At 38.5% G+C, this 57,671-nt stretch carries 60 protein-coding genes, 1 pseudogene and 2 riboswitches (1 of these 63 only partly in view); of the genes and pseudogenes, 41 read left to right on the top strand and 20 right to left on the bottom strand.

Annotation, left to right across the window (positions count from 1 at the left end):
* Window positions 1-180: 180 nt before the first annotated feature.
* From crcB (NST12_RS08540) to NST12_RS08520, 5 genes are all read right to left on the bottom strand, one after another.
* Window positions 181-546, bottom strand: coding sequence for a fluoride efflux transporter CrcB (crcB, locus tag NST12_RS08540; protein ID WP_327804851.1), 366 nt, complete (start codon window positions 544-546; stop codon window positions 181-183).
* Entirely contained in the window at window positions 546-938 is a 393-nt protein-coding gene (gene crcB, locus NST12_RS08535) for a fluoride efflux transporter CrcB (protein ID WP_341094330.1), read from the bottom strand. The genes crcB (NST12_RS08540) and crcB (NST12_RS08535) overlap by 1 nt, the downstream gene beginning before the upstream one ends.
* 62 nt (window positions 939-1,000) lie before the next feature.
* Window positions 1,001-1,063, bottom strand: a riboswitch (Fluoride riboswitch).
* Window positions 1,064-1,227: 164 nt separating this feature from the next.
* Window positions 1,228-1,449 carry a hypothetical protein gene (locus NST12_RS08530; RefSeq protein WP_270584369.1) on the bottom strand — a complete coding sequence of 74 codons (222 nt, stop codon included), beginning with the start codon at window positions 1,447-1,449 and terminating at the stop codon, window positions 1,228-1,230.
* A gap of 669 nt (window positions 1,450-2,118) precedes the next feature.
* Window positions 2,119-2,334, bottom strand: a complete 216-nt coding sequence (locus NST12_RS08525) for a DUF3006 domain-containing protein (RefSeq protein ID WP_328204077.1) — start codon at window positions 2,332-2,334, stop codon at window positions 2,119-2,121.
* 144 nt (window positions 2,335-2,478) lie between these two features.
* Window positions 2,479-3,345 (bottom strand): ComEC/Rec2 family competence protein, encoded by an 867-nt coding sequence (locus NST12_RS08520; RefSeq protein ID WP_412678326.1) that lies wholly within the window; start codon window positions 3,343-3,345, stop codon window positions 2,479-2,481.
* A gap of 490 nt (window positions 3,346-3,835) precedes the next feature.
* Here NST12_RS08520 and NST12_RS08515 point away from each other — a divergent pair, with 490 nt between their 5' ends.
* The 3 genes from NST12_RS08515 (at window position 3,836) to NST12_RS08505 (ending at window position 5,854) form a co-directional block, all read left to right on the top strand.
* The gene (locus NST12_RS08515) at window positions 3,836-4,162 is read left to right on the top strand and encodes a hypothetical protein (RefSeq protein WP_048623392.1); all 327 of its coding nucleotides are present in this window, start codon (window positions 3,836-3,838) and stop codon (window positions 4,160-4,162) included.
* Window positions 4,152-5,180, top strand: a complete 1,029-nt coding sequence (locus NST12_RS08510) for a DUF2332 domain-containing protein (RefSeq protein ID WP_048624452.1) — start codon at window positions 4,152-4,154, stop codon at window positions 5,178-5,180. The genes NST12_RS08515 and NST12_RS08510 overlap by 11 nt, the downstream gene beginning before the upstream one ends.
* A 500-nt stretch (window positions 5,181-5,680) precedes the next feature.
* Window positions 5,681-5,854, top strand: a complete 174-nt coding sequence (locus tag NST12_RS08505; protein ID WP_048623391.1) for a hypothetical protein — start codon at window positions 5,681-5,683, stop codon at window positions 5,852-5,854.
* A gap of 231 nt (window positions 5,855-6,085) precedes the next feature.
* Here NST12_RS08505 and NST12_RS08500 read toward each other — a convergent pair whose 3' ends face one another.
* A complete protein-coding gene (locus tag NST12_RS08500) occupies window positions 6,086-6,634 on the bottom strand; it encodes a methylated-DNA--[protein]-cysteine S-methyltransferase (protein ID WP_048623390.1) in 549 nt (182 codons plus the stop codon).
* Window positions 6,631-7,272, bottom strand: coding sequence for a bifunctional transcriptional activator/DNA repair enzyme AdaA (locus NST12_RS08495; RefSeq protein WP_341029610.1), 642 nt, complete (start codon window positions 7,270-7,272; stop codon window positions 6,631-6,633). The genes NST12_RS08500 and NST12_RS08495 overlap by 4 nt, the downstream gene beginning before the upstream one ends.
* A gap of 143 nt (window positions 7,273-7,415) precedes the next feature.
* Between NST12_RS08495 and NST12_RS08490 the strand changes: the two genes are divergently transcribed.
* Window positions 7,416-8,522 carry an Ada metal-binding domain-containing protein gene (locus tag NST12_RS08490; RefSeq protein WP_341029608.1) on the top strand — a complete coding sequence of 369 codons (1,107 nt, stop codon included), beginning with the start codon at window positions 7,416-7,418 and terminating at the stop codon, window positions 8,520-8,522.
* Window positions 8,523-8,650: 128 nt separating this feature from the next.
* Here the strand turns inward: NST12_RS08490 and NST12_RS08485 are convergent, their stop codons facing one another.
* Window positions 8,651-8,962, bottom strand: coding sequence for a CotD family spore coat protein (locus NST12_RS08485; protein ID WP_445662327.1), 312 nt, complete (start codon window positions 8,960-8,962; stop codon window positions 8,651-8,653).
* Between the two features lie 741 nt (window positions 8,963-9,703).
* Here NST12_RS08485 and NST12_RS08480 point away from each other — a divergent pair.
* Window positions 9,704-10,912 (top strand): macrolide family glycosyltransferase, encoded by a 1,209-nt coding sequence (locus NST12_RS08480; RefSeq protein ID WP_341100912.1) that lies wholly within the window; start codon window positions 9,704-9,706, stop codon window positions 10,910-10,912.
* A 255-nt stretch (window positions 10,913-11,167) separates the two neighbouring features.
* Here NST12_RS08480 and NST12_RS08475 read toward each other — a convergent pair whose 3' ends face one another.
* The 6 genes from NST12_RS08475 to NST12_RS08450 all read right to left on the bottom strand — a co-directional run bounded on the left by NST12_RS08475 (window position 11,168) and on the right by NST12_RS08450 (window position 16,731).
* Window positions 11,168-12,529: an IS4 family transposase gene (locus tag NST12_RS08475; RefSeq protein ID WP_087960047.1), complete on the bottom strand. Its 1,362-nt coding sequence runs from the start codon at window positions 12,527-12,529 to the stop codon at window positions 11,168-11,170.
* A gap of 118 nt (window positions 12,530-12,647) precedes the next feature.
* Complete coding sequence (locus NST12_RS08470; protein ID WP_341029600.1) at window positions 12,648-13,148, bottom strand: pyridoxamine 5'-phosphate oxidase family protein; 501 nt, start codon at window positions 13,146-13,148, stop codon at window positions 12,648-12,650.
* Between the two features lie 24 nt (window positions 13,149-13,172).
* Entirely contained in the window at window positions 13,173-14,246 is a 1,074-nt protein-coding gene (gene fni, locus NST12_RS08465) for a type 2 isopentenyl-diphosphate Delta-isomerase (RefSeq protein WP_341029598.1), read from the bottom strand.
* 245 nt (window positions 14,247-14,491) lie between these two features.
* Window positions 14,492-15,049: a UbiX family flavin prenyltransferase gene (locus NST12_RS08460; RefSeq protein ID WP_327798283.1), complete on the bottom strand. Its 558-nt coding sequence runs from the start codon at window positions 15,047-15,049 to the stop codon at window positions 14,492-14,494.
* Between the two features lie 21 nt (window positions 15,050-15,070).
* On the bottom strand, window positions 15,071-15,298 hold the full coding sequence (locus NST12_RS08455) for a non-oxidative hydroxyarylic acid decarboxylases subunit D (RefSeq protein ID WP_327798284.1): 228 nt from the start codon (window positions 15,296-15,298) through the stop codon (window positions 15,071-15,073).
* The gene (locus NST12_RS08450) at window positions 15,295-16,731 is read right to left on the bottom strand and encodes a non-oxidative hydroxyarylic acid decarboxylases subunit C (protein ID WP_341029595.1); all 1,437 of its coding nucleotides are present in this window, start codon (window positions 16,729-16,731) and stop codon (window positions 15,295-15,297) included. The genes NST12_RS08455 and NST12_RS08450 overlap by 4 nt, the downstream gene beginning before the upstream one ends.
* A gap of 181 nt (window positions 16,732-16,912) precedes the next feature.
* Between NST12_RS08450 and NST12_RS08445 the strand changes: the two genes are divergently transcribed.
* The 10 genes from NST12_RS08445 to NST12_RS17100 all read left to right on the top strand — a co-directional run bounded on the left by NST12_RS08445 (window position 16,913) and on the right by NST12_RS17100 (window position 23,328).
* The gene (locus tag NST12_RS08445; protein WP_327825041.1) at window positions 16,913-17,833 is read left to right on the top strand and encodes a LysR family transcriptional regulator; all 921 of its coding nucleotides are present in this window, start codon (window positions 16,913-16,915) and stop codon (window positions 17,831-17,833) included.
* 283 nt (window positions 17,834-18,116) lie between these two features.
* Window positions 18,117-18,845: an MBL fold metallo-hydrolase gene (locus tag NST12_RS08440; RefSeq protein ID WP_340396656.1), complete on the top strand. Its 729-nt coding sequence runs from the start codon at window positions 18,117-18,119 to the stop codon at window positions 18,843-18,845.
* Window positions 18,846-18,850: 5 nt separating this feature from the next.
* Entirely contained in the window at window positions 18,851-19,480 is a 630-nt protein-coding gene (locus NST12_RS08435) for a TetR/AcrR family transcriptional regulator (RefSeq protein WP_270584091.1), read from the top strand.
* Between the two features lie 163 nt (window positions 19,481-19,643).
* On the top strand, window positions 19,644-20,237 hold the full coding sequence (locus NST12_RS08430; RefSeq protein ID WP_327825044.1) for a TetR/AcrR family transcriptional regulator: 594 nt from the start codon (window positions 19,644-19,646) through the stop codon (window positions 20,235-20,237).
* Between the two features lie 57 nt (window positions 20,238-20,294).
* Complete coding sequence (locus NST12_RS08425; protein ID WP_341029592.1) at window positions 20,295-20,714, top strand: YhgE/Pip domain-containing protein; 420 nt, start codon at window positions 20,295-20,297, stop codon at window positions 20,712-20,714.
* On the top strand, window positions 20,711-20,992 hold the full coding sequence (locus tag NST12_RS08420; protein ID WP_341029590.1) for a hypothetical protein: 282 nt from the start codon (window positions 20,711-20,713) through the stop codon (window positions 20,990-20,992). Before NST12_RS08425 ends, NST12_RS08420 begins: the two co-directional genes overlap by 4 nt.
* A 215-nt stretch (window positions 20,993-21,207) precedes the next feature.
* The gene (locus tag NST12_RS08415; RefSeq protein WP_341029589.1) at window positions 21,208-21,495 is read left to right on the top strand and encodes a hypothetical protein; all 288 of its coding nucleotides are present in this window, start codon (window positions 21,208-21,210) and stop codon (window positions 21,493-21,495) included.
* Window positions 21,492-22,466, top strand: coding sequence for a D-2-hydroxyacid dehydrogenase family protein (locus NST12_RS08410; protein ID WP_270584094.1), 975 nt, complete (start codon window positions 21,492-21,494; stop codon window positions 22,464-22,466). The genes NST12_RS08415 and NST12_RS08410 overlap by 4 nt, the downstream gene beginning before the upstream one ends.
* Window positions 22,467-22,675: 209 nt before the next feature.
* Complete coding sequence (locus NST12_RS08405) at window positions 22,676-22,843, top strand: hypothetical protein (RefSeq protein ID WP_327825046.1); 168 nt, start codon at window positions 22,676-22,678, stop codon at window positions 22,841-22,843.
* Between the two features lie 281 nt (window positions 22,844-23,124).
* Window positions 23,125-23,328 carry a SunI/YnzG family protein gene (locus tag NST12_RS17100; RefSeq protein ID WP_445662326.1) on the top strand — a complete coding sequence of 68 codons (204 nt, stop codon included), beginning with the start codon at window positions 23,125-23,127 and terminating at the stop codon, window positions 23,326-23,328.
* A gap of 176 nt (window positions 23,329-23,504) precedes the next feature.
* Here the strand turns inward: NST12_RS17100 and NST12_RS08400 are convergent, their stop codons facing one another.
* Window positions 23,505-23,888 carry a VOC family protein gene (locus tag NST12_RS08400; RefSeq protein WP_270584783.1) on the bottom strand — a complete coding sequence of 128 codons (384 nt, stop codon included), beginning with the start codon at window positions 23,886-23,888 and terminating at the stop codon, window positions 23,505-23,507.
* A 392-nt stretch (window positions 23,889-24,280) separates the two neighbouring features.
* Between NST12_RS08400 and NST12_RS08395 the strand changes: the two genes are divergently transcribed.
* Both NST12_RS08395 and NST12_RS08390 read left to right on the top strand, forming a co-directional pair.
* Window positions 24,281-24,592, top strand: a complete 312-nt coding sequence (locus NST12_RS08395) for an ArsR/SmtB family transcription factor (protein ID WP_270584671.1) — start codon at window positions 24,281-24,283, stop codon at window positions 24,590-24,592.
* 82 nt (window positions 24,593-24,674) lie between these two features.
* Window positions 24,675-25,709, top strand: coding sequence for an LLM class flavin-dependent oxidoreductase (locus NST12_RS08390; protein WP_327798288.1), 1,035 nt, complete (start codon window positions 24,675-24,677; stop codon window positions 25,707-25,709).
* A gap of 215 nt (window positions 25,710-25,924) precedes the next feature.
* On the opposite strand, the gene NST12_RS08385 is transcribed toward NST12_RS08390, so the two are convergent.
* Window positions 25,925-27,484, bottom strand: coding sequence for a methyl-accepting chemotaxis protein (locus NST12_RS08385; protein WP_429771026.1), 1,560 nt, complete (start codon window positions 27,482-27,484; stop codon window positions 25,925-25,927).
* A gap of 420 nt (window positions 27,485-27,904) precedes the next feature.
* Window positions 27,905-28,019: riboswitch (TPP riboswitch) on the top strand.
* Between the two features lie 130 nt (window positions 28,020-28,149).
* Here NST12_RS08385 and thiC point away from each other — a divergent pair.
* Window positions 28,150-29,928 carry a phosphomethylpyrimidine synthase ThiC gene (gene thiC, locus NST12_RS08380; RefSeq protein ID WP_327798289.1) on the top strand — a complete coding sequence of 593 codons (1,779 nt, stop codon included), beginning with the start codon at window positions 28,150-28,152 and terminating at the stop codon, window positions 29,926-29,928.
* Window positions 29,929-30,031: 103 nt separating this feature from the next.
* Here the strand turns inward: thiC and NST12_RS08375 are convergent, their stop codons facing one another.
* Window positions 30,032-30,220: a small acid-soluble spore protein H gene (locus NST12_RS08375; protein WP_270584668.1), complete on the bottom strand. Its 189-nt coding sequence runs from the start codon at window positions 30,218-30,220 to the stop codon at window positions 30,032-30,034.
* 369 nt (window positions 30,221-30,589) lie between these two features.
* On the opposite strand from NST12_RS08375, the gene NST12_RS08370 reads away from it, so the two are divergent.
* From NST12_RS08370 to NST12_RS08330, 9 genes and pseudogenes are all read left to right on the top strand, one after another.
* Window positions 30,590-31,762, top strand: a complete 1,173-nt coding sequence (locus NST12_RS08370; RefSeq protein WP_341029584.1) for an RNA-guided endonuclease InsQ/TnpB family protein — start codon at window positions 30,590-30,592, stop codon at window positions 31,760-31,762.
* 638 nt (window positions 31,763-32,400) lie between these two features.
* The gene (locus NST12_RS08365) at window positions 32,401-32,790 is read left to right on the top strand and encodes an IDEAL domain-containing protein (protein WP_270584703.1); all 390 of its coding nucleotides are present in this window, start codon (window positions 32,401-32,403) and stop codon (window positions 32,788-32,790) included.
* A 320-nt stretch (window positions 32,791-33,110) separates the two neighbouring features.
* The gene (locus NST12_RS08360) at window positions 33,111-34,247 is read left to right on the top strand and encodes an NADH-dependent flavin oxidoreductase (RefSeq protein ID WP_270584704.1); all 1,137 of its coding nucleotides are present in this window, start codon (window positions 33,111-33,113) and stop codon (window positions 34,245-34,247) included.
* 419 nt (window positions 34,248-34,666) lie between these two features.
* Window positions 34,667-35,296, top strand: a pseudogene (locus NST12_RS08355) (group II intron maturase-specific domain-containing protein); the annotation flags it as partial.
* Window positions 35,297-35,910: 614 nt separating this feature from the next.
* The gene (locus NST12_RS08350; protein WP_327803851.1) at window positions 35,911-36,486 is read left to right on the top strand and encodes a sulfurtransferase TusA family protein; all 576 of its coding nucleotides are present in this window, start codon (window positions 35,911-35,913) and stop codon (window positions 36,484-36,486) included.
* Between the two features lie 19 nt (window positions 36,487-36,505).
* Window positions 36,506-36,904, top strand: a complete 399-nt coding sequence (locus NST12_RS08345) for a DsrE/DsrF/DrsH-like family protein (protein WP_327803853.1) — start codon at window positions 36,506-36,508, stop codon at window positions 36,902-36,904.
* A 51-nt stretch (window positions 36,905-36,955) separates the two neighbouring features.
* A complete protein-coding gene (locus tag NST12_RS08340) occupies window positions 36,956-38,077 on the top strand; it encodes an MBL fold metallo-hydrolase (protein WP_327803890.1) in 1,122 nt (373 codons plus the stop codon).
* Window positions 38,078-38,093: 16 nt separating this feature from the next.
* Window positions 38,094-38,321 carry a sulfurtransferase TusA family protein gene (locus NST12_RS08335; protein WP_327803855.1) on the top strand — a complete coding sequence of 76 codons (228 nt, stop codon included), beginning with the start codon at window positions 38,094-38,096 and terminating at the stop codon, window positions 38,319-38,321.
* Between the two features lie 333 nt (window positions 38,322-38,654).
* Entirely contained in the window at window positions 38,655-39,449 is a 795-nt protein-coding gene (locus tag NST12_RS08330) for a sulfite exporter TauE/SafE family protein (protein ID WP_412677360.1), read from the top strand.
* Between the two features lie 222 nt (window positions 39,450-39,671).
* Here the strand turns inward: NST12_RS08330 and lexA are convergent, their stop codons facing one another.
* Window positions 39,672-40,292: a transcriptional repressor LexA gene (lexA, locus tag NST12_RS08325; RefSeq protein WP_003352960.1), complete on the bottom strand. Its 621-nt coding sequence runs from the start codon at window positions 40,290-40,292 to the stop codon at window positions 39,672-39,674.
* Between the two features lie 155 nt (window positions 40,293-40,447).
* On the opposite strand from lexA, the gene yneA reads away from it, so the two are divergent.
* The 7 genes from yneA (at window position 40,448) to csaA (ending at window position 45,756) form a co-directional block, all read left to right on the top strand.
* On the top strand, window positions 40,448-40,762 hold the full coding sequence (gene yneA / locus NST12_RS08320) for a cell division suppressor protein YneA (RefSeq protein WP_341100900.1): 315 nt from the start codon (window positions 40,448-40,450) through the stop codon (window positions 40,760-40,762).
* Window positions 40,763-40,777: 15 nt separating this feature from the next.
* Window positions 40,778-41,443, top strand: a complete 666-nt coding sequence (locus NST12_RS08315; RefSeq protein WP_040340893.1) for a YneB family resolvase-like protein — start codon at window positions 40,778-40,780, stop codon at window positions 41,441-41,443.
* Between the two features lie 74 nt (window positions 41,444-41,517).
* Window positions 41,518-41,751, top strand: coding sequence for a DUF896 domain-containing protein (locus NST12_RS08310; protein WP_003352957.1), 234 nt, complete (start codon window positions 41,518-41,520; stop codon window positions 41,749-41,751).
* 213 nt (window positions 41,752-41,964) lie between these two features.
* Window positions 41,965-43,971: a transketolase gene (gene tkt / locus NST12_RS08305; RefSeq protein ID WP_341029579.1), complete on the top strand. Its 2,007-nt coding sequence runs from the start codon at window positions 41,965-41,967 to the stop codon at window positions 43,969-43,971.
* A gap of 242 nt (window positions 43,972-44,213) precedes the next feature.
* The gene (gene sirA, locus NST12_RS08300; RefSeq protein ID WP_048623384.1) at window positions 44,214-44,651 is read left to right on the top strand and encodes a sporulation inhibitor of replication protein SirA; all 438 of its coding nucleotides are present in this window, start codon (window positions 44,214-44,216) and stop codon (window positions 44,649-44,651) included.
* Window positions 44,652-44,733: 82 nt separating this feature from the next.
* A complete protein-coding gene (locus NST12_RS08295; protein WP_003352953.1) occupies window positions 44,734-44,946 on the top strand; it encodes a YneF family protein in 213 nt (70 codons plus the stop codon).
* A gap of 480 nt (window positions 44,947-45,426) precedes the next feature.
* Window positions 45,427-45,756 carry a chaperone CsaA gene (gene csaA / locus NST12_RS08290; protein ID WP_048623383.1) on the top strand — a complete coding sequence of 110 codons (330 nt, stop codon included), beginning with the start codon at window positions 45,427-45,429 and terminating at the stop codon, window positions 45,754-45,756.
* 225 nt (window positions 45,757-45,981) lie between these two features.
* Here csaA and NST12_RS08285 read toward each other — a convergent pair whose 3' ends face one another.
* The gene (locus NST12_RS08285) at window positions 45,982-47,163 is read right to left on the bottom strand and encodes an MFS transporter (protein ID WP_341029507.1); all 1,182 of its coding nucleotides are present in this window, start codon (window positions 47,161-47,163) and stop codon (window positions 45,982-45,984) included.
* Between the two features lie 136 nt (window positions 47,164-47,299).
* Between NST12_RS08285 and NST12_RS08280 the strand changes: the two genes are divergently transcribed.
* From NST12_RS08280 to NST12_RS08265, 4 genes are all read left to right on the top strand, one after another.
* Window positions 47,300-48,211, top strand: coding sequence for a LysR substrate-binding domain-containing protein (locus NST12_RS08280; protein WP_341029504.1), 912 nt, complete (start codon window positions 47,300-47,302; stop codon window positions 48,209-48,211).
* Between the two features lie 197 nt (window positions 48,212-48,408).
* Entirely contained in the window at window positions 48,409-49,116 is a 708-nt protein-coding gene (locus NST12_RS08275) for a cytochrome c biogenesis protein CcdA (protein ID WP_341029502.1), read from the top strand.
* A 184-nt stretch (window positions 49,117-49,300) separates the two neighbouring features.
* Window positions 49,301-50,464: an IS256 family transposase gene (locus tag NST12_RS08270; protein ID WP_048623008.1), complete on the top strand. Its 1,164-nt coding sequence runs from the start codon at window positions 49,301-49,303 to the stop codon at window positions 50,462-50,464.
* Between the two features lie 363 nt (window positions 50,465-50,827).
* Window positions 50,828-51,316 carry a CcdC family protein gene (locus tag NST12_RS08265; RefSeq protein ID WP_048623380.1) on the top strand — a complete coding sequence of 163 codons (489 nt, stop codon included), beginning with the start codon at window positions 50,828-50,830 and terminating at the stop codon, window positions 51,314-51,316.
* A gap of 99 nt (window positions 51,317-51,415) precedes the next feature.
* Here NST12_RS08265 and NST12_RS08260 read toward each other — a convergent pair whose 3' ends face one another.
* A complete protein-coding gene (locus NST12_RS08260; RefSeq protein WP_003352947.1) occupies window positions 51,416-51,841 on the bottom strand; it encodes a DUF2621 domain-containing protein in 426 nt (141 codons plus the stop codon).
* 272 nt (window positions 51,842-52,113) lie between these two features.
* Between NST12_RS08260 and NST12_RS08255 the strand changes: the two genes are divergently transcribed.
* From NST12_RS08255 to NST12_RS08245, 3 genes are all read left to right on the top strand, one after another.
* Window positions 52,114-53,253: an exonuclease SbcCD subunit D gene (locus NST12_RS08255; protein ID WP_048623379.1), complete on the top strand. Its 1,140-nt coding sequence runs from the start codon at window positions 52,114-52,116 to the stop codon at window positions 53,251-53,253.
* Between the two features lie 2 nt (window positions 53,254-53,255).
* Window positions 53,256-56,387, top strand: coding sequence for an SMC family ATPase (locus NST12_RS08250; RefSeq protein WP_341100895.1), 3,132 nt, complete (start codon window positions 53,256-53,258; stop codon window positions 56,385-56,387).
* A 288-nt stretch (window positions 56,388-56,675) separates the two neighbouring features.
* Window positions 56,676-57,671, top strand: partial view of a heavy metal translocating P-type ATPase gene (locus tag NST12_RS08245; RefSeq protein WP_341100892.1) — the beginning only. Its footprint extends 1,095 nt past the window's final position; the window shows 996 of its 2,091 coding nt (coding positions 1-996); the start codon lies at window positions 56,676-56,678; its stop codon lies off the right edge, out of view.

Raw genomic sequence — 57,671 nt, 5'->3', positions numbered from 1 at the left:
TTACACTCGATTCGCTTTTGAGGTTTAACATCGAACATGACATCGGTTTTGCTAAATCCTTTGAGAAATTACGAGTTTAAAACAATAAAGCTTGGCATTTTGCCAAGCTTTATCCGGTACCAATTTTTCGTCAAACTCAATAGCGAAACATTCATGATGTATTTTATAGATACTCCAACGCTAGGCAAGTGCAGCTGCCATTAATTCTCCGATCCAAGCGAAGAGAACTCCTAATAGCACTGATGTCGAAACATAAATGATTGCGTTCCTCGCATCTTTTTTCTGCAACATTTGGATCGTTTCATATCCGAACGTTGAAAAGGTTGTGTAGGCACCAATAAAACCAGTGCCAATTAAAAGCCATGACCATTCAGGTATGATTTTATTTGAGTGTAGAACTGCAAGAATGCCAAGCATGAATGAGCCCGTTAGGTTGATGAACCAAGTGCCAAATGGAAAGACAGAAGATGTTTTGCCGGTAATCCATTTCCCTAGAAGATACCGCGAAATGGCTCCAAATATTCCTCCGATACCTACCCAAAACATTATTCTGCTCCTCCTTTCGATTGCTGAATATTGAAGGTAGCCAATTTAGCCCCAATGATCGCGAATCCAATGCCGCCACCAACACTCAAAAGAAGGTAAATAAGAGCGATTAAAAATTGTTGATGTACTATGAGATTGAGCGTTTCAACAGAGAAAGTTGAAAATGTGGTGAATGCCCCCGTGAAACCAGTTCCTATGGCCAGCTTTAATTGCGGGTTTATCATCCATCGTTTCGCCGTTATGGTGAAAAACCAAGCAAGGAATAAGCATCCTGCAAGATTAATCAGCAAAGTACCGACCGGAAACCCATTGGTTGCAGGAATCCATTTTCCTACTGAATAACGGAGTATTGCACCAACGAATCCTCCTATTCCAATTGCCAATAAGTTCATCCTATCAGCCTCCTCAACTTTATTGTTGTCATAAAAAATAGACTCCTACCAGTAAATGTGCATAACTGGTAGGAGTCATTAGTCGCATGGACGGTTATATGGCGAACTCCATCGCCTATTCAGCTGAAAATTATTATATACTTAATGACTTTTTCATTCAATGTCTTATATAAAATTCTTATCATTTATCCAGATATACCATTGAGAAGGGCTCATACTGTTTTTTAAATGGACTTTCCCGCAAATAGCGACAATAGGCACCAAAAATAATCATAATAAAGTGAATTTGTTATTTCGTTTCCTTTAATATCACCCGTTGAAGCGGCACACCTATATTGATAGTCTTTTCAGTCAGTGTGTACTTTTTGTTATTTAAAATAATGGTGTAATGATCGATTTTTTCACAGCTGTTTCCTTTGCTAATTAGATGTTGGACGACAGCGTTGCTTAATTCCTCCTGATTAAAATATCTTTCATCCAATTCAATGACCATTTTGTTTTTTGAAAACATACTATTCAAATCCTTTCGGAAATAATGGAATTTTGCGAAAAATGATATCAGCATGAGTGACCTATCTCGATGTGAGCGGCTACTAGAACGTAATTGTCTACGTAGGGGACAATTACGTTCAATGCTAGTGAACTTTATAGGAAAGAACCTAAAAGTACAATGATGGAATGACTCGTCGTATCACAATAATGGAACCAGTAAATAAGCGGTCCATTGATTGATAAACATATCTATAGTAAAAATTTAACATAGCCAAAAATAAAAATCAATCATGTTCTACCAGCAACTGCTAGATACAGAGTAGGACGTAAAGCATTTTTTGTTGTCCTTTTTTCTTGTGCATTTAATGAAGTAAGAAGTGTTTCACCAGAAAAAACATCTAAATAAAGAAGCTTTATTCGGTTAGAAGATGAAATGAAAGCAATCTTGTTGTTTAGGCGGGAATTTTTTGTTTTCAACCATTCTGTTGGGAGTTTTAAACGCCAACGATAATCTTCAAACCATCATGAAAGAGATCATCAACCGTTCGACCGGAAGCAAAATATTCTCTTTTCTTTAACCATTAGAGGATGTTCATTACTTTTATTTTGAACGATATCATAAAGTAACACCTAACTTTTCAGCGAGCTATGCGTTTAAAAGCCCCTGCTGAGAGGGGCTTTTGGCCTTTTAATCCTTAAACAATCCTTTCATTAAATTTTCTATTTCTTTTCTTTGTCTTTCCGTTTCTTTTTTGTCCAGACGAAAACGGCCATTTTCTAATTTCATCACATCACCAACTTTACAATTCTTAGGAAGCTTGCTTTTTTCTATCGTTACCCTTTTTCTGTCTTCAGTTTCGCAAACTGCTAAACCGCCTTCAAAATAATCAATAATATACTCCACTTTTATGGTCACATCCTCTTTATTGGGTCTGGGAGTGCAAGACGTGCTTCTCTTCTCTAAATGACCGGTAAATTGTGATGTTGTACGACCATGCTTGTTCTGTTAATAAATATTCACACTAGCTATTAAATGATACGATGGGGCTTAGTGAGCAATGTTGCTATCACTTGATATAGGTCTAACGTTAAAAGATAAATGGGTTCCATCCGTTTTGGCTATAATCGTACCTTGCTGATCCGTTCGAAAAATATTGATTTTGTGGATTTTTAAGCGATTTATTACTTCAGCGGTTGGATGCCCATACGTATTTTCTTTTCCAACGCTGATAACGGCATAGGTTGGCTTTACTCCATTCAAGAATGCTTCACTTGTAGATGTTTTCGCCCCATGATGTCCAATCTTGATCACGTCAGCTCTCAAATTTTGCTTAGAAGCGATCATATCAGATTCCGCAGTTGTTTCGACGTCCCCCGTAAACAGGAAAGATCTTTTTCCATATGTTAGTTTAAGAACAGCGCTCCAGTCGTTTGTATCGTCTGTGCTGTAGGATTTAACCGGGCCTACGAATATGGCGGAAACATCATTTAAACCAAGAGCAGTCCCTTTTTGGGCGGTTTGAATGGTTAATCCTTCATTTTTTACGGCGTTCAAAAAATCTAAATACGATTGAGTCGTATGAGAAACTCTTGGAGCGTATACTTGTTCTACTTTAAAGGATTTTAAGACAGTGTCCAATCCCCCAATGTGATCAACGTCCGGATGAGTCGCGATCATAATCTCAATATCGTCGACATGTTGTTGTTGGAGATATGCTACGACATCATCGCCTTTGTCATTATTGCCGCCGTCAATTAAAATATCTTCCCCGTCTGAGGTTTTGATATAAATACTGTCGCCCTGTCCAACGTCTATGTAGTGGACATACAGAGACGATGTTGCGGTTTTTCCGAAAGACGGGAAAACAATGGAGGACAAAAAAATAAAAGGCAATAAAAATGTACGGATTTTCACACATATCCTCCTTTTTCTACGGTGATTTAACTTTATTATGGGATAAAAGGCAGAGAAATTTGCAAAAAAGAATGGCCTTTATGATGAATATAAAAAATAAGAAGGGAATGTTTTATTGACTGCTTATTCCGGAATGATCGTAATGCTCTTTTTGGTTAGTAAGGTAGGCGCAAATCCAAATCAAAGATTCAAGCTGCCTTTGGTGTAAAAAAGTTCACTCGCGTTATTACAGGCATATACGACACGTTAAGGTGTAGTGTTTGCAGATCGGAACCATTGCACATATTTTGGAAAATCGTATCATACATCGATTAGGAGATGCATTCTATAAGGCATGTTTAAGGCAAGGCATAAAAGTTTTTCATTTCCTGCAAGAAACAAATGGGGAAGGTACAGATAATAAACCTGAAAATTTAAAAATTTTTATCTTTTTTGTTTCTTATGATAGTCTTGTATCAGATACTTTGAATTTTGCAAGGACTGTTTTCTTATGGATATAGAACAAGAGATTAAACGTATGAAGAAAAGGGCATTAGTTGGGTGTTTAATATGGTTTTTGATCCTGATGAGTATTCCCGTTTTTATGATCGGCGATTTTGCCTACAACCTATTCTATAAAGAAAAGGCTCTTGAAACCAGCTATTCCCCCAGTAAAATCAATAAAATTGAAATTGTTCAGAAAGGGGAAGCTATATACTTTGGACCGTCTTTGGTGAGAATCCACTTTGGAAAACAGTACGAAGACCATTCTGTTTTCAACGATGGAAAAACTCTTATTTTAAAATATTTAGAACCTAGGGGTGTTTATTTTGGATAAATTTTTAATTTCTGAAATGTTTAAAAATTTTGCTGATTATGAATGCGAAGGTTCAAGTCGGTTATATGAATTTTTGTCTCGACAAATTGCTAAAGATGATGAATTGCTGGAATTATGTGCGTTTGCCAGGGATGGACAACCAGTTCCGAATTTATTTTTAGGTGCTGTTCATTACCTATTGTTGAAAGGAAAAAAACATGCTTTGAAAGAATACTATGCAAGTATTGTTCAAAATCCAAAAGAATTAGAGGAAGTTTTTATTCATTTCAAGGATTTTTGTCAAATTTATAGAAATGAAATTATTTCAATCCTTAAAAGTAAGTTAGTACAGACTAACGAAGTAAGGCGTTGTGCTTACCTTTATCCAACTTTTTGCTATGTATATAATAAAGCGAAGAAACCTTTATCTTTAATTGAAATCGGAACGAGTGCAGGTCTGCAACTTTTATGGGACCAGTATTGTTATTCATACGGAAACTATGAAGTTTATGGAAATAAACTTTCAAATGTTCATATAACATCTGAAATAAAAGGGGGCAATACTCCTTTGTTATTTCATGAGAGTCCTCCAGTAGCATCGAAAGTTGGATTAGATTTACATATAAGTGATCTGGGTGATCGAGAAGACTATTTATGGTTAAAATCTCTTATTTGGCCTGAACATCAAGAAAGATTACTGCTTTTTGAAAGTGCAGCTAGCCATTTTAATGAAAATCCTGTGAAACTTATCGAAGGGGATGGAGTAGCTTTACTTTTAGATGTCGCAAAGCAAGTGCCAAAAGATACTGCAATATGTATTTTCCATACCCACGTCGCGAATCAAATATCAGAAGATTTGAAATATGAACTAATTGAAAAAATTAAAATGATAGGAAGTACAAGAGAGGTATTTCATGTATATAACAATATGTGGGATAGAAAACTTCATCTAGACTATTTTATTGATGGAGTAGAACACAAAGTAACGATTGGGGATACAGATGGACACTGTAGATGGTTTTATTGGGATTTAAATTAATTAGCTTTTATGGAAGGAAGGATCATCGAACAATCCTCCTTTGGTAAACCTACTTCGTAGTTAAAAATGGATGATTTTTTATTCTTCAATGAATGTATGAATTTAGTTAAAATCGTACGTACATTTTCGCTTATGATCTTATCCTTTTGATTTTTTTTGACATGATCGAGGTATCTACAAAATTGTACATTCAAATAATGGATTTCAAGGAAGGTGAAAGGATGATGACACTAAATATGTGCAGTTGAAGAGGTATTCCGGCTTCGTTGTAGCGCTTTTTTGAAGAACAAAAGTCAACTTTTCAAAAGATGTTTGAAACACGAGCACTGCTAAAAAGCATGTGTATTTTTAGCCGTTCATTTTTTGACTTTTGTCGAAGCTGCTATGAGTATTTGTAGTCTGCGGTATCATGGTTGATACAGTGATACTCTTCCTTAAAGCGATTGTCAAAGTAACGAATATTTAGAATAAATGACTGATAGAGAATAGGAGGAATTATGATGTTTAAGGTAATATCGAAATGTTCAAAATGTGGAAAAGAAATTCATGGCAATGAAGAGGTTTATGTGAAAATGCGTTATCCTGAAAGAAGAGGGATGGTTGAAATTAAAGCATTTTTACAAAACGAAGGGAAAATATTTTGTGAAAAGTGCTTTCTTGATATAAAGAAATAAACTTTAATAAAGTCGGAGGAAGAGGTGATTGCAAATAAAGTATTTTTCCTCTTCCAAATCGATATTATGAATCGTCCATCATAATGCGAAAGAAAGATTCTTGATCATACATATTGATGATTTCATGCTACGAATCTTTGTCTAATCAATTTCCGAACAAAGGATGACTTACTTGTCCAACGATTGTTGCACTGAATTGCAGCCGAAAGAGGCAATGTGATCAAAATTCTATTACACATGCAAGAACTTTCCATCGAAAAGGGCATTTTTATTTTCCAGCTCCAGCAGTTGTTTTTTCATCTCCAGACCGCCTCGGTAGCCTGTAAGAGTTCCATTTTTGCCGATCACCCGATGACAAGGCACCACTATTAATACTGGATTGGCGCCAATAGCGGTTCCAACAGCACGAATCGAAGTCGGTTTTTGAAGATAATCCGCAATTTCGGAGTAAGATTTTGTCTGTCCGTATGGAATTTCGCACAATGCGTTCCATACGGATAATTGAAACGGGGTGCCGTATAAATCAACGGGTACCGTAAAAGTTTGGCGCTGGCCTTCAAAATACTGGGATAATTCGTCGATATACGGCTGCAATTTCTGATCATCTTGCACCAATACGCTGTTCGGTAAGCGCTTCTTCAGCCAACGGGATAAATCGGCAAGTGATCCATTTGGAGAGCCGATGTAACAAAGTCCGTTTGTTGTCGCTGCTATATGCATTTTCCATTGTTTATTATCAAACAAAGTCCAATAAACGAATAGATCATTATTTGTATTCATTGCCTTTCATCTCCACAACGATGTAATTGACGATATTCTGCGGGGGTATATCCTGTTTCCTTCTTAAACAACGTGATAAAGTAGGATACATTCGGAATGCCTACTGCGAAGGAAATTTCTGTCATGCTTTTATCGGAATAAGTCAAATACTGAATAGCTTTAGATATTCTCGTTTGCCGGATATATTCGGCCGGTGTTAACCCTTTGATTTTTTTAAAAGTACGGTGCAAATGGTAAGGACTGCCGTGACAAAAATTCGCCAATATTTCAAGCGTTAAAGTTTTACTGAAATTCGTGTCTATAAAATGGGTGATTTGTGCCACCCAATCTTCATCCGGCAGTCGTTGTTCGGTCGGTTTGCATCGTTTGCATGGACGATAGTTTTCCGATAGAGCTTGCTTGGCATTTTGAAAGACGCGTACGTTTTCCTTTTTAGGGGGGCGGGATTTGCAAGAAGGGAGGCAAAAAATGCCGGTTGTTTTTACACCGTACAAAAATTGATCGTCGTAGGACGATTTATTCATTATAATTGCTTGCCAAATTTCGTCCGTCATCTTTTCCATAACTGGTTTTACTTCATGATCGTTTTGCGAGATGAATTGTATCATCTCGTATTCTTTTTGTTTTTGATTCTTCATTTGGATTCCCTCCATTTTCAGTATACACTGGATGAAGATATCAAGTATGTCTCCACGAATAGAAAAGCAAGATTTCAAAATGACTTTAAGTCATTTTATGTTAAAACTAAGATTGTATTGTTATATAGGAGTGGGAGATTTATATGAAAAACAGTTTGTTTAATCATGAGTGGGATGCCGCTTATTTTGTGGGCGACAAAACAACGAAGATTTATTGTTTCCCCTGGTGCGAAGAGAATAAAAAGACAGAAAACATCATTCGATTTGCGTCTAGAATAGAAGCAGAGCAAGCCGGCTATCGTCCTTGTAAAACATGTTGTTCTCATCTTCCGCATGGTTCCTGGGAAGATCACAAGGATGAAATCAGGTTGATGGTGCCGAAAGAATTCAGCTTTGCCGAAAACATGAAATATTTGTCTATCGCTCCAAACGAAAGTATGTATCGTATCAAAGACAATAGAATTTACAAAGCGGTTCCGATCGAGCAGGAAACAGTATTAATGGAAATTAGTACGGACCATGATGATTCTCTTATCATACGTTTTGTTGGTCACACCATTCCTTCTCATAAATGGGTCCGGGCAGCGGCAGCACGATTCGTAAGAGAATGGTTTGATTTGGAGACCGATTTACGCCCATTTTACCGTTTAGCGGAAAATGATCCGTTACTGCAAAAAGTCACCAGCCAATTTTATGGACTTCGTCTCATCGGAATTCCCGACTTATTTGAGGCTATCTGTTGGGGGATTATCGGACAGCAAATCAATCTAAGTTTTGCGCGTACTTTAAAAAGGCGTTTCGTGGAAACCTTTGGTCGGCACGTAAACTGGAATGGAGAACCATATTGGATCTTTCCATCTCCTCAAGTCGTCGCGGAATTGACGATCAACGATTTAACCGAATTACAAATGTCTGCCAGAAAAGGTGAATATCTCATTGGAGTCGCTCGACTCATGGCGGAAGGAAAATTAACGAAAGAGCGATTGAGAGGCACGGGAGACTATAAGGAAGCGGAAAAAGCCTTAGTCAAAATTCGGGGAATAGGACCGTGGACGGCAAACTATACTTTAATGTTTTGTCTGAGAATGCCCAGTGCTTTACCCATTGATGATGTCGGTCTGCACAATGCTATGAAACATCTTCTTGGTTTCGAGAATAAACCTTCTAAAGCAGAAATCTTAAAGTTATTTTCAAGATGGAAAAATTGGGAAGCTTATGCCACTTTTTATTTATGGAGATTGCTTTATTAAGTTTTGATGGATACCCATGTTGAACAGTTTCGGATTAATCAGACTGATTCCGTTAGATAAGATTTAATTGATATCCATACGGAGCCTGTTAAGGAAAAAGTAAAGCCCCGTATGTGGGGCTTTGAAAGTTAAAAGCCAAATGGTCTCGGACAACAAGGATCATGCGGTACTCCACACATCACATGTTGTTCGCAGCATTCATTTACTACAGATTCAGTGTGTGGGAAATAATGCTCATGAGTAATCATATGCTTGTTAACATTAGTGGTATGAGATGGGTGAATATGTGGTACTACAGTATTGGTTAAATTGGTTTTTACGTATTGCTGTGGCGGCGAGACTAATGGCGAATCGTACATAGTTGGATACACTTGTGGCGGACAGAATTGCGGGGGACATCCAAAAGAAGGGTGGTGGCCCCATTTTTTGTGTGCGTGCATTTTAATACCTCCGTTTTTGATTTATTTGACAGTAGCAGTATATGAAAGAGGGTGTTTGGTTGTACTAGTTGTTTAACCATTTATGAGAATTATCACGATAAGTCAATTGTTGCTGAAGATCCAGTATAAGAGAAAGGGAGCTTCGAGCTTAGTGGTGCAAATATGGTGATAGAGGAATTCATCAAAAAACGTTGGATAAAATAGGAAGAAGTGAAATGATGCCAATCATCGGATTGAAGGAAAGATAGTGCAATGAGGAGATGAAACCTTAAGGCTTTATCTTGATATGACAATGAGCCATCATCAGTGTCAGCCTTTTTTATTATAAATAAGAAGATATTTTGAGTTTTCTTTCTGTTTGGCAGGATGTCTCCTCGTTATAAAAAAGGGTGGTTTGACTCAAACCACTGTTTTGTCAATTTTTGAATGATTGCTGATCATAAAATTCTTCAAGATATGATAAATACACAGCACTCATATTCATCCTTATATTCTTAAATAGCCTGTTTTGTTCAGAAAAGTTCGCTTTTTCGTGAACATACCCATACCCCTTTTGCCATTTCCATCGTGACGAAGAATTATTTGCAAATTTTTTTGAATTTCGTAAAATAAGTAAGATATTTTTCAAAATGTAATAAATTGTAATATATTTTTAATTTGAAAAAAATTCCAATTGAATTCATAATGAATTTGGCAAGACAAGAAAAAATGTCTGTAATATGGTTAGAGGGAGAGAGAGTTATGTCAAAAGTTCTTGTTTTCAATTTTCCGGGAGAAGGGCATATTAATCCCACAATCGCACTTGTGGAAGAGTTAATACAAAGAGGGGAAGAGGTCATTTACTATTGTGTCGAAGAATATAGAAAGAAGATCGAGAAAACGAAAGCAACCTTTCGTGCTTACGAAAATTTTATGTCAAGAGTAGACATTATGAAAAGGATGAACGAAAAGACGAATCCCCTTGAAATGGCGTTACGTATAACGAAAGCAACAGATGAAATTGTGGCTGATATTTTAGAAGAAATACGAGAAGAAGAGTATGATTATGTCATTTATGATAATAACTTTCCTGCAGGATGGATCATCGCTGATATATTAAATTTACCGAAGATTTCTTCTTGTACGACTTTTGCTATGAATGAGCTTGTATACGCTGGTGTAATGAATATGAAAAATCAAATAGATAAAGAATCGCCAATGTATCAAGAAATTATGGCTATGTATAAGAAGTGGAAGGATCAATACGGTATTGATTGCAATGGGATTCTCGATATGATAAACCATCCTGGAGATATGACGATCGTATTTACATCCAAACTGTATCAGCCTCATGCAGAACAGTTTGATGACTCATTCATATTCGTTGGTCCTTCTATTGCTCAACGAAAAGATGTTGAACATTTTCCGTTTGAAAAAATTCAAACAGACAAACTCATTTTTATTTCAATGGGAACGGTGTTTAACCAACGGCCGGAATTTTATCACATGTGCTTTGAAGCTTTTCGAGACAGTCAAGCTACTGTTGTATTATCTGTAGGAAAAAATACAGATATAAATCAATTTCATGAAATTCCCTCTAACTTTATGGTCTTTAACTATGTGCCACAGTTAGAAGTGCTGCAGCAGGCTGATGTTTTTATTACACATGGAGGAATGAATAGCTCTAGTGAGGGGCTATATTTTGGTGTTCCACTTGTCGTCATTCCAGTTGCGGGAGATCAGCCGATCGTGGCAAAACGAGTAGAAGAGCTAGGGGCCGGTATACAGCTGGATCGTCGACAGCTTACGGCCGATCAATTGCGTGCTGCAGCAGAACGCGTGTTGCATAATCCTTCGTTCGCAGAAAATAGCCGGAAAATTGGAGATTCTTTGAAGGAAGCTGGAGGCTTTAAAAAAGCGGCAGATGAAATATTTAAATTTAGACGACAACTTTCGATTACATCAAAATAATCTCTCGTTGGGTTAGGTGCAATTTGAACAGTGTCAAGAGTTAGTTTAATAATGGAAAACACTTGGCTCCCCCTCTATCAGAAAGGGGACCTTTAGAGTGTGAGATGGCTCCGCCACACTCAACGGGAAAGCGGCGCATACACTTTCTTCACTAAATAATAGCCATTCGCAAGAGGGGATGGGAGGATTTTCAAAGGCGATTTGTCTCTCTATTTTTATATTCTGTAAAATTTGTGATTGACTTATCTTAATAACTCAACTTTCGCACACAGAAATATTTAAGCATTGCTTGATATAATTAGGTATAGTGGCCAACCATTTATTCATTTGATTTTTAAAGATGTCCATGTTCAAAGAAACCTCGGCTTCCGCCAAAGTTTGGAAAAGGTCAATAAGTGATTGAAGGGCAGTAATAAAATCTATGTCTTTTACATCTTCGCAAAGGATGTAAAAAAGGTTGCCAATCGTCTTAGGATCCTCCTCTTTTCGCATTTGCCAAGCAATGAGAATATATCGTGTAAAAACAATGGTTGTATGGCTAATTAACATGTCGTAGGAACGTCCCTGGAATTCTTTCTCTAAATTTAAAAGGGATTTATTGCATTTGAAGAAGACTTCAATGTCCCAACGCATGCCGTAAATACGAATGATCTCTTCATTTTCTAATGTTGTATCTGTGCTGAGAATGGCAAGCCATTCGCTCCGTTTATTACGGTTTCGTACAAATAGAATTTTTACTGGAATTCCATTGTCTAAAGTAGCATAAACGGATCCGCGAATGTCTTTTTTACCCATGTGAGGTTTTGCCAATTTGTAAAGTTGATTCAGTGTGAAACGTTCACCATTGTAAACGTATCGCTGCTTTAATTGCTTCACCAAGCCAATGACAAATAACCCTTTGTTCGTAATCTTCTCAATTAAAGGCGCTTGTGTAAACCAGGAATCCATGAGAACATAGTCAGCTATAATCCCTTTTTCAAGCGCATGATCAAGTAAAGCTGAAGCCACGTCCGGTTTTGATTTCAGAGCTTCCTGGCGACGCTTATAGCCAGATGTTCGTTTATCAATATTGGTATTGATTTCTTGCAGGCGATTTTCCTTTTTCGGTGAACTTAGAAGAGCAAAATCAACGGGAATAAAAGTAAAACTATCGGTCCAGCCAAGGGTAAGCATTTGAAACCCTTTCAAGTACTGATGGGTAGAGTGATCAAAAACCTTAGCCAACAGTTCAACCGACTTACTACGGTTTCTTGAAAAGACAGAATCATCAATCACAAAAGCTGTGACACGATCTTTTGAAGTTAATGGTTGAAGCAGACGGATCATTTCACTGCTTAATGAAAGCAGAAACTTTCTCCAATGATAGGTTGGTGTATTTAAAAAGCGATAGACTGTATCCTTTCCGGGCAGATCCTGAGATCGTTTACTCATAAAAGCACGAAACCAGTTCTTATATTGGAAGACTAAAAGAAAAATCAGTTTGAAAACAGTAAGACAAGAATACCCGGAAAGTTTCGTAATATTCGCTTTTCTTAAATGATATCCAATATTTAATTCGGAAAATCCTTGTTTAATTTCTTTTGGTAATTGCGCAAAGTAGTCTTTATTCGTTATCATAGTGGTGACACCTTTCTTTTGGATTTGGTTTCGTCACCAATATTTTACCAAAAGAATAGGTGTCTTTCTTTATGTTTTAAAAAATGTCAAATGATAATTTTGTACTTCCCAAAACCATTTACATCAAGCATTTAAACAAGATTTTGGACTGCGAAAGCTGAGTTAATAAATCTTCGATGGTTTCATTCCAACGCTTTAAGACAGAAGCGGGGTCCTTTAATTGGATCTGGATGCCTGAAGTGATTTCGGCGTATTTTGCGATGTCTTCCCGATAGGAAACAACCTTGGCTGAAAATCGTTCACGCTTATGTTTGGCATCGGCCAATTCTGGAAGTTTGCGCAATGAAAGTTTTATATAATGAGCAATCCCATTGAAAATGATCACAAGCGTGGCTTTGCCGGTTCGGATAATGTTGGACGTTGTGATAGTGTTTGGCCACAGGCTTAATTTTAATTCGGTAGAACGAATGGCAATGACTTCACCAACGCTAATCATTGCCACATGAGGCCACAGGTCTTGACTCAACGTCAACAACATCATTGCTTCCTGTTGTTTCGACCCAAGGTCTTTACCGTTTAATAGTTGGAATAGATTGGTGGATATTTCTTGGGTATTCATTTTCGTGTTTATCTCCTTTTTCCCTTATATTGAAAAACGGCTTCGGCGTGCATAGTGCGTAACATCGATCCCGCGTAGTTCACACCATTCACGAACTTCATTGGCTATGATAAGGGAGCACTTTTTTAAATCCTGAACCGTCTTAGCGCCAAGCATGGTAAAAATCGATTTTAATTGAATAGTCCATTCATGAATCTCCTCAATCACTCTTTCTTCTCCTTCCCGTTGAAGGAGGCGCAAAACGGGCCCGGCGACGCCAACTGCTTTTGCCCCAAGAGATAAACACTTTACAATATCTAAAGGATTTCTAATGCCTCCGGATGCAAATATCGTCCAGTTTTCATTTTCTAGAAATTCTTGTGCTTCCAATAAAGAGATGATGGTCGATTGTCCCCAGTTTTGCAGGTAGCTGTATTCTTTGTTTTTCCTTCGTTGATTTTCGATCCAAACAAAATTTGTACCGCCACGACCGCTGATGTCTATATGGCGAACGCCAATTTTATTCAATAGATGAAATGTTTCTGAACACATCCCAAATCCTACTTCCTTTATAATCACCGGGACAGGGACGGTTTGTATCACTTGTTCAATGCGATGGAGCCATCCCTTAAAATTTCGCTCTCCTTCCGGCATGACTAATTCTTGGGGAGCGTTAACGTGGATTTGCAGGGCGTTCGCTTCAAGCATCTCAACTGCCCGTCGTGCAAAATCGATCGGTGCATCGGCTCCAATGTTGGCAAAAATGATTCCCTTAGGATTACGTTTTCGTACGATCCGAAACGTGTCTATAAGAGAATCATTTCGCAGCCCCGCATGTTGCGAGCCAACAGCCATAGCAACACCTGTGATCGATGCAATATCGGCTAGAGCTTCATTGATTTTACCCGTCTTTTCGCTGCCGCCTGTCATGGCGTTAATATAGATGGGAAGATTCATCACGTTGCCGGCAAATTCAGACTTGAGGTCCACTTCATTCCATGCCATTTCAGGAAAAGAGTAATGGACGAAAGATAGATCATCAAAATGCGAAACGGACGAAACGGATTCTGGGAGCGCGGCCAATTGTATATGTTCATCTTTTCTTCTTTCTCGAGACATACGATCATCCTCTTTCAAATGAAAATCCTGTAGATAAGGCTAGTCTTTACCTAAAGACTAGCCCAACATGTATCATCATTTTATTTTATTGTGGTTTCCATAATCTTCGTAATTTTAAAAATTCCATATGGCAGTTACATATATAGGTCTTATCCAAGCGAACAGACAGAAAAGCGTCATTTTTGTGCCCTTATACAACGAAACGTTTTTTTGGCGAAAGAGTGGCATTCATCTGTTCATGATCGTTAACGAGAGAGCCATCTTTTGGTTAAATCGTTCGCAATTTCGAATTGATCCATCGTGCGCGCCACAATATGATTGATCGCATCATCGAGTGTGGCTGGTTTATTATAAAACGTAAGCATCGGAGGTAAAATGACGGCTCCGGCATTTGAGAGACTTAACATATTTTCCAGATGAATGCTGTTTAAAGGAAGTTCCCTGGGAAGAATCACCAGCTTTTTACGCTCCTTTAAAATGACATCTGCTGCTCTTGAAATTAAATTATCTGCGAACCCTATCCGGATGGCTGCGAGTGTTTTCATACTGCAAGGCGAAATGATCATTCCATCCACACGGAAGGAGCCGCTTGAAATTCGGGCCGCTTGATTGCTAGATTCATATACATATGAAGCTAAACGTTTGACATCGTCGGGATGGTAAGGCGTTTCGATCAACATCGTTTTTTCTGCCCATTCTGACATGACTAAATGCGTCTCAACATGGGCCTCTTTCAGCGCCTCCAGCAATCTGATTCCTAATATGCTTCCAGTTGCCCCGGTCATCGCAACAATTAATTTCATATAATCCACCTTCCACGGGTACTACTTTCTTCTTTTGGCGATTTCAGGATGTATCTGATATTTACTTAAATCATTCGGGTCAACTTTAAATAGCGGGTTGTACAAATCTGGATTAGTAATCGTTTCGGGCTCAGTGGATCTCCATGTAAATGTACAGACCGGACATGAGTACATAATCCAGCATCCTTTTACCGGTGACTCGCACAAAATCTTTGTTTCGTTTGAATTACAACGAGGGCATCTATTCAATGTAAATCGACTCCTTGTTTATTCATAAGTTCTTTTAAGATTTTTTCCCATTTTACCGTATCGCGTGGCGCTTCAACCGATGGAGCAAATTGGCTTCGGCTCTCTGGCGCTTTCGGTGTGGTTGCGTCAATAATGAGTTTGTGGGTAATACCCGGCGGTTCGGAACTTGGATCCAATGACAACACGGATGCGTTAGGTATAACCACCAAATCCTTGTCCGGTGCTACACGAGTAGCCAATGCCCACATCACTTGCGGGAGGTTAAACGGGTCGACAAAATCATCGACGACAATGACAATTTTACAATATCCCAATCCGTGCGGAGTCGTCATGGCACGCATTCCTACAGCTTTAGCGAATCCTCCAAATCGAGTCTTGGTAGAGATAATAGCAACTAATCCTTGATTGTACATAGCATTCACTGCCTCTACTTCGGGGAATGCTTCTTTTAGTTGATGATAGAGAGGGACGCATGTGTTAATGCTTGTCATGTAGTCCATTTCAGTCCACGACATTCCCAAATACAAATGCTCAAATATCGGATGATCACGAAAATAAACTTTTTTCACTTGAACGATTGGCTGCAGGCGGGCATCTGAATAGCTGCCGGTGAATTCTCCAAACGGTCCTTCTAATTCGCGTTTACCTGCAATAATTTCCCCTTCGAGTACGACTTCAGCACCCCACGGAATATCTAGGTTTGTATTTTTCAAACGTACAATCCGGTATGGTGCGCCTTGTATGGCACCAGCCATTTCATACTCGGACTGCTCATAAGTTAAAGGTGAACCTGCAATTGTAGTGATGACAGGGTCACATCCAATAGCGATGGCAACAGGAAGATTTTCTCCGCGTTCTTCTGCAATTCTTAAATGAATGCCAATATCATGCGTTGGAATGGGTTGGATGCCAAGACGATCTTTCCCTTTAACTTGCAGTCTATAGATCCCTGTATTTTGCTTTCCAAAATGATCCGGATCGTCTAAGTCGCGGCTAATCACACAAGCCTTGTCGATGAAACAGCCGGAGTCCTCACGATTTAAACGAAACAACGGCAAGATGTCGAATAAGTTGATATTTTCTGTTATTACATTCGCTTGAAAAGGTGCACTGTCCACTCTTTCAACCGGAACGGGATAATGGCTCCATCGACGTGCAAATTCTAGAAACTGCTCTTTAACGGGAGTATCTTTTGGAAGTCCCATCATCAGCGCATGATTGGGCCATGAACCAATGACATTTAGTGCCACTCGGCCATTTTTATATCCATGAATGTTATTAAAAAGCAATGCCGGAGATTGATCTCCTAGATTATTGATTGCACGTGCAGCCGAGCCGAGGTCCGGTTCCAGATTAACTTTTTGTGTGACTCGAAGCAGCTGCCCTTCAGATTCTAGTTTTTCTAGAAAAGAGCGTAAATCTCTGTATACCATATCATGATCACCTCTTAAAAATATTTCTTTAATGGCCTAGATGAACGTATCTACACGAAATTCATCCGAGTCATTTTGGATATTGTTGACAATATTGACACTATCACCTTTGGTTTTATATGTAAAATATATATAATAAATGATAAATATATATTTTATGTATAAATAGGAGTGATTTACCATGGAGTTAAGGAAGCTTCTCTACTTTGTAACTATCGTGGAAGAAGGACAAATAACACGAGCCGCCAAAAGGCTCCATATGGCCCAACCTCCGCTTAGTCTCCAATTGAAGGCGTTAGAAGAAGAACTTGGTGTTACATTGATTCAGCGTAATACAAAAAGTATTGAGCTGACGCAAGCAGGATGGACTTTTTTCCATCGAGCGAAAGAAATATTAAATTCTGTCGATGGAATGATATCGGAAGTAAAAGAACAGGGGATGGGAATTGCGGGAAAACTTTCTATAGGCACTGTTATGTCATGCGTATCTTATCTGCCAAAACCCATTCAAATTTTTAAGAAGAAGTATCCTCGTGTGAATTTTCAATTATGGGAGGGGGATTCTCATAGAGTAGAAGAACTTTTACAAACAAAAGTCATTGATTTGGGAATCACAAGGCTGCCGATTGAATCTAAAAACTTGAATATCGTCCGTTTGAATACGGAACCTCTTGTAGCGGTTTATCCTAGTGATTGGACAGGTTTTCAAAGAGATACCATTCATATAAAGAAGCTGAAAGAATATCCCCTTATGATCTTGCATGGCCAAGGCGGAAAAGGACTCTTCGAATTGTTTGTTGAGTCATGTCAGAGTTTTGGATTTAATCCTAACATTATTTGTGAAAGTCCAGATGTCGCGACTTTGCTAACATTAGTAGACTCCGGTGTAGGAATTGCCATCGTTCCTAAATCAGCCATTCAATTAAGACCTGAAGGAACATTGTCAAGTTCAGAGATTGTTCCGCTATTAAAATCAGAGACTGCACTCATTTGGATGAAAGATCGGCATATGTCCAAAACAGCAGAACGATTCAGAGAAATACTGATCGACTATGTAGGCCATTCCTCCCGGACGAAAAGCACTCCTTCTTCCAATGAATGAATCGGTTTTCTCTTATGTTTAAACTATAATAAACTTTAAATAGCTCAGAAAAATCCAATGAAACTGATTATAATGCACCGAAATCTGATTTTTTCTTTATGGACGAACTGGATGAACATTCTTATTTGGATGTCTGAAGTGTTGTTTTGGAAAATGACGGATAGAGAAAAAGTATTTACTGAAAGATTGATTCACATCAGAAGAACTTTTTGGTCGCAAAAACTAATATCATTAGTTATAATAAAGTGAATATTCTTAATTTTAAGAAGGTAGGGTGGAATATATGCGATTCATCCGCGAAAATACCGTTTATCAATTGACATTCTTGCCGCGTTTTTTCCCTGTAAATTGCTACCTGATTGAGGAGGATGAGGAATTAACATTGATTGATGCTGCCTTGCCTTATAGTGCGAAAGGAATTTTGAAAGCGGCGGAAGATATCGGAAAACCCATCACACGTATCCTTCTCACTCATGCACACGAGGATCATGTGGGAGCGCTGGATGCGTTAAAACAGAATCTTCCGAATGTGTCCGTCTATGTTTCAGAGCGCGACAACCGCCTGATGTCCGGAGACAGGTCGTTGGATCCGAACGAACCTAATACACCGATTCGTGGGGGAGTACCGAAAAAACTACAGACACGGGCAGATGTCTTACTAAAAGAGGGCGATCGAATCGGCTCGTTGATAGCAATTGCCACGCCGGGACATACGCCCGGTTCCATGTCATTTCTCGATACACGAAATGACGCTTGTATTGTAGGCGACGCGTTCCAAACGAGAGGAGGCATCGCTGTATCGGGGCGCTTACAGCCGTTGTTTCCATTTCCGGCAATGGCTACTTGGAATAAAGAAGTTGCTCTTAAAAGCGCATATAAAATACGTGAATATCGACCATCCTTACTAGGAGCAGGGCATGGGAATATGTTGGAGCAACCAGGAACAGCTATCGACCGTGCCATAGCCAATGCAGAACGTAATTTCAAATCGATCCAAGCCGGGAAGGAGTGACGCAATTGTCTCCTAGAATGGGTCTAGACTTATACACGATTTTACAAACGGCAGCAGAAATTGCCGACAAAGAGGGACTTGAAGCTGTCACTTTGGCGACGTTGGCGAAAAAACTTGGCATCCGCCCCCCGTCTTTGTACAACCACATCGAAGGATTGCACGGCTTGAGAAAGCAACTCGCAGTTTACGGTCTCAAACAACTATATAGCACGCTGGCAGATGCGGCTGTCGGACGGTCTGGCGATGATGCGGTGCATACGTTGGGAAAAGCTTATGTGTCTTTTGTCCGAGCCCATCCCGGCTTATATGAAGCAACCTTGCAATCGCCTGATCCACTCGATCCTGAAATACAACGAGCGGGAGATGAGATTGTGAAACTAACTCTGCGAGTGCTTCACGTATATAAATTGGAAGACGAAACAGCCTTGCATGCTGTACGTAGTTTGCGAAGCATGTTCCATGGTTTTTCATCCCTTGAACGGAAAGGAGGCTTTGGACTTCCACTTGATCGTAACGAGACCCTCCGGTTTCTCATCGATACCTTTCTGGTCGGTATTCATCAGAAACGGAAATCAACAGATGTGATCCAGTCTCGAAATGAAAAAACATCTCATGATCCCAAAAAAGGAGAATGAACACGGAGATGAATATGTTTCTGATTAGAAGGATTTGTTCTGGTTCAGTTTCTCTATGTAAAGAAATAAATTCATTCATTTTATGGTTGATTTTTCCAATGACATCATTTATTGTAATAATTGCAAGCAAATACTTACATTCATTTCAGAAAGTTGGATGAACATGAATGAATTAAATGATAAAAAAACGACATCCGAACGAATTATTGAAGCCTTTATCGAATTATTTCGCGATTATGGATATAAAGGTGCGACAACTCGTGCTATTGCAGAACGAGCGGGTGTTAATGAAGTGACAATCTTCCGACATTTCGGTAATAAAAAAGGTATTATGGAAGCAGCGCTTCAATCCATTTCATATAGTCCGTTTTTGGAAAAGATAATAAATGAGGAAATGACTTGGGACCTAGAGCATGATTTGTGGGTAATCGCCGAAGGATATCAAACGTATATGGAAAAAATAAAAGATTTAATTTTAATTAGTTTTCGAGAGGCTGGATTGTTTCCAGAGCTCAATAATACTATCGTGATCATTCCAAAACAATTAAAAACAAATTTAGTTTCTTATTTTACGGAAATGAAAAGAAGGGGAAAAATAATTGATACAAACATTGAATTTCAGGCCATGAATTTTATTTGGCTGAATTTTGGATACTTTCTTTCTAAAGCTCGTTTTGGCGATAGCCTCATTTCCGATTCGAACCATGATTTTTTGAAACATAGTGTTCAACTTTTTTCTAGAGGGTTATCTCTCTAGAAAAATTTTTAAATAAATTGCAAGTATGTACTTGCTTTAATAATAAAGAGGATGAACATGAAAACATTAAAAGGATTTTTTAAACATTCCGAAACTATTATTGGGATTTTAACTGCATTTGTTTTTCTGCTTATTTTTTTCTGCGTATGGATGACTGCGTATGACGGCGTCACCGATCGGGTTCATCAATTGAAAGTGGGATTAGTTAACCAAGACGACCAACTTGGATTAACTATGGAAAAGACTCTCATTGAAAATTTACCGTTTAAAACGAAAGTTTACCATTCGGTTGATTCAGCAAAAAAAGAAATGAATAAACGAAAATTGGATATGGTGATTCAAATTCCTGAGAATTTCACAAGTCAACTGCAGAAGAATGATGAAACGGAGATAAAGTATTTGATTAATCAAGCTAATTCTTCCTTAGCTAAACAAATCATGGATGGAACACATCAAAGGATATTACGGAAAAAATGAATGAAAAGATATATACTTATAAACAGAAGGTGATTGTTTCCAATTTGTCTAATCAAATAAAGAATGAAATTCCATCTAAAGAGGTAGCCCAACATTTATCTAGCAACATTTCAGAAGTCTTTCAGTCGTTAAAAGTTCATTCTGTTCAAGCATCTATTGAAAAAGTGAACAATGTAAAAGGTTTTGCGGTAACGATGGTTCCTTTATTAGTAGTTCTTTCTTCATGGGTAGGGGCTATGATTATGAGTCTTAATCTTCATATTGTTGCAAAAAATTAAAAAATTCTTACAGTAAATGGTCTATCTTTTTAACAAGACAGGTTATTAACATTGATGCTTCCATTCTATTAGCGGTTATTACTTTGTTGTTTTTAAATATTTTTAATATTCATTTAAATGAAACTATATTTAAAGCTAGTATATTTCAAATATTAGTTTTTTTCTCTTTCTTAAGCTTCACACAAATGTTTGTCGTTTTATTTGGTTTCGCCGGTATGGTATTCAATATTTTATCCCTTTCACTGCAATTGGTCACGTTTGGAGTGATCGTTCCAAAAGAAATGCTATCTAACTTTTATCAAACTATAGGTTCGTTTTTACCTGCTTCTTATGTTGCTAACGGGTACTACACTTTGACGTTTGGAGGAGAAAGTCTATCAACCGATATGATGCCTCTATTGCTAGTGTCCGTTATTACTCTTTTTGTATCAGTGGTAAAGGTTCTTTTTCAACAAAACAGTGTATTAGAGTCCATTGAGGGAAGAGGGAAGGGAATAGTATGAAAGTCGTTATCTTAGATGATTGGGAGAAGTCTTTTTTCTGCAATCCACAGTTAGAGATTTTAAAAAAACATTTTGAAGTAGAGATATACCATGATAAGCCAACAAATGAAATACTGATCAATCGCATTTCAGATGCAGACATAATTATCCCTATTAGAGAAAGAACGAAATTTACAAAGGAAATCTTACAACAACTAAAAAAAGTAAAACTTATTGCCCAAACGGGTGCAGGTCTAGCTCATATTGATATGGAAGAAGCAAATCGTTTAAATATTCCTGTATCTACAACTCCAGGCGGCTCTGCTGCGGTAGTTGAATTAATTTTTGGATTTATGATTGCTTATTCAAGACAATTAATCACAATTCATCAAGAAATGAAAAGCGGGAATTGGCCCTGTTCGGTTGGATTTGGTTTGGAAGGTAAGACCATTGGAATCATTGGTTTAGGAAAAATTGGTTCAGGGGTTGCTAAAGTGGCAAAAGCTTTCAATATGAACGTTTTAGCTTGGGGACCGCGATTAACACAGGAAAGGGCCTCGGAACAAGGCGTTGCTTATACTTCTCTTGAAAATCTCTTACAACAATCACATTTTGTTGTGATAGCTATAAGATTGGTACCTGAAACTAGAAAATTACTTACTAAAAGTCATTTTAACCTGATGAGGAAAGATGCTTTCCTTATTAATACATCTAGAGGAGATGTATTGGATGAAGAAGCATTAGTGCACGCTTTAAAAGAAAAACAAATTGGTGGAGCAGGACTTGACGTATTTTCTCAAGAACCCCTTAGTCCGGATAGTCCATTATTAAAATTGGATAATGTCATCCTATCTCCTCATATTGGGTGGAAAACAGATAACATGTTTAATAAGTTCTTGACTGTGTCGATAGAAAATATTGTCTCTTATTTTATCCATAATCATCCAATAAGAATTGCCAACCCGGAGGTTCTAAAAAAGCTCAATAAATGAATAACTACTATACAAGTAGTTTAGATATGAATATTCGTTGGTTGCTTGGTTCGTGAAAGAATGATGGTAGAGCTGTTTAAAGATAAAAACCATATTATATTGGTTTTCATTTAATACAAGAATAGATCGTTTGGATTAGAATGTCATGAACCAATAAAACCACCATTTTTGAAGATATTATTGATTATATGTAGGAGGAATTGGCTCATTTGTCTAAAACTAATAGATGGAAAGCATTTATTATTTTTGTGATCATTATGATTTTGATTTATAAATTTGTCCCGACTGAATATAAATTTATTTCTATTGTCCTTTTTCCAATCGTATATTGGTTTATCTATGATTTTTTCTTAGCCACAAAGCATAAGCGAGATTAATCTGGAAGAAAAAAAGAAGAACACTGTGCTTGAGCTCGGACACAGCCTTCTAAACCAAAAATGCAAGCGGCCGGTAAATAGCTGCCCTCATTTTTCATCAAACGATAATTGAAAAAGTGACCGACGAAAATGTAGACTCATTTGGAGATTGTAAGGGAATGGGGACTCTGTGAGAGTATCAAATTTTCATGGCGTGACATGATAGGTAATATTTGTAAATAATTTAAAAATGGCGGTGAAGATCATGTTAGGAATAAACGTAAAAAGGAAGTAATCATATTGTGATCACATGGCAGTTAACGAAGGTGGAATCCCCATTTCCGACATCGAAGGGATATCACTTGATAACACGTACGCCGGGGAAGATAAGAATCGGCACTCCTTTTGCTACGACGGATAGAGTAGTCATTAAAACGAAAAAAGAGACATATATCCTATTCACAACAAATTCAAATGACATATTAAATAAAATTCAATCTTATTAATGACCATAAGGCAGTCCAATTGAGTGCCTTTTATGATTTTATTATTTAAATATTTGCGGAACTGTAAAAAGCAAAATATTGTCATACTCTAAAAAACACAAATACCACCATTCATTATGTAAACGGTGGTAAAAAAAATGGTCTAATTTTATCCTTTAAGAGCAACCATTGAGCAGTTAGCTTTTTGCAAGGTTTAATTGCCACGATACACCATATTGATCTTCCACCCAACCAAACTTTTCACTAAAAGGATAAGAAGATAAAGGCATTAAAACTTTGCCGTTTTGAGACAACTGCTCAAATGCTTTGTTGATTTCTTCTTCATTATCGCAATTTACAAACAGTGACATTGCAGGTGTAAAAGGGTGTTCTTGTTTATTGTTATCGATCGCCATAAATGTTTGTCCTTTTAACGTGAATGTCGCATGTAATACCGACCCATCTTCATGATGGAAAACACTGTTGATTTCTGATGGGTGAAATACAGAGGTGTAAAAATTCATTGCCTCTTCAGCTTTGCCATTGAACATGAAACACGTAGTAATTTTTTGATTTTCCAATTAAATCAACTCCTTTTCTACATAAAAGAACAACCCTCAGCTTCGTTATAAGAAATAAGGGAATGTATGTTCTTGTTTCTAAATTATCCGCGAATGGAAACTGATTGTCAATTGCAATCGTCATCATTTTAGCTTATTTAACAAAAATATTCACATCATTTTTAAAATAAATACTTAAAAAAGGATGCCATTTTATTTTTCAGTCAAAAGAAATCCAAAATGGAGTACGAATGATATTTTCATTCGCTTTCCTTTTGTATTAGTCCAATATATATATAGCGTTCCATTTCCATTGATTTTTGTAAGGGGTGGGTGTTCGAAAGTTTTCCGTTGAAAAAGATGATAAGCAGTAGGTGATTTGATATCTCGAAAAATATGGTTATAATAAAACTATGGATACCATGATGATGTTAAAAGCTCTTTCCAATGAAACAAGATATAATATTTTAAAATGGTTAAAACATCCTGAACAACATTTTGGCCCTCATTTGCATGTACCGAATCATGACGATTTTAAAGGGGGAGTTTGTGTAGGAGATATACAAGAAAAGGCTGGCTTGGCTCAATCTGTCGTTTCAAATTATTTGTTGATGATGCAGAAAGCAGGGCTTTTGGAGTCAAAACGGATTGGAAAATGGACGTATTACCGACGCAATGAAAAAATGATTCGGGAATTTATTGAACAATTGGATAAGGACTTATAGGCAAAAAAATTTTGCCTATATCATTATAATTAGTATATCTAAATATATAGATATATAGAATTTTTATGAGAGGAAAATTGGTATGGATATGAAAACGAACAAAAAAAGATTGCATGACATTGAAATTTCTGTTTTGGACTTAGCTCCGGTACTATCGGGGAAAACACCAGCTGATTCTTTTCGGAATAGTTTAGATCTTGCTCAACATGTGGAACAATGGGGATTTAAGCGTTATTGGCTGGCAGAACATCATAATATGGAAGGGATTGCAAGTTCCGCTACTTCTGTCTTAATCGGTTACATTGCTGGAGGAACATCTACAATTAGAGTAGGATCTGGCGGAGTCATGCTGCCAAATCACGCTCCTCTTGTTGTTGCTGAGCAATTTGGCACATTAGAGTCTTTGTATCCCGGCCGAATTGATTTAGGATTAGGACGCGCACCCGGAACAGATCAAATGACGGCGATGGCGTTAAGACGTCATTTAAAAGGATCTGATTCGGAGTTTCCAAAAAATGTACAGGAATTACTCCATTATTTTTCGTCTAAAAGTAATCGCAAATCTTATGTTCGAGCGATTCCTGGCGAAGGCTTAAATGTTCCTATTTGGTTGCTTGGTTCAAGTACTTACAGCGCTCAGCTTGCGGCTTTGCTCGGTTTGCCTTTTGCTTTCGCGAGTCATTTCGCTCCAACACATATTTTCGACGCTCTCAAGATATATCGAGATCGATTTCAACCATCTGAAAATCTAAAAGAACCGTATGCGTTAGCATGTGTGAACGTGATCGCTGCAGACACGGATGAAGAAGCGAAACGTCTAGCCACCTCTTTATATCAATTCTTCTTAGGTGTGACACGCGGGACTTCCAAGCCTTTGCAACCGCCTGTTGAAAGTATGGATGGAATGTGGAATGAATTTGAAAAAGAAGCCGTCCGCCATCAAGTGTATTATACTTTTGTTGGATCGAAAAAGACGGTAAAAGAAGAACTCCAAGAATTTTTAGATAAAACACAAGTGGATGAATTAATGGTGGTATCTCACATATATGATCATTCAGCACGACTGCGTTCCTATGAGATTTTATCTGAAATATGGAACGAAAAAACAGAAGATTAAACCCTAACCAACTTTTCAGTTTCTAGTAAGTTCCATTATACTCTCATAGCTTTGAAACCTGCTTACAATAAAGATGGAACCATTTAGTTGTATTACTTTTTTAATTTGAAGAGACTGTTTTGAAAAAATGATGGTTGAAATGAGGGATAAGACATTAAAAGAGCCCTTCAAACATAAAGAAGGGCTCTTTCCACGCCTTTTTTTGTTAGGAAATTTTAGTTCACTTTAAATTTAAAAACCAAACTTGTTAATTGAACAGACATGTCTGATAAATGATCGGCATCTTCTTGGACGCTCAAAATGTTTTGAGTGTGGTTTTGAGAGAATTTCGCAATTTTACTTATAATGGCACTGACATTTTGTGAAAGTTCATTCATTTCATTAACAGCTGCGGAAACTTCTTCTGAACTGGAAGATAATTCTTCCGTTGTAGCAGAAATCTCTTGTATTTTAGAAGATATTTCTTCGAAAGAGAGTATAATTTCATGAATTTTTGATTGAGTTTGTTTAGCAGAAGTGCTTCCGACCACTATATGATCTTTCACATCGCCTATTAGCTGGACGGTACGTTCTGTTTCATCTTGAACCTTCGTGATGATATCGGCAATATGATTCACTGATTGTAAGGATTGTTCAGCTAATTTGCGGACTTCATTGGCAACAACTGCAAACCCTCTTCCAGCTTCTCCATCCCTTGCTGCTTCGATCGATGCATTTAATGCTAAAAGATTGGTTTGATCTGAAATGCTTTGTATCATTTTCAATATCTCTCCAATTTTACTTGATTGGTCTTGGAGACGATAGATGCTATTGACCGATTCATCCACAACGGAACGAAGAGACTCGATATTCTTCACCATATTATCCAGTTCAGTTTTCCCTTCACTGGCTTTTTGTGATGCACTTGTAGCTAATTCTGAGACGTTGGAAGCGCTATCGGCAATATGATTAATTCCCGTTACCATCTCTTCCACTGCTATCGTGCTTTGATTAGACATTTCACTATGGTTTTCTGCGTTAGCTGAAACTTCTTGAATATGTCTATTCATTTCTTTCGTTGCTTCTAATACTTCAGCCGATGTTTTTTGCAGCGTTTCAGAAGATTGATTTACTTTATTGGCACTCTCCCCGACATTCGTTATTAAGTATCGTAAACTATACAGAAATTGATTAAATGAGTTGGCTAAAAGACCAATTTCATCTTTTGACTTGATCTTAAGTTCTTTCGTAAGATCTCCTTTTCCTTTGGAAATTTCATCTAACTGTTTTTGAATTTTCGTCAATGGACGAATGATGGAAGAAATGAAAAAGGCCCCTATAAAGATCGAAATGACCGACACAATGATGAAAACAGTGATCAGGATCCATTGATACATTTGATTTGATTTTTTGATAGACGTCAATTCCGAATGAACATGACTATTCATTGATTCTACTAGCTTTTCTACTTGAGGGTCTAAATTTTGCTTTCGTAACGTTCTTTCTTCATTAAAATGAATATTTTTTGCTTCATTTAGATTTTTTGCAGAAAACATCGCATCTTTTAACTGATAATATTGTTGTAAAGTATTATTGACATTGGATAAAAGATGATTCAGATCATTGTCGTTAGATAATTTTCGTATGGCAGACAGATCTTTTTGTATTTCTGCTTTTTTTTGCTCCGTCTCTGACTCAAATGACTTGTCGCCCGTCAGTAAATAGCCTCGTTCATCGTTTGAAATTCCTGCTAATCTATATTGGATATGTGTAAGTAATTTTTGTATTTCTTTCATTTTTTCTATACGAACGACTTCTTCAGAATTCTTTTTTTGATAGGAAATAAAGTATACTCCGAATGCTGCTAGACAAAGTATAAAAATAGACACTAGCATTACTAATCTTTGTTTAATTGTTAGTCTCAACATGGTTGTTTTTCTCCTCCGAGTATTATATTTGTCGAATTTTTGTCATGAAAATTATAACAATAAAAGGAAAATATTACTATATATAATCAAATCTTTACATTTTCTTAACAAAATGGGATCCATTTAAGAATAATCCAGTCTAAAAGGCCTATTTTTTAACGCGAAATGGAGTAGGATAAAAGTCTAAATCTTGTTGTATTTTCAATCTCGAATGAAACGAAAAAAATTTCAAATTATTCTTTACAAATTTTGTAGTTTCGTATATATTCTTTTTGTAAGTGAATATGGAATTCAAACTAGGGGTGTCCAATGAGTTGGGCTGAGAAAGAAACACGATGAAGTTTCTTAACCCTCAGGACCTGATCTGGTTCATACCAGCGTGGGGAAGTTAGTATTTTAAGATGAAAACCTATTTTTGCGGATGCTTCATACTAACATTTCCCGGGTCTGCCATAAAGGCCCGGGTTTTTCATGCTGTGGGTGGACTCTAGATTTTGTCCTTTTTAAACTATTAAAAAGGAGCGAATTGTCTAATGGTCAACCATTCAAGCAACGATGCGATTTCTATTATGTCCGGCTTTCCGGGAAGCAAAAAAGTCTATGTGGAAGGGTCTAGGCCCGATATTCGAGTGCCTATGCGCGAAATTGCATTAAGCCCAACGAACGGATCGTTTGGCAAAGAAGAAAATCGCCCAGTGCGTGTTTACGACACCAGCGGGCCCTATACAGATCCAAATGTGTCGATTGATATTCGCAAAGGATTGCCTCCATTACGTCGGAAATGGGTTTTGGAACGTAATGATGTGGAAGAATATGAAGGCCGTCAAGTGAAACCGGAAGATAACGGTTATCAAAAAAAGGACCCGAGAGCCGAACAATTTGTTTTTCCAGGATTAAAACGAAAACCTTTACGTGCCAAAAAAGGAAAAAATGTGACTCAATTGCATTATGCCCGCAATGGAATCATTACTCCGGAAATGGAGTTTATCGCTATAAGAGAAAATGTCAGCCCTGAATTTGTACGAGAAGAAGTGGCTAAGGGGCGTGCCATTATACCGGCTAACATTAATCATCCAGAAAGTGAACCCATGATCATCGGAAGAAATTTTCATGTGAAAATTAATGCGAATATTGGGAATTCAGCTGTTACGTCTTCCATTGATGAAGAAGTGGAAAAAATGACTTGGGCTACTCGTTGGGGAGCGGATACGTTGATGGATCTTTCCACCGGGAAAAATATTCACTCCACTCGTGAATGGATTATTCGAAACTGTCCGGTTCCTGTCGGGACGGTGCCGATTTATCAAGCTTTGGAAAAAGTAAATGGGGTCGCGGAAGATTTAAGCTGGGAGGTGTTCCGCGATACGTTAATTGAACAGGCGGAACAAGGAGTGGATTATTTTACAATTCATGCCGGCGTTCTGCTGCGCTACATACCGTTAACAACAAAGCGTGTAACAGGTATTGTGTCTCGAGGCGGCTCCATCATGGCTCAATGGTGCCTTGCTCATCATGAAGAAAACTTCTTATATACTCATTTTGAAGAAATTTGTGAGATCATGAAATCGTATGATGTTTCATTTTCGTTAGGAGACGGGCTTCGTCCGGGATCCATTGCCGATGCTAATGATGAAGCACAGTTTGCGGAACTGGAAACATTAGGAGAACTTACAAAAATCGCTTGGAAGCATGATGTTCAAGTGATGATTGAAGGACCGGGGCATATCCCTATGCACAAAATCAAAGAAAATGTGGATAAACAAATGGAAATTTGTCATGAAGCGCCATTCTATACATTAGGACCTTTAACGACGGATATAGCACCGGGCTATGATCATATTACATCAGCGATCGGTGCAGCCATGATTGGTTGGTACGGAACAGCCATGCTCTGTTACGTAACACCAAAGGAGCATTTAGGTTTGCCAAATAAAGACGATGTAAGAGAAGGCGTCATCGCTTACAAGATCGCCGCGCATGCAGCGGATTTAGCAAAAGGACATCCAGGGGCTCAAGAACGGGACGATGCTCTTTCGAAAGCGCGGTTTGAATTTCGTTGGCGGGATCAATTTCATCTTTCTCTCGATCCGGAAAGAGCCATGGAATACCATGATGAAACTTTGCCGGCGGAAGGCGCGAAAACAGCCCATTTTTGTTCTATGTGCGGTCCGAAATTCTGCAGCATGAGAATTTCTCATGACATCCGTGAAATGGCGCAAGGACAAAACCTTGAGTTGAAAGCTGTGATTGATAAAGGGTTGAAAGAAAAAGCAGATGAATTTAGAAAAACCGGCGGCGAAATTTACCGGTAATTCCTTTACCCGTCCATCATTATCCCCCTCCGTTATATGAGGGGGATATTTTTAAAAACAGGAATTTAAATAGAAGCTAAGCGTTTTAAATAGCTTTACCAACCTAATGGTTTTCATGTTCTGTTAATTCGGATAAGGGAACTGTTTGTTCATGTTCCGGTTGATCGAGGGGATAGATTCTGGCCTTTTCGTTTTGTTCATCTACCTGTTGGATATAGACAGGCGTTCCTTCGTATGTCACATTTGCCATAACGGGGGATGCAGCAATTTCTTTAGCCCTCTGTATATTCATATATAAAACCTCCTTTTCATTCACGGATAATCTTATTATGGAAACGATGGTGGGTTCATATACAATCAAAAACCTTCCATAAAGAATAAGATTCAATAGGAACATTTTCTCTTTGGATTAGATCCATAACTGTTCTTTTTAAACCGCAAAATATCATATCATGAAGAGGTTCTGATTCTTTTTTGCACAGAAAATGGATGAAAAACGCCAAATGTATGGATTCGTCAGTTCTCGGCTCAAAGGATACCATTTTAACAAGAATAGTGATTCATCCCCTTCCTCTTTAGGTGGGGGATGAATCGCTATTTTATTTTCTCTTCTATCCTACTATAATAACAAAAACATAAAAAAAAGGAGGTGAATCTCACCATGTATCGAGGACAGAAAGTGTATTTTTCCGCTTCGAAAGACACCATCCAGCAACTAATGGAATGTAATCGAATTTCCGCTCAAATTTGGAATGATTGTCTCACCGAAGCTAGAAATTACTACCTTCAACACAAAAAATGGATTGGCAAAACGGAATTGCAAGCCCTTCTCAAAGGAAAATATCGCTTACACAGTCAAAGTATCCAAGCGGTGGCTCATAAATATCTTTTTGCCAGAGACAGCACTCACAAAGCTATCCAAAAGGGTATCAAAACCGCTAAGTATCCCTATAAACAAAAGAAATACTTCAATACGAAGTGGGTAGACAAAGCCTTCACCATTTCTGATAATGGGAAAATAACTTTGTCGTTAGGTACACATGGCGGTAAACGCATTCCACCGCTGGTGGTCTATGCCAAAAATTTGCCGAAAGGAACCATTAAAGAAATCGAATTGTGTTATGACCATGGTTTATACCTTTCGGTATCGTATGACGATGGGCAAGAAACTCTTCCTTATACGCCTCAACACTCCGCAGCAGTCGATATGGGCGAAATTCATACCATTGCTTTGTTTTGCGACAATGGGGAAAGTGTTCTTCTGTCAGGTCGGAAACTTCGCAGTACCCACCGTCTTCGCAACAAGAAACTTCGAGAATTGCAAAAACTTCAGAGCCAATGCAAAAAAGGCTCTCGGAGGTGGAAGAAATACCAACGGGCGAAGCGGTATATCCTTTCGAAAAGTGAACGACAGTTGCGAGATGCCTTTCACAAAACCACCAAAGCGTTTGTAGATTGGTGCATCCAACAAAGCGTTTCGGATGTGTATGTCGGCAATCCCGAAGGGGTACAGAGACACACGAAAAAGAAAAGACGGAAAAACGTCAATCAGAAACTCTCCAACTGGAGCTTTGGCAAAGTAAAGCAATATCTGGAATACAAATGCCAAAGCAAAGGTATCAAGGTAACGTTTGTGAATGAAGCGTACAGCAGTCAAACATGTCCTGTTTGCCAACGAAAAAAGAAAGTGCGCACCCGAATGTATCATTGCCATTGTGGATACACTTCTCATCGGGATATTCATGGAGCAAAGAATATCTTGAGCCAAGCGTTATACGGTTCCTTTGAACCTTGGGGACAGGAGAAGATTCCAACGTATCTACGACCCGCATAAACGGGGAGTAGTAGATGGTGCGACCCCACCCACCGCAAGGTGTAGCTTCTTTTAGAACGTGGAAGATTCCCATCTTTCGAAGAAGAGAAACGCCGAAAGGTGTTTCGTGGAAGTTTCTATGTTTGGCAGAGAAGAAACCCCCATTTCTATAAGTGGCGGGAGGTTCATTAGATCATCAGATTCTAAAAGTTTTACGAAGTTCAATTGTTTGACATCCATCACTGTATCCATTAGAATTGCAGTAATCTTCTTAATGAGGATCGATTTAGTAGGTTTCAGGGCAGGCGACAATCTCTGTCGTTACTTTGACGGTAATAGGACTGTTGGTTGAACACCTACAAGCAAGTGATGGTTTTTGTGAGAATGATTTTACAGAGAAGTTGCTTATGAAAATGGAGTTGTTTTAAAGAAATAAGCATTGGTTATGGTATACTATGAATGAGCCCCTAAGAAGAAAACAGACTTGTTCAGACAAGATAGCGAATGATTCTAAACTTGACAAAAATTAAACAATATCCGTGATATTGATTTAATTTTTTCTTTTTTCATCATACTGTAAATTTTATTGTTACAGATTTTTCGCCTAGAACGATGAAAATAAAAGGCATTTCGTGAACAAAAAAGAGGAGGGGATCTGAATGGCCAGCAATTTCAGATTGGAAATAGGAGATTGGGTAAAAGGGAAGACCCGTAATGGAGAATTGCTACAAGGTTATATAGATATGACGGATCCTTTGAGGGGGGTGGTCAAAGTAACCGTTGTAAAGTCCGACAATGAAAAATTGGTCGGAAAAACGATCGGAATGTTGGAAAAAAACGTTGAAAAATTAGCTCTCTCCGATACGATGAGCGAAGAGGAAATTCTCTATTTAATCGATTTGGCTCTTTTGACAAAAGATGAAGAATGGTTCATGGAATTGTCTGCGAAACTGTCAACATTAAAAAGCGACAATCAAAAATCGGATATGAAAAATTCCGTTTGTCCAAAGGATAGAAACGGACTGAAGAGAACTGATTCAAGAGGCTGACAATAGAAGAACAATTCGGGTATGGAACGACTGAATGAAGGACGCTCATATAAGAAATAATATGGTGATATGAAAGACTACAATTGAATGATCATGTAGAAATGCCAATAATCAGATTTTATCGACCTTGAATTGAGATCGTCTTGTGTGAAGCTATCCAAGCAGGTGCTGAATTTCAACCAATTTAGTTCAATTGCTCATGATAAAAAAATCATAATGATTGGAATTTATGATAAAGGAAACAGCTAGCGGTAGTTGAGTTGTTTCCTTTCAATCATTTTACAATCTTAGTTTAGTAGATGATTGGAGGAACAGTATAGATGAATTCTAAATATACACCATTATTCGAACCCTTTACTTTTTCGAACGGAATAAAGTTGGATAATCGAATTGTAATGGCGCCCATGACCAATTTCTCTTCGAATCCGGATGGAACTGTTTCGGATCAGGAAGTGGAATATTATGTTCGCCGTTCAAAAGGTGTGGGTATGGTTATAACGGCTTGTACATACGTGACAGCGAATGGGAAAGGATTTCCTGGCCAATTCGCCGGAAATAGCGACGACATGATTCCAAGCTTGCGAAGATTGGCGACGGCAATTAAAGAAACTGGAGCAAAAGCCGTTTTGCAAATTTTCCATGGCGGTCGCTTATGTCCTCCGGAGCTCGTTCCGAATGGGGACGTTGTAAGTGCGAGCGCTGTCCCGGCAGAACGAGGTGCGGCACCTGCTGGACAGCCCGTACCTAGAGAGTTGTCGGATGCTGAAATCGAATCGATTATCCGAGATTTTGGAGAAACGACTCGACGGGCAATTGAGTCTGGATTTGATGGTGTGGAAATACACGGAGCCAATGGCTACCTTATTCAACAATTTTTCTCACCGCATTCCAATCGTCGCGAGGACCGCTGGGGAGGAAGCTTAGAAAAACGCCTTGCGTTTCCGCTTGCAGTTGTGGATGAAGTAAAAAGAATCGTCCAAACGTATGCAAAAGATCCTTTCATCGTTGGATATCGCTTTTCGCCAGAAGAACCTGAAACACCTGGAATCACGATGGCAGACACCTTGAAATTAGTGGATGCGTTGGCTGATAAACATTTGGATTATCTTCACGTTTCGCTTACAGATTTCTGGTCGACACCGAGACGCGGGGTGGAGGACAAGCGGCCGAGAATAGAACTGATCAAAGAACAAGCAGGAGATCGGGTGCCTGTCATCGGTGTAGGATCGATTTACACAGCTAATGATGCGTTAAAGGCTCTGCAAACGGGCATTCCGTTGATTGCTTTGGGTAGAGGTCTGATTATAGAACCAGATTGGGTAGAGAAAGTGAAACAAGGCAGAGAAAGCGAGATTGCCACAAAGTTAAACAAAAATGATCAGAAACGCTTAATGATTCCTGATCCACTTTGGCAAGCAATCATCTCGACACCAGGATGGTTTCCAGGCATTGAATAAACGTTTACGATGAACCAAGAATAACGGAGTTCGGAAATAAAGAAGAAGCTGGCCCCAAAAATTGGGGACCAGCTTTATTTGTGCGCCTGGCATGGGTGCAGTCTATAGGGTGAAAGTCCTGAGCCACGAAGGCAGTAGTAGCGGCTAGCTTAACGCAAGGGTGTCCGTGGTGACACGGAATCCGAAGGAAGCGAGCGGCAAACTTAGGGTCTCTCGGAACACGAACTTCATATAAGGCCAAGTATCATTGGGTGAGTTTGCAAAACAAAACAAAGCCCTTTCTGCCGAAGGTGATACAGAGTAAATGAAGCAGATGGATGGAAGGAAAGATTGCACCCTTACCCGGGGAGGTCTGACGGACACGCCAACTGAGTTGGCAACCAATTTAGCGATAGATTGCTGAACAGTTAGAATTCAGCAGAAGTCATAGTACAAATAGATACGCAGATGATTGTAATATCTTTGTCAAAAGTAGAAAAGCCGGAAAGAGAGTAATGGAGAACATGACAAACTTCATAGAGAAGGGTCTAGCACTCAAGGTCAACAGGGAAAAGACGGCATTAGACCGCCCTTGGAAAAGGGATTATCTAGGTTTCAGTTTTATTTATCATAAAGAACCAAAGATAAGAATCGCTCCGAAGAGCATTCAGAAGATGAAACATAGAATCAGGAAACTAACCAGCCGTTCTCACTCTATCTCAATGGAAGAAAGAATCAAAAGGCTAAACCAGTACCTAATGGGATGGTGTGGATATTTTTCACTAGCTGACACCCCTACTGTCTTTAAGAATCTGGATAAATGGATAAGAAGAAGGCTCCGAATGATGATCTGGAAACAGTGGAAGAAGCCGAAAACGAAAATAAAGAAACTTATACAACTCGGAGTTCAACCATATAAAGCATATGAATGGGGAAATTCGAGGAAATCATATTGGAGAATCTCTAAAAGTCCCATATTACACAAAACCCTTGGCAACTCTTATTGGAGTAGCCAAGGGCTGAAAAGTCTGTACAGTAAATATGGCGAAAAGCGTCATTTATTTGATTGAACCGCCGTATACCGAACGTTACGTACGGTGGTGTGAGAGGACGGAGGTTCACCACCTCCTCCTACTCGATTAGCCAGAAATATATGAGAGGTATCTATCTTTAACAACAGCCAAATTTTGTACGAAAGCTAAATGCTTTATTCATGAACTGGGAACAGTCCAATGCGATTCGGAGAATAGTCTAGATCAAATCATCCTTCAGAGACAAATCCATTTTGATATCATCTAAGAGAAAGTTCGATGGAGTTTCCATCAACTTATAAACCTTTTCAACAAGCAAAATTCAATTGCCCACGCCAACGTAATTCTGCATTTTTCGATCTATAAACATGTATTTGATTATTTTGTGCGTAATGACACCTTTTTCAATGAGAGACAGTATATGAATTGGAAAATTCTATCACAATAGCTTCTCATTTAAATCAGGATGACACCAAGAAAAATGGTAATTGAATTTTAAAGTTGACAATCTAATTTAGAACCCTTAATATATACCCTGGAGGGTATTAAATGAGAAGGGTTTTATTTTTTATGTTTTTATTATACCCCTATGGGTATTATAAAAGTTCAATCCCCCTACGAACTGAAATTTTAAAAGTAAAGGAGGGTCTAAAGTGAAAATTTTGTCAGATAAAATAGTGGACGCGAAAGGACTAACTTGCCCGATGCCCGTTGTCAAAACAAAAAAAGCAATGGATGAACTGGAACCAGGCAAAGTATTAGAAATTCAAGCTACTGATAAGGGATCGGTTGCTGACATCCAAGCATGGGCGAAATCCACCGGGCATCAATACCTGGGTACTGAAGTAGAAGGAGATGTATTGATACATTATCTTAGAAAAGCAAACGCCGATGAAGATGTGAAATCAGACAGCAAATTTCCAAATGTCGTTTCCAATGAGGAATTAGAAAAACGAATAGAACGAAATGAAAAAATCACCATTCTGGATGTGAGAGAACAGGAAGAATATGCTATTGCAAGAATTCCTGGGGCAAAAAATATCCCGTTAGGTGAATTAAATTCGCGAATGGAGGAATTGAATAGAGAGGAAGAAATTTATGTCATATGCCGGACTGGAAATCGAAGTGATAGGGCTAGTCAATTATTGGCCGAAAATGGATTTCAACATGTAAAAAATGTCATCCCCGGTATGTCTGAATGGAAAGGGACTATTGAAACGGATAAGTAAGTCGAAAGGAGAAAGGTAAATGACCAAAAATAAAGTAGCAATTATTGCAAGCAACGGAGGACTTTTTGACGCATATAAAGTGTTTAACATTGCAACTGCGGCAGCGGCCACAGATTCCGAAGTCGCGATTTTCTTTACATTTGAAGGATTGAATATCATTCATAAAGACGCTTATCAAAAACTGCCAATGCCTGAAGGAAAAGAACATTATGCGGAAGGATTTAAGGAATCCAATGCACCTTCGATTCCTGAATTAGTGGAGATGGCCAAAGAAATGGGCGTGAAATTCATTGCCTGTCAAATGACAATGGATGTCTTGAAATTAAAAAAAGAAGATTTCATTGACGGAATCGATGTCGGCGGAGCAGTTACTTTTTTAGAATTTGCGAAGGATGCGAACGTTACTCTAACTTTCTAAAAAAGGAGTAGAAGAAAATTGAAAGAAGAAAGATCAACTCAATTAAAAGAAATGACTCCTCATGAATTAACCGAAATCATTTTTCATAAAGAAGAGCTATTTATTTTGGACGTTCGAAATCAAAGCGAATTCCAGGATTGGAGAATTGAAGGGGAAAACATCGATATTATCAATATTCCTTATTTTGACTTGCTGGATGGGATAGAACCGGCATTGCATAAAACTCCTGAAGAGAAAAAAGTGCTGGTTGTATGTGCAAAAGAGGGATCGTCCAAATTTGTAGCAAAGCAAATGCTGGAAGCAGGAAGAAACAACGTGTATTACCTTCAAGGAGGAATGAGGGCGTGGAGTGAACATTTGGAACCTATTAAAGTGGGGGACTTATCCGATGGCGGTTCCGTTTATCAATTTGTTCGTCCAGGAAAAGGTTGCCTTTCCTACATGATCATTTCAAACGGAGAAGCTGCTGTTATAGATGCTGTCCGAACTATTGAAGTGTTTGAACAGTTTGCCAAAGAAAACAACGTTCAAATTAAATATACGATTGATACCCACCTTCATGCCGATCATATCTCGGGCGGTAGACGATTAGCTGAAAAGACTGGGGCAAGCTATTGGCTTCCGCCAAAAGATGCAACGGAAGTCACTTTTCGATATCATCCATTAGTAGAAGGAGAAAATCTTACGGTTGGGAACATCCCCATCATCATTCAACCTGTCCATTCTCCAGGACATACTATTGGCAGCACGTCACTAATTGTAGATCAACGTTATCTTTTTACAGGAGATATTTTATTTCTGAAATCAATTGGTCGACCTGACTTGGCGGGTAAAGCAGAAGAATGGGTGAATGATCTTCGGCAAACTTTGTATACATTATTTCCAACGTTCTCTGATGATCTAGTTGTTCTGCCTGCTCATTTTGGTCGAATAAGTGAGTTGGGAGAAGGAGGAAAAGTTTCCGCTAGACTCGGTGAATTATTCAAGACAAATCCAGGGTTGAATATCCGAGAAGAAGTCGAATTTCGAAAATTAGTGACAGGAAACTTACCGCCACAACCTAATTCTTATCTGGAAATCCGTCAAACCAATATGGGGAAAATCACCCCTTCAAAAGATGAAGAAAGAGAAATGGAAATCGGTCCAAATCGCTGTGCCGTTCATGATCAATAAAAGGAGTGTACAATATATGAAAAGCGATAAAATTTTAGATGCAAAAGGATTCGCTTGTCCTATGCCGATTGTCAAAACAAAAAAAACTATAGATGAACTTCAATCCGGTCAAATTTTAGAAGTCCATGCAACAGACCAAGGCGCTAAAAATGACTTCGTTGGCTGGACCAATACGACCGGACATAAATTGTTAGAATGCAAAGAAGAGGATGGAGTCATCAAGTTTTGGATTCAAAAACGATAAGTAGGAACACCCCATTTATTGGGGTGTTCCTTCATCCTTATAAACGAAACGAACACCGAGAAGACCATAAATTTCTTCTGAATAATGTCCATAAGGGCAAGCTTTTGTGCAGCAGAGAAGATCATTAGAGCATGTTAACCTTTCATTGCATTTCGGACAATAGTCGATGAATAGTGATCGAATAAATCGAATCATCAAATAACCTCTCTATTCCTATAAATTTAATTGGTTATATTATACATTGTGAATCGGGATTAGTATACGAATTTATATCGAATTTACATTGATTTTATGTGAATAAACTAAACCAAAATTCGTCTCCAGAAAGAAGGAATCAGTATATTTATGTATCTTGTGATGTTCTTCATTGGGTTCATCGGTTCATTTTTTTCCGGAATGCTTGGTATAGGAGGTTCTATTATCAATTATCCTCTTTTATTATATGTACCAGACTGGTTGAACGTCAGTCATTTTACAGCAAAACAAGTATCCTCCATCAGCATGTTTCAAGTGCTTTTTTCTTCTCTCTCTGGCGTGATTGCCTATTGGAAGATGAGTAAAAAAGATGTTTCTTTCGTCCACAAAGGACTTGTACTTTATATGGGAGGCAGTATACTGATCGGAAGTTTGATAGGAGGAGTGTGCTCTAAATTTTTACCAAGTGAAAGTATTAATATTGTCTATGGCGTTCTCGCAGTTCTTGCCGTCCTATTGATGATCATTCCACAACATAAAAGCTGTGATCGAATGCAGGTGAATGAGATCACTTTCAACCGAGTTTTGGCAATGGTAATATCTTTCGTAGTCGGAATTGTATCTGGAATTGTCGGCGCTGGAGGGGCTTTTATATTGATTCCTATCATGTTAACCGTTTTGAAAATCCCAATGCGTATCACGATTGCTTCTTCCTTAGCTGTTGTTTTTCTTTCTGCAATCGGAGGGGCTTTCGGAAAATTGACTACGGGAGAAATTCCATTTTGGGCAACTTTTTTTGCTGTTGCGGGGAGTCTTTTAGGTGCTCCATTAGGTTCTTTCATGAGTAGAAGAATGAATGTGAATATGTTGAGATATGGACTAATGGTGTTAATTTCATTGACAGCAATAAAAATATGGTACAGCATTCTATGATAGAAAAGAATTTGGTATGAGAAATCGTTTTCTTTATATCTAAGCAAAAATTAGCAAAATCGCAAAAGAATATTGTATATATTTTTATTTATTAAATGTAGAAAGAAAAAAGCGTTCATCTTCAGGCGATGAGCGCTTTTTTCCGTAATGCGTCATAACGTATTGCAACTGTACATATATAAGAAAGTAAGACAAGCTTTTTCCGTTTATGGTATACATCCATTAATGAATTTCTCTGTAAATTCCAATCACTTTTCCAAGAATTTTCACATCACGCAAAATGATTGGTTCCATTGATGAGTTTTCAGGCTGAAGCCTTATGTAATCTTTTTCTTTAAAAAATCTTTTGACAGTGGCTTCATTTTCGTCTGTCATAGCGACAACAATTTCCCCATTTAGTGCGGATTGCTGTTGGCGGACGATGACGTAGTCTCCATCAAGAATTCCAGCTTCAATCATGCTGTCACCCATAACTTCCAGCATAAATATCTGTTCATCGCTGGGTGCCAGCCTCTCTGGAAGAGGAAAATATTCTTCAATATTTTCAATGGCCGTAATGGGAATCCCGGCTGTTACTTTCCCAACAATTGGTACATTGATCACATTTTGGCGCGGAATGATATCATCTTCGGCATCGAGTATTTCAATCGCTCTAGGCTTTGTAGGGTCTCTTCTAATCAACCCTTTTTTCTCAAGACGCGCCAAATGGCCATGGACAGTCGAACTGGAAGCTAGCCCTACTGCTTCGCCAATTTCACGCACAGATGGTGGATATCCTTTCGTTTTCACTTCGTTCTTAATAAAATCAAGGATTTCTTGTTGCCTCTTTGATAACTTAGTCATTTTAAGGCAGCCCCCCGTATCTCTTTCTGTTAAAGGTATTATAGCATGCCAAGAGTTGGAATACAAACATAAGTTCGAAAAAAGAGTTGACTCAAACAAATGTTCGTATTACAATCTTTCGTAAAAGAACAAACATTCGTTCGGAGGTAATTTTTATGATAAAATGGGTGTGGAAAAACTACCGTTTCGCCATCATTTTAGTGATTGTTTCCGTTCTGTCCGGTTTATTTATCATCGGTCAAATGACAAAGGAGCCAAATTATCAGAAAATCGTAGTGCATGAAGGAGATTCGTTATGGTCGATCGCCATGAAATATGGGGACCATCACAACATGGATTATAATGAATTTGTCAAATGGGTGGAACAGAAGAATCATCTTGCCAGCCCTGTCATTAAGCCAGGTGATAAAATTATTATTCAGGTTACAGCCGTGAATAAAAAACATCAAGTTGCTTATAAAGAGGAGTGATGAAACACGAAGGCCATTATCTATTGCCGAGTGAGCACGACAAAAGAAACTCAGGAAACATCATTGGAAAGGCAAGAAGAGGAACTTCGACGGCTCGCTTCAGAGTTTGGATTTGAACTGGCAGCTGTTATTCGTGACCAAGCAAGCGGTTATGATTTGGATCGTCCCGGCGTGCTGGAGATGTTAGATATGTTAAAAGACAAAAAAGCTGGCGCAGTATTGATTCAAGATGAAACTAGAATTGGAAGAGGCAATGCCAAAATTGCTCTTTTGCATTGCATTTATAAAGAAGGGGCTAAAGTTTTTAGCATATCTGACAAAGGAGAACTTCAGCTTTCAGAGTCGGATTCGATGGTTCTTAAAATCGTAAGCATGGTGGAAGAATATCAGCGAAAAATACATAATCTAAAAATCAAAAGAGGAATGATAAGAGCAGTTGAAAAGGGATATCGGCCTGAAAAGAATTTAAAAGGATCCGGAAATCCTTTAGGCAGAGAACGCAAAACACTCCCAATAGAAGAAATCATTCGATTGCGCAACAACGATCTTACATTTGCGGAAATTGCAGCTACATTAAGAGGATTCGGCTACGATGTCTCAAAAGCAACCGTCCATCGCCGCTACCAAGAATATATGGACAGACAGAAGAATGAATCGAAACAGTTGAATGAACAAGACTGAATTCTTGTTTTTTTGTTCTATTTCTAGTATGATTTCCATTAAAATAGGGATATCAAATGAAAAGGAGCAACGGTATGCTTTCAAGTGATAAGATTGCTAGAATCAATGAACTGGCAAAAAAATCTAAAACAGTTGGATTAACTCAAGAAGAAGCGAAAGAGCAATCTCGTTTGCGCGCTGAATATTTAACTGCATTTCGTTCTTCTATGAAAGAAACCATTGAAAAGGTCCGGGTTTTCGATTCAACTGGTCAAGAAGTCACACCAAAGAAATTAAGAAATATCCAAATGAGGAAAAAGCTTCATTGACAACCAATTATTGCTTCCCTTAACATCATGTTGATGGGAAGCTTTTTTTCTTTTCAATCGAATGGCAACTTTTAAGTATTCAAATTGGGAAATTCAATCAGGTAGTTTGAAAATCTGAGTAATTTTTCACAAACCATATCATTTTGTTGTATAATTGCTCACAGACATATAATATAAAATATGTAAGAAAATGAATTGGAAAGGGTGCTAGTCATGTTTGACCATACAGACCAGCTTGCAATTACGACAATTCGAACATTGTCGATTGATGCAATTGAAAAAGCAAAATCCGGGCATCCAGGTATGCCAATGGGAACAGCTCCGATGGCCTATACCCTCTGGACCCGTTTTATGAATCATAATCCGAAGAACCCAGATTGGTTTAATCGAGACCGATTTGTTCTTTCCGCCGGACATGGATCGATGCTTCTTTATAGTTTGCTTCATCTTTCCGGTTACGGAGTGACAATGGATGATATTAAAAACTTCCGTCAATGGGGAAGCAAAACTCCTGGACATCCGGAATATGGCCATACTCCAGGTGTTGAAGCTACAACCGGACCACTCGGACAAGGAATAGCCATGGCAGTCGGAATGGCAATGGCTGAGCGTCATTTAGCATCAGTTTATAATAAAGAAAACTATCCAATTGTCGACCATTATACATACGCAATTTGCGGTGACGGTGACTTAATGGAAGGGGTTTCTGCAGAAGCTGCTTCTTTAGCTGGTCATCTAAAACTTGGTCGTTTAATCGTGCTGTATGACTCCAATGACATTTCGTTGGACGGTGAATTGAACAAAGCGTTTTCAGAAAGTGTAGAACAACGCTTTAAAGCATATGGATGGCAATATCTTCGTGTAGAAGACGGCAATAATTTAGAAGAAATTGCCAAAGCCATTGAAGAAGCCCGAAACGATGAAATGCGTCCAACAATCATCGAAGTCAAAACAGTAATCGGTTATGGATCTCCTAATAAAGCAGGTACATCGTCTGTTCATGGCTCACCTCTTGGAGCAGATGAATTAAAGAAAACGAAAGAAGCATACAAATGGACTTTTGAAGAAGACTTCTATGTTCCGGATGAAGTTTATGAACGTTTCCATCAATTAACGGTTGAAAAAGGAAGCGAAAAAGAAAAAGAATGGCTGAACCTTTTTGCACAATATAAAAAGGATTACCCAGAATTAGGAAAACAATTGGAACAAGCTATTAACGGAGACCTGCCTGAAGATTGGGATGCAGAAATACCGGTTTATGAAGAAGGAAAAAGCATCGCTAGCAGATCATCTTCTGGAGAAGTGCTGAATGCGATCGCAAAACGCGTTCCAACTTTTATCGGCGGATCTGCTGATTTAGCTGGTTCTAACAAAACGACCATTAAAGAAGAAAAAGATTTTGGACCAAATTCTTATGATGGCCGTAACATTTGGTTCGGTGTTCGCGAATTTGCAATGGGTGCCGCTATGAATGGAATGGCCCTACATGGTGGAGTAAAAGTATTTGGTGGTACATTCTTCGTATTCTCCGATTATTTGCGTCCGGCTATTCGTTTGGCCGCTCTAATGGGACTGCCTGTTACTTATGTGCTTACCCATGACAGCATCGCTGTTGGTGAAGATGGCCCAACGCATGAACCGGTTGAACAGCTGGCGTCTTTACGGGCAATGCCTAATTTATCGGTTATCCGTCCTGCAGATGCTAATGAAACCGCAGCTGCGTGGAGAATGGCGCTTACTTCAAAAGATAAACCAACTGCATTAGTATTATCGCGTCAAAATTTACCGACGTTAAAAGGAACCGCAGAAACAGCTCAAGAAGGAGTAGAAAAGGGAGGATATGTCGTTTCTCCTTCTACTAAAGAAACTCCAGATGCCCTCTTGTTAGCGTCCGGTTCTGAAGTCCATCTAGCAGTTGAAGCCCAAAAACAGCTTTTGGAAGATGGAATTGACGTTTCCGTTGTCAGCTTGCCTTCTTGGGATCGTTTTGAAAAACAATCAGATGAATACAAAGAATCAGTCATTCCGTCAACCGTTAAAAAACGGCTTGCGATCGAAATGGCTTCCTCTTTCGGCTGGGAACGATATGTTGGAGACGAAGGAGAAATTTTGGCAATTGACCGTTTTGGAGCATCAGCCCCAGGAGAAATTGTCATGAAAGAGTACGGTTTTACGGCAGAAAATGTGGTAAATCGCGTAAAACAGTTATTAAATAAATAAGCTTGTTTAAGCTGCTGGCATTAAGCTGGCAGCTTTTTTATGCTGTTTTTGTAAAAAGCTGGTGTGGACTGTTTCGTTGATAAAACAACGTTGGTTTTCGTGAGCCGTTTTGGAAATAAACAGGAAGCGACAAAAAAAGAAAATCCTTTTACGAGAATTCTACAGGACATGCCGTTCCATTTTGTTATAATGAGCCATAACCAACTAAAACGGATCAAAATTGGACAAACGGGGGGATGGGTTTGCGCTTCTATCATATTTATTGGATAAAAGATGAATTTGCCTTTTATTTTTATGGACGGGAAAAAGTATTTTACCACTTGTTTTATGATTGGATGCATTCAAAAGGAGAATATAGAAGTATATTGGATTTGCAAGTTCAATATATTACGGAAGAACTTCCCGTCATGCAATTGTATCGGTTGATTCGCCAAAATCTTTCACGGCAAAAAGGATTTACCGTCGAAGGCAACACGTATCGGATGGAATCTACAGAAAAGAATGGGAGTACACTTGAAATTCAATCGACCAAAATGCTTTTAAAGGCCTCCGGCAGCTATGATTCAGAAATGTTATTTTTCGAATCTTTGAAAAATTTTAACGGTCGGTTGCTTGCTTTAGATTTTAATAATGGACGCTTTGGATGGGTGAAGCCATTAAAAGAAAGAAAATATGTTTAAAAAAGAAAAAGTGAAAGAAAATATTGTATAATCGGGTATCCTTTAGTACACTCTTATTAGACAACATGAAGGAGGAAGTACTATGTGGTATGTGCTAGTTGGAGTTCTGGCGTTGCTCGCCGGAGTTGCGCTAGGATTTTTTATTGCACGCAAATACATGATGGATTATTTAAAGAAAAACCCACCTATCAATGAACAAATGCTTCGAATGATGATGATGCAAATGGGCATGAAGCCGTCCCAAAAGAAAATTAATCAAATGATGAACGCGATGAACAAACAGTTTAAACAATAAATGCTTTGGACATCTAAAGGATTTCTGTATTATTGAGTTCACGTTCAAGTGAATTTCAAAACTTAAGAGCATCAATTGGTTAATTTTTCATCGGAATTTTCCATTTTTATCAGATTAATTTTTCCTATTTAAGTAAAGACTATTCTTTTCTATGGAAACGTGACCAAAGAAAGGAGTAGTCTTTTTTATTTATTTGGTATAAGCAAACCCATAGATTGTAAACTGTCTAGCAAGCTGCAATCGGTCGCATTTCCGGATAAATCATGATTCTTTCAAATGTGAATGGTGTTTTGATTCGTTCGGGTCTTTACCGCAGATTTTACGTTTTCCTAGACAGGGCGAGACAGCTATGCTACTCTTTTTGTTATCAGATTATTTCGACTTATCGCTCTCGTTTTTCCTTCGACTTTTGTGGTTTTGATCGTTCCTATTTAAGAAAAGTCTCTAATCACTTTTTTATAAAAAATGGGAGGTCTTATCATGGCGGCAATAGAGGATTTTTTGAAGTTAGATATTCGTATTGGTACGATCATTAAGGCAGAATCTTTTCCAGAGGCACGAAAACCCGCTATAAAATTAGAAATTGATTTTGGGGAATTGGGTATTAAACGTTCATCAGCCCAAATTACAAAGAGATATGAACCGGAACAGCTTATTGGACGTCAAGTAGTCGCAGTAGTAAACTTTCCCGCCAGACGAATTGCAGGTTTTAAATCGGAGGTTTTGGTGCTTGGCGGTATTCCGGAAGAAGGGGATGTGGTACTCTTAAAACCGGATGAACCTGTTAAAAATGGTACACCGATTGCCTAGGACGTTCGAGCGACTAATGTTTTAACAAACATCATTTTTGAGGAACAATCGGAAATGAATAGTTGAAAACATTCAAAGTAAGCCACCCAGGAACATCCGGTGGCTATTCGTTTGATTTGAAAAGCTTCTTTCTATACTTTGATTTTACGACATCTTGCTATAAGAATATTTTTTCCGTTTCCTGAAAAGTGCAAACAGAGATTCTTTTTTATTAATCCATATTTGTTACAAATCTAGGTGGTTATTCTTTCTTTTCGCATATTTCCTATATTTTTTATTACTTGATATAATTCCCCATTGCCCTAGTAAAGTGACTAACACAAGACAACCGGCAGCAAACGGAATTTGAGAAGGTGTCAATCCTGATAGCATTGCAAATCCAAAAAGAGCGGAACCTACAGCGCTACCTAAATAATTGGCGGAACTATTTAATGCAACAGAAGCGGCACCATGATTCGGATGCAATTGAAGTAATGCATGTTGCTGTGGCGATTGTGAAGCCCACCCCATCGCTCCCCAGAGAATGAAAGAAAGGTAAGAAAGTGAAGGAAGTTTCAGACCAAATGGCAGACTGAACATGGCGAAAGCCATAGTGGCTAGAATACAGATCATAAGTATGTCTGGCCGTCCTGTTCGATCGATTAGAGCACCAATGGAAAAGCTCCCAACAACGCCGCCGATCCCCCATGCCCAAAGATAGGGTGTGATGAATTGAATGTCTGCCACATTTTGCAATATGGATGCAGTATACGTGTAGAGACCTAAGCTGGCAGTGCTGGTCAAAAAAGTGATACTAATAATTGCCGCATTCCGTCCATTTGCTATCATGGCAACACGTTGACGAAGTGATGGTGGAGACGAAGCTGGAAAACTTGGAAACCATATCATGATTCCAAACATGGCAACAAGACCTAAAACAGTAATAAACCAAAGAGTTGCATGCCAATCGAGATGTTCAGCAATGATCAATCCAAGCGGAACTCCTACAACGGTTCCTGTGCTCATGCCGCCTAGCATCATACCCAGAGCTCGACCGCGTTTCTTTTTGGAAACGAGGGAAGCAGCAGCAGTTGCGGCCAAAGGGGAATAAAGACCAGCTCCAATTCCTGCAACTGCACGAGCTATAAGCAGCATGGAGAAACTCGAAGCTATTGCACTAGCCCCATTTCCTAATGAGAAAACTGCTAGTGCCCATACTAAGATTCTGCGTATTGATTTTCCGGACAACAATGTTGCAAAAATGGGTGCAGCTAATGCATAACAAAGTGTGAAGACACTTACCGCTTGTCCCGTTTGTGATGCGCTTATTCTAAGCGTTTTCCCGATATCCGGCAACAAACCAGCTATTACATAGGCGTCAAATCCAAGAGTGAACATACCTATTGTGAGGAGAAGAATTTGTCGCATACTAACCTCCATTTTCATTGAATCATTCTTTTTGAATGGAACCTTCGTAATTTCACTTTACAAGAATCATTTTTATACGTCTAATATATATTTAAGGATACATTAATACATAATAAGTATTAATAAGGAGAGGAAAGTGTTGGAACTACGACATTTAAAATATTTCGTAACAGTTGCTGAAGAATTACATTTTGGAAAAGCTGCTGCTCGTTTAAATATGGCACAGCCCCCGCTAAGTTCTCAAATTCGCCAATTAGAAGAAGAAATAGGAGTGCCGCTTTTCCATCGAACGAAAAGGAAGGTAGAGTTAACAAAAGAAGGGCAGGTGTTTTTAGAAAAAGTTTATCTGATTTTGAAGAATTTAGAGGACGCAATTGAAACAGTCAGAATGGTGAACCGTGGTGAGATCGGAGAAATAGCAATCGGTTTCATCTCATCCGCATCCTATGATATTCTTCCAGCCATTATTCAGCATTATCGAAAAAAATACCCTAATATTCATATTGATTTACTACAGTTAACGACAGAAGAACAAGTGAAAGCTTTACACGAAGGACGTATTGATGTGGGCATACTATGTCATCCTATTGAAAATGACAACGTACTTTTTGAAGTCATTCGACAAGAGCCTATGGTGATCGCTTTACCAAAGGATCATCCACTAGCACGCGAAACATCTTCGATCAATCTTAACGATTTATCCAATGATCCATTCATAGTGACGGGAAGAAAGGCAAATCAGAGACATTATGATACATTGATAAAATTATGTTATCAGGCAGGATTTAGTCCAAAGGTAGTGCAAGAAACAAAAGAATTATCTACGGTTCTATCGCTTGTTTCATCGGGAATGGGCGTTGCTCTTGTACCAGCTTCCATACAAAGCATTTTTAAAAATAAAGTCATTTATCGTAACATTCGGAATCATCCATATACTACGACCGCTCTTGCTTGGAAAAGCGGCAATCTATCCCCGACAGTACGTGCCTTTATTGAACTAGTGAAGAAATCTATCATCCCGCTAATGAATCAGTGTGATTGTGAATAATTTCTTTTTGTTTAAGCAAACATTTTGCTGATGATATAATCCGGAAGAAAGAAAAAAATGGATGTTAGGATGCGAAAAGTTTTCTTAATAGTTTCTTGAAACTCGATCAGCTTGCCACAAAATGTTCAAATTTTCAGGCGGAAATTTCGTCTGCGTCTCTGCTAAAATGGAAGAACGAAAGAAAGGGAGTGGAACGATTGACCGATGTAAATGGGCTGCTGGCTTTTGGAGCGGGGTTTTTAAGTTTTATTTCTCCCTGCTGTCTGCCTTTATATCCTGCTTTTTTATCCTATATAACAGGAATGAGTGTCAATGAGTTAAAAACAGAAAACGCGATGTTGCAAAAGAGAAGTTTGCTCCATACTTTCTTTTTTTTAGTCGGATTTTCTGCTATTTTTATTTCACTTGGATTTGCCACTTCCTTTGTTGGATCCTTTTTTCGCAACTATCAAGATCTCATCCGACAAATTGGCGCTTTATGCATTATTTTTTTTGGTTTGATCGTAGCCGGCCTATTGAAACCCGAATTTTTCATGAAGGAGCGGCGCTTTCAATTTAAAAACCGGCCTTCTGGCTACTTAGGCTCCATCTTGATAGGGATGGCCTTTGCCGCCGGCTGGACGCCATGTACGGGCCCCATTTTAATGTCTGTCATCGCTTTAGCAGCCTCCAATCCGGAATCTGGATTCCTTTATATGTCTGCCTATACGCTTGGTTTCGCTATTCCGTTTTTTATTTTGTCATTCTTTATCGGCAGATTGAAATGGATGCGGACACATAGTGGATGGATCGTCAAAGTGGGTGGACATTTGATGATTTTGATGGGGGTGCTCTTGTTTTTTGACTGGTTGACGAAAATCATCATGGTGTTTAATCAGCTTTTTGGTACGTTTCAAGGATTTTAGCCAAAAAATGGTGCTAATTTTAATAGCTATCATTTGAAAAAACGATTCATCGTTCTTGAAAAGAGGTATAAAAAGATGATGTAAATTATTTTGTGTAAGCAAATTTTTCTACTAGAAAAAAAGAAAAAGGCAGGGTATTCTCAGATTTGCGACCAAACAAAACTGAAAGGAGATACCCTACCTTATGAGTAATAGTATACTCAACTCAGATTTCGCAAATCAACTGGAAAATATGATAAAAGATTTTGTTCAAGAAAAGCTTGAATTCATCATGAGAGAAGAAATCAAAAATTTCCTCCAAGTGGAACAGGAACACGTTCAAAACTCAAGAAATGGTTATTATCACCGTACTCTTGATACAAAGTACGGGAAAATAGAAGCTCTTACGGTTCCAAGAGATCGCAACGGGGATTTCCAGACTCAACTGTTTGAGCCTTATCAACGTCAAGACGGCTGGCTGGAACAGGCGATTATTAAAATGTATCAAAGTGGGATGAGCACTCGAGAAATTGGGAAGTTTATCGAAAGAATTCTTGGTTCAACCTACTCTCCTACCACGATTAGTCATATTACAGATGCCGCGTTGGAGGATATTCAAAAATGGCAACAACGTCCATTAAACAAACGGTATTCTGTGTTGTATCTTGATGGGTTTTATATAAAAGTTCGTCGTGATACGTATGCCAAAGAAGTCATTTACGTTGTTCTTGGTGTCAATGAAGAAGGTTATCGTGAAATTCTTGGCTTTTACGTTGGAGGTCAAGAAAGCGCGCATGGCTGGCAAGAGATTCTCCAAGACCTTTATACACGCGGTGCTCATGAAGTCTTACTTGGTGTTTTTGATGGACTCCCAGGTCTTGAAGAAGCCTTTAAAGCCGTCTATCCGAAAGCCGATGTTCAACGATGTGTGGTCCACAAAGTAAGAAATACGTTAAACAAGGTAAGGAAAAAAGACCAATTTGAAGTGGCTGAAGACCTAAAGCTGATCTATCGTTCGATGACAAGAGACGCAGCCATTCAAGCCTTTCATGAGTTTAAAGACAAGTGGTCTAAAAAGTATCCTAGAGAAGTCCAATCTTGGGAACAAGATTTAGATGTCCTCCTAACATTCATGAAATATCCGACCAGTATTCGTAGTGTCATCTACACGACCAATGCGATTGAACGAACGATTAAAGATATACGTAAACGACTCAAAACGATGAACAGCTTAACCAGTATTGAAGCAGCAGAAAAAATCACGTTCTTAACGGTACAGGACTTGAATGAAAAATGGTCCACTAGAAAACTTAAAGGGTTTTCTACGGCATACAAGGCACTTCAAGATATGTTTGAAGAAAGATACTGAAAGACCAAATTTTGTTCATGAAGAACAGAGTCTAGGGAGACTAAGTTGTCTTATATGAGACTGAATATTCAGTCTCATATAAGACAACTAAACACCTCCTCCAAGATTAAAAAAACGTATCTGAGAATACTCTCTTACACAAAATTCTTGACGGTACCTATAAAAAAAGAATGAATTGAAAAATAAGGTAATTTTTTGTTTTCATCATCAAAATGTTATATAATAGTTCGTGCAAATCTCCATTCATAAAAAAATTTCTTATCGACAAACTGAAAGAAATGTAGCGTGTGAATCAAAACCGATCATTGTTCATATAGTTTGTACGAAAAAAACGTTTTAAAAATTTGAAAAAAGGTGATTCAGATGTGGTTAATCGCTTCATCTATCTTTGCTGTAGTGATGGGTGTTTCCGTCATCATGATTCGATTAAAAGCAGCTAAAAAGCCAACATCCGTTAAGAAAATCATTTTGCCGCCGATTTTTATGAGCACTGGCAGTTTGATGTATTTGTTTCCGCAATTTCGGATAACACCAATGGAAATGATGGAATCCATTATGCTTGGAATGCTTTGTTCCATTATTTTAATTAAAACGTCGAGATTTGAAATTCGTGATAATGAAATTTATTTAAAACGATCAAAAGCTTTCGTTTATATTTTAGTGACGCTTTTAATTGTTCGATTGATCGTAAAAGCCATTTTAAGTACTACTATTCATGTAGGTCAGCTGAGCGGAATGTTCTTCTTGCTGGCATTTTCGATGATTGTTCCTTGGAGAATTGCGATGTACATTCAGTATAAAAAGATGCTGAATCAATTAAACGATGGCCCCATTCAAACGAATAGCCTGTAAAAAGAGAATTTTGTTCGATGAATTTTTCTGTTAAAGTTTTACAAAAAAGAGGCTGGCTCATAGGATTCAATCCTGATAGAGCCAGCCTTTCCTCTATGTTCAAAAGAAATGTTCGTACTTTGATAAATCCACATTCATTGCCGTCAGCTTTTTTCTTAAAAATTTGTGATCTCTTTTTGGAGTGGCCATGATATAACCCCGAATAATTAAGTCCATGTTCATCCGTTCGGCTTGTTCATTTAAAGCAAGTTCTCCGATTTTGCCGGCAATTTTATGACGGGCGACATCTCGAAACAGTTCAGGAACCGGACTGACAAGCTCTTCCAAAATGGCTTTATGGGTGTCATCCCATAAATGGCGTGTCTTCTCTACATAATATTCTTCCCAGTCCATGTCGGATTTACCGTCCGCTTTCGGAAGCCGTTTCAAAAATTTGCGAAACATGAAAAAACCGCCGATGGAAATGGTTATAATCAAAAAGATTCCCCACAGCAAAATAAAATAAGAAAACCAGCCGACAAGCATAGACTACCTCCAACATTCGAACATTGATTGATATCATTATAGACAAAGAATGGAAAAACTACAACTTTTCTCCTCCATTAAGAGAGTTCGTTCACTCCTTGTGAGAGAATGGCGGAAAGAAATTTTGTTATAATGAAATCAATGAAACTCGTATGAATATTAGAGGCAAAAACGACTGTGAGAAAGAAACATTTTTACCCGCTATCAAACACAATTAAGAGCGGACGTTTTTATTTCTTTGGAGTTATAACGAGGAAAAGGTGATCGATATCATGAAATTGATTCATACTGCCGATTGGCACTTAGGAAAGCTTGTTCACGGAATTTATATGACAGAACAGCAGAGAGAAGTGTTAAGGCAATTTGTTCAATTAGTAGAAAGAGAACAGCCGGATGCCGTATTGATCGCTGGCGATTTATATGACCGATCCGTTCCACCGACAGAGGCGGTCGAACTGTTAAACGAAGTGTTATACCAACTCAATGTTGAATTAAAAGTGCCGGTACTCGCTATTTCCGGTAATCATGACAGCGCTGAACGTCTTTCATTTGGTTCATCTTGGTTCCGGCGCAGTCAGTTTTATTTAAAGGGAAAACTCACAACGGATTTTACGCCTGTTCGGATAGAAGGGGTTAATTTTTATTTAATTCCTTACAGCGAACCTGGAATCGTGAGGGAATTATTGGGTGATGATTCGATACATACGCATGAAGACGCCATGAAAGCGATCATCGGAGAAATTGAAAAACAATTAAATCCGAATGAGATCAATATTTTAATAGGTCATGCTTTCGTTCTTGGAGGGAAAACGACGGACTCAGAAAGGACGTTAGCTGTCGGCGGCTCTGGTTGTATTTCTGCAGATGTATTTTCTCCGTTCCATTATACCGCTCTTGGACATTTGCACAGTCCAAACGCTCTTTCTCATCCTACCATTCGTTATTCTGGTTCATTGTTGAAATATTCGTTTTCAGAAGCGAATCAAAAGAAAAGTGTAACGATCATCGAATTGGATGACAACGGACAGTTTGAGATCAGAGAAGAAAAACTGACTCCAAAATTCGATTTAAGAGAATTGGAAGGATATCTCGATGAACTGCTTGATCCTGCTTTTTATCAACAGCAAAAAACGGATGATTTCTTAAAAATTACCCTGTTGGATGAAGGAGCATTAATTGACCCAATTGGGAAATTGCGAAAAATATATCCTAATGTTCTCCATTTAGAGAGAAAAGTAGATTTTTTGGACGAAAGAAGGAAAGAACAATATTTTATTATGAAAGAAAAAGAAGTATCAGAATTAGAGTTGTTTCAGCGCTTTTATGAACAGATGACTACTAGACCGTTTACAGATGAGAAAAGATCCATAATGAAAACCATCATAGAAAGCGTCAAAAAGGAGGTGCTGTGACCATGAGGCCTCTTCGGCTCACTTTACAAGCGTTTGGACCGTACGCGGGAAAAGAAGTGATTGATTTCACGAAATTGGGAAACAGAACCATGTTTGTAATAACCGGGAAAACAGGAGCAGGGAAAACAACGATTTTTGACGGCATTTGTTTTGCTATTTATGGAAAGGCGAGCGGAGAAGATCGGAGCGGAACCGATCTTCGCAGCCATTTTGCCGATCCAGAGACTTTGACGGAAGTTTCTTTATTGTTTTCGCTGCGTGGACAAACTTATTACATTGTCCGATCGCCTCAGCAAGAAAAGAAGAAAGCAAGAGGAGACGGTATGACGACAGTAAATGCTAAGGCAGAGCTTTACCGTATAACAGATCAAGGGGAGAAACAAATCATTGCTTCCAATGTTCGGGAAACGGAGGAGAAGATCAAAGAATTAATCCAGCTGGATGCCCATCAGTTTCGACAAATTTTGATGATTCCCCAAGGAGAATTTCGCAAGCTGCTTGTTTCGGACAGCAAAGAGAAAGAAGCGATTTTGCAGAAATTGTTTCATACAGAACTGTATAAAAAAATTGAAGAAAAATTAAAAGAAGAAGCGGACCAGCTAAAATCAATCGTTCAGCAGAGAAAACAGGAACAAGAACGGCTGTTAAAAAGCATTCGCACTCAAAACAGCGAACTTCTTGAAGCACTTCATCAGGAAATAGTGGATCCACAACGCATATTAGACCTGCTTTCATCGGAGTTAAAAGAGTGGAGAAGCCAATATGAGTCGATTAAAAGTGAAATTTCGGAAAAGCAAGTGCAACGTGATCAGCTGAAAGAACAAATCACGCAAGGAAAAGCGATCCTTGATCAATTTACTTTAAAGCGCCAGTTGGAAGAAGAAAAAACAAAGCTTGAACGTCAAATCGAAGAAGTGGAAAAACACCAATTGGAAGTCGAAAGAGCGAAAAAAGCGGCCAAACTGGATCAACAAGAAAATCAGTGTCGACGCTTGCATGCTGAAATTCAAGAATTTGAAAAGCGAAAACAAATATTTCAGAACCAACTATCGGAAATAGAGCCTAAGCTGGCAGCAGCTCAAAAGAATTGGGAAGAAGAACAAGCGAAAGAAGAAGAGAGAAAAAGAGCGGTAGAAGCAGTGAGTCGTTTAAAAGCCCTTGAAAACGATATCCAATCGTATGAAGAAGAAACGATTGCTCTCGATAAGATGGAGGCCCAATGGAAAGAGCTGCAACAAGAGAAACAAACCTATTCAGATCAATTGGAAAAAATCGAAGAAAGGTTAGAACAAAAAAATACTTTGCTGAGTGAACTCGAACAAACGAAATTAGCCCTATTACAGCGTGAACGTTTGATCGAAAAAACAGAAAGGATTGTCAATCGGCTGTTAAAATATCAAGATGAACAACATCGAAAAGAGCGTATCCTTTCAGCATTAGCGGTGGCTAATGAGCAGCTTCAGGCAACCGAAAGAGCGCTTCTCGATGCAAAAGCGACCGTTCGGCATTTAGAAAAAGAGTGGTTTGATGGACAAGCGGGAATATTGGCTCAAAAACTGCAAGAACATGAGCCTTGCCCTGTTTGCGGATCTGTTCACCACCCTGCTCCGGCGCAATATAAACAGGAATTACCTTCCGAAGAAGATCTAAACTCCGCGAAAGAAAAGGCTGCCGAGGTAGAACGGCGCAAACAAGAAGTGGAAAGAAGATTCCTTCAACTACAACTCGAAATGAAAACGATCGAAAACTCAAAAGAAGAAATTCAAAAGGAACTAGAAAACCTTTTTCCGAATTTCTCGGAGGAGTCTTTATCATCCGATATCCGTTCGCAGCAATCTAGTTTGCAAGAGTTGAAACTTCGGCAGCAGCAGGATAAAAAAGCTCTACGAAAAGAACAAGAGCTGAAAACCGAAGCGGAGCAATTGACAGTCGAAAAACAACAAGTGGAAAATGCTCTGGAAAAATGCTTGGAAACTGTAGATGAAATCGAAAAGCAAATGATGATGAAACGAGCCAATATTGAACGAATGAACACACAAATACCAGAGAATTTGCGTTCAAAGTCGTCGTTTCAAAAAGCTTTACAAAAGCGGATCCAGTATCAGGAATCTTTGCAAAAGTCTTATGACGAGGCTCAAAAACGATATCAAGAACTGAACATGAGTATGGTAAAATTACAATCCCGTGTGGAGGAAGTTACCAATACATTATTAGAAAAAATGAAACAGATGGACTTGGAAAGAAATACATTTAAACAGATGCTGAAAGAAGAAGGATTTCCCGATTATCGGCATTACGAAAAGGCCAAACGAACAGAAGAGGAAATCAAAATGCTGGAAAATACCATCCAGGAATTTTGGGAACGTTATCGCTATGTCTCTTCTCGTATGGATGAACTTGAACGAGTGTTAGCAGGTATCCAAATTCCCGATTTGAATCGTTTCAATCAAAAATTAAACGAAATAATGGAAGAACTAGCCCAACTGGATGAAAAAAGAACTTCCACTCTTTTAACGATCCAAAATAATGAGATGATTTATCAAAACGTGACGGACATTAACAAAGAACTGGAGCAACTGGAAGAACAATATAAAACATTTGGCCATCTTTATGAAATAACAAAGGGACAAAATCCGCACAGGCTCACATTTGAACGGTATGTATTAGCTGCATTTCTTGATGATATTTTGCTGTCAGCCAATGAAAGACTGGCAAAAATGACGGGTGGAAGGTACCGGATGCTGCGGAAAAGAGATCGATCAAAAGGCAATGTCCAAAGTGGATTGGAATTATTGATTTACGATCAATATACAGGGCAGACGCGCCATGTAAAGACGCTATCAGGAGGTGAAAGTTTTAAAGCGTCTTTATCACTTGCATTAGGCATGGCGGATGTTGTTCAAAGCTATGCCGGCGGAATTTCTCTTGAAACGATGTTTATTGACGAAGGATTTGGAACACTGGATCCTGAATCTTTAGATCAAGCGATCGAAGCTTTGATGGATATTCAAGACAGTGGACGTCTGGTTGGAATTATTTCCCATGTGCCTGAATTAAAAGAACGAATCGATGCAAGATTAGAAGTGATTTCAACACAAAACGGAAGTCATACAAAGTTTCATATTTTCTATTAAAATCTCCAAAAAGAGCCTTGCTGTTGAATTGAAGTTCTTTTCAGTAAGGCTCCATTGATAGAACGATCATTCCTGTTTAGAATGAATGGATCAACACCGTTCATCCATTCAAAATAACCGAGTTTGATTCGCTGTGTTACGTTTCGATTAGTATGCATTCAACCCATTTTGATCAGGAGAAAGTTTAAAAAATGATTTTAAGATAGAAGCATATCATTCTATATGAGCATATCATGGTATGCTAAAATAAAAGAAAAATTTGGAACGAATAGATGGGGGTGCCGCATAATGGCGGAGTACCGAATAAAGGGCCTTTCTTGCGCCAGTTGTGCACAAGAATTGGAAGAAGAAATTCAAAAACTCCCCCATGGGGAAGATGCAAAAATTTTATATCATACTGGAAAACTACAGATATCGGACCAAATCGATATATCCAAAGTGGAAAAAATTTTGGCCTCAGATGGGGCTTCCATCGTTCAAAATGATAAACAAAAAGAACATGATCATCAGGACAGCGATTCTAATTGGAAGCTTCTCCTCTTTATTTCAACTGTCCTGTATGTTTTGGCGTTGTTAGCAGAAAACAAATCCCCCAGCTACATGCCTGTACTGTTTTATTTAGCCGCAGCTGCCGTTAGTGGACATGAGACGTTTATAAAAGGGATGAAAAATTTATTCCATTTCAAATTTAACATGAATACTCTCATGACCATTGCCTTGATCGGTGCCTTTTGTATTGGTCAGTGGAAAGAAGCTGCATTTGTCGCTATTTTATTTGGATTAAATGAATATTTGGAAGGGCTGGGAATGGAAAAGGCACGCCGCTCCATGGAATCGCTGCTGCGTGCCGCTCCAAAAGAAGCCGTATTGTTGGTGAACGGAGAAGAACGGGTGATCCCGATCGATCAACTGAAGATTGGAGATATCGTTTTGGTGAAATCGGGAGAAAAGATTCCTTCCGATGGAGTGGTCATTGAAGGAAAAAGCTCGGTGAATGAAGCTGCTGTTACAGGAGAGTCTCTGCCAATTGAAAAATCAACAAACGACCCAGTATTTGGAGGAAGCATCAACAACGAGGGCGTATTAAAAGTTAAAGTGACTAAGTTATATAACGATTCCTCTATAGCGAAAATCCTCCGTTTAGTAGAAGAGGCTCAGTCTAAGAAAACGCCGATTGAAACATTTATGGATCGTTTTGCTCAATATTATACTCCGCTGATTTTTCTCATTTCTTTGTTCGTGATCCTTTTTCCTCCCCTCTTTTTGAATTGGGAATGGAAATTC

Origin of the sequence: Bacillus sp. FSL W8-1127 (genome assembly GCF_038006725.1) — a bacterium.
GTDB classification, from domain to species: domain Bacteria; phylum Bacillota; class Bacilli; order Bacillales; family DSM-4216; genus Bacillus_O; species Bacillus_O smithii.
Note: the sequence above shows the minus strand (reverse complement) of the source record. Positions and strands in the feature narration are given on the sequence as shown.

Bases quoted from the DNA above. Each gene is read 5' to 3' on its own strand.
- NST12_RS08295 (WP_003352953.1), top strand. From the start codon at position 44,734: ATGTGGTATGTGCTAGTTGGAGTTCTGGCGTTGCTCGCCGGAGTTGCG.
- NST12_RS08410 (WP_270584094.1), top strand. From the start codon at position 21,492: ATGAAAGTCGTTATCTTAGATGATTGGGAGAAGTCTTTTTTCTGCAAT.
- lexA (WP_003352960.1), bottom strand. From the start codon at position 40,292: ATGACTAAGTTATCAAAGAGGCAACAAGAAATCCTTGATTTTATTAAG.
- yneA (WP_341100900.1), top strand. From the start codon at position 40,448: ATGATAAAATGGGTGTGGAAAAACTACCGTTTCGCCATCATTTTAGTG.
- NST12_RS08495 (WP_341029610.1), bottom strand. From the start codon at position 7,272: ATGAAGAATCAAAAACAAAAAGAATACGAGATGATACAATTCATCTCG.
- NST12_RS08445 (WP_327825041.1), top strand. From the start codon at position 16,913: ATGGAGTTAAGGAAGCTTCTCTACTTTGTAACTATCGTGGAAGAAGGA.
- csaA (WP_048623383.1), top strand. From the start codon at position 45,427: ATGGCGGCAATAGAGGATTTTTTGAAGTTAGATATTCGTATTGGTACG.
- NST12_RS08485 (WP_445662327.1), bottom strand. From the start codon at position 8,962: ATGCACGCACACAAAAAATGGGGCCACCACCCTTCTTTTGGATGTCCC.
- NST12_RS08450 (WP_341029595.1), bottom strand. From the start codon at position 16,731: ATGGTATACAGAGATTTACGCTCTTTTCTAGAAAAACTAGAATCTGAA.
- NST12_RS08515 (WP_048623392.1), top strand. From the start codon at position 3,836: ATGGATATAGAACAAGAGATTAAACGTATGAAGAAAAGGGCATTAGTT.
- NST12_RS08265 (WP_048623380.1), top strand. From the start codon at position 50,828: ATGTGGTTAATCGCTTCATCTATCTTTGCTGTAGTGATGGGTGTTTCC.
- NST12_RS08425 (WP_341029592.1), top strand. From the start codon at position 20,295: ATGAAAACATTAAAAGGATTTTTTAAACATTCCGAAACTATTATTGGG.
- NST12_RS08480 (WP_341100912.1), top strand. From the start codon at position 9,704: ATGTCAAAAGTTCTTGTTTTCAATTTTCCGGGAGAAGGGCATATTAAT.
- NST12_RS08530 (WP_270584369.1), bottom strand. From the start codon at position 1,449: ATGTTTTCAAAAAACAAAATGGTCATTGAATTGGATGAAAGATATTTT.
- NST12_RS08370 (WP_341029584.1), top strand. From the start codon at position 30,590: ATGTATCGAGGACAGAAAGTGTATTTTTCCGCTTCGAAAGACACCATC.
- tkt (WP_341029579.1), top strand. From the start codon at position 41,965: ATGTTTGACCATACAGACCAGCTTGCAATTACGACAATTCGAACATTG.
- NST12_RS08475 (WP_087960047.1), bottom strand. From the start codon at position 12,529: ATGATAACGAATAAAGACTACTTTGCGCAATTACCAAAAGAAATTAAA.
- NST12_RS08360 (WP_270584704.1), top strand. From the start codon at position 33,111: ATGAATTCTAAATATACACCATTATTCGAACCCTTTACTTTTTCGAAC.
- NST12_RS08285 (WP_341029507.1), bottom strand. From the start codon at position 47,163: ATGCGACAAATTCTTCTCCTCACAATAGGTATGTTCACTCTTGGATTT.
- NST12_RS08270 (WP_048623008.1), top strand. From the start codon at position 49,301: ATGAGTAATAGTATACTCAACTCAGATTTCGCAAATCAACTGGAAAAT.
- crcB (WP_327804851.1), bottom strand. From the start codon at position 546: ATGTTTTGGGTAGGTATCGGAGGAATATTTGGAGCCATTTCGCGGTAT.
- NST12_RS08420 (WP_341029590.1), top strand. From the start codon at position 20,711: ATGAATGAAAAGATATATACTTATAAACAGAAGGTGATTGTTTCCAAT.
- NST12_RS08490 (WP_341029608.1), top strand. From the start codon at position 7,416: ATGAAAAACAGTTTGTTTAATCATGAGTGGGATGCCGCTTATTTTGTG.
- NST12_RS08385 (WP_429771026.1), bottom strand. From the start codon at position 27,484: ATGAAAGAAATACAAAAATTACTTACACATATCCAATATAGATTAGCA.
- NST12_RS08250 (WP_341100895.1), top strand. From the start codon at position 53,256: ATGAGGCCTCTTCGGCTCACTTTACAAGCGTTTGGACCGTACGCGGGA.
- NST12_RS08500 (WP_048623390.1), bottom strand. From the start codon at position 6,634: ATGAATACAAATAATGATCTATTCGTTTATTGGACTTTGTTTGATAAT.
- NST12_RS08430 (WP_327825044.1), top strand. From the start codon at position 19,644: ATGAATGAATTAAATGATAAAAAAACGACATCCGAACGAATTATTGAA.
- NST12_RS08345 (WP_327803853.1), top strand. From the start codon at position 36,506: ATGACCAAAAATAAAGTAGCAATTATTGCAAGCAACGGAGGACTTTTT.
- NST12_RS08310 (WP_003352957.1), top strand. From the start codon at position 41,518: ATGCTTTCAAGTGATAAGATTGCTAGAATCAATGAACTGGCAAAAAAA.
- NST12_RS08460 (WP_327798283.1), bottom strand. From the start codon at position 15,049: ATGAAATTAATTGTTGCGATGACCGGGGCAACTGGAAGCATATTAGGA.
- thiC (WP_327798289.1), top strand. From the start codon at position 28,150: ATGGTCAACCATTCAAGCAACGATGCGATTTCTATTATGTCCGGCTTT.
- NST12_RS08335 (WP_327803855.1), top strand. From the start codon at position 38,094: ATGAAAAGCGATAAAATTTTAGATGCAAAAGGATTCGCTTGTCCTATG.
- fni (WP_341029598.1), bottom strand. From the start codon at position 14,246: ATGTCTCGAGAAAGAAGAAAAGATGAACATATACAATTGGCCGCGCTC.
- NST12_RS08375 (WP_270584668.1), bottom strand. From the start codon at position 30,220: ATGAATATACAGAGGGCTAAAGAAATTGCTGCATCCCCCGTTATGGCA.
- NST12_RS08390 (WP_327798288.1), top strand. From the start codon at position 24,675: ATGGATATGAAAACGAACAAAAAAAGATTGCATGACATTGAAATTTCT.
- NST12_RS08255 (WP_048623379.1), top strand. From the start codon at position 52,114: ATGAAATTGATTCATACTGCCGATTGGCACTTAGGAAAGCTTGTTCAC.
- NST12_RS08505 (WP_048623391.1), top strand. From the start codon at position 5,681: ATGTTTAAGGTAATATCGAAATGTTCAAAATGTGGAAAAGAAATTCAT.
- NST12_RS08260 (WP_003352947.1), bottom strand. From the start codon at position 51,841: ATGCTTGTCGGCTGGTTTTCTTATTTTATTTTGCTGTGGGGAATCTTT.
- NST12_RS08470 (WP_341029600.1), bottom strand. From the start codon at position 13,148: ATGAATACCCAAGAAATATCCACCAATCTATTCCAACTATTAAACGGT.
- NST12_RS08440 (WP_340396656.1), top strand. From the start codon at position 18,117: ATGCGATTCATCCGCGAAAATACCGTTTATCAATTGACATTCTTGCCG.
- NST12_RS08395 (WP_270584671.1), top strand. From the start codon at position 24,281: ATGGATACCATGATGATGTTAAAAGCTCTTTCCAATGAAACAAGATAT.
- NST12_RS08340 (WP_327803890.1), top strand. From the start codon at position 36,956: ATGACTCCTCATGAATTAACCGAAATCATTTTTCATAAAGAAGAGCTA.
- NST12_RS08415 (WP_341029589.1), top strand. From the start codon at position 21,208: ATGGTATTCAATATTTTATCCCTTTCACTGCAATTGGTCACGTTTGGA.
- crcB (WP_341094330.1), bottom strand. From the start codon at position 938: ATGAACTTATTGGCAATTGGAATAGGAGGATTCGTTGGTGCAATACTC.
- NST12_RS08365 (WP_270584703.1), top strand. From the start codon at position 32,401: ATGGCCAGCAATTTCAGATTGGAAATAGGAGATTGGGTAAAAGGGAAG.